This is a genomic window from Flavonifractor porci, assembly GCF_037572415.1.
Classification (GTDB): domain Bacteria; phylum Bacillota; class Clostridia; order Oscillospirales; family Oscillospiraceae; genus Flavonifractor; species Flavonifractor porci.
In genome coordinates, this window is record NZ_JBBHLB010000005.1 from 1 (window position 1) to 52,133 (window position 52,133).

At 54.4% G+C, this 52,133-nt stretch carries 75 protein-coding genes, 1 tRNA gene and 2 pseudogenes (1 of these 78 running past the window's edge); 14 read left to right on the plus strand and 64 right to left on the minus strand.

Features of this window, described 5'->3' with window-relative positions; all coding sequences use genetic code 11:
* The 3 genes and pseudogenes from WHJ28_RS05530 to WHJ28_RS05540 form a co-directional block, all read right to left on the minus strand.
* Nucleotides 1-307, minus strand: a pseudogene (locus WHJ28_RS05530) (ribosome small subunit-dependent GTPase A); the annotation flags it as partial.
* Nucleotides 308-1,146: 839 nt separating this feature from the next.
* The gene (locus tag WHJ28_RS05535) at nt 1,147-1,665 is read right to left on the minus strand and encodes a TIR domain-containing protein (protein WP_340040445.1); all 519 of its coding nucleotides are present in this window, start codon (nt 1,663-1,665) and stop codon (nt 1,147-1,149) included.
* A 14-nt stretch (nt 1,666-1,679) separates the two neighbouring features.
* A complete protein-coding gene (locus tag WHJ28_RS05540) occupies nt 1,680-2,552 on the minus strand; it encodes a macro domain-containing protein (RefSeq protein ID WP_340040446.1) in 873 nt (290 codons plus the stop codon).
* 238 nt (nt 2,553-2,790) lie between these two features.
* Between WHJ28_RS05540 and WHJ28_RS05545 the strand changes: the two genes are divergently transcribed.
* Complete coding sequence (locus WHJ28_RS05545) at nt 2,791-3,960, plus strand: IS3 family transposase (protein WP_340040447.1); 1,170 nt, start codon at nt 2,791-2,793, stop codon at nt 3,958-3,960.
* Nucleotides 3,961-4,048: 88 nt separating this feature from the next.
* Here the strand turns inward: WHJ28_RS05545 and WHJ28_RS05550 are convergent, their stop codons facing one another.
* Nucleotides 4,049-5,587 (minus strand): recombinase family protein, encoded by a 1,539-nt coding sequence (locus WHJ28_RS05550; protein WP_340040449.1) that lies wholly within the window; start codon nt 5,585-5,587, stop codon nt 4,049-4,051.
* Complete coding sequence (locus tag WHJ28_RS05555) at nt 5,584-6,213, minus strand: helix-turn-helix domain-containing protein (RefSeq protein WP_340040451.1); 630 nt, start codon at nt 6,211-6,213, stop codon at nt 5,584-5,586. The genes WHJ28_RS05550 and WHJ28_RS05555 overlap by 4 nt, the downstream gene beginning before the upstream one ends.
* Before the next feature lie 363 nt (nt 6,214-6,576).
* Here WHJ28_RS05555 and WHJ28_RS05560 point away from each other — a divergent pair, with 363 nt between their 5' ends.
* The 4 genes from WHJ28_RS05560 to WHJ28_RS05575 all read left to right on the plus strand — a co-directional run bounded on the left by WHJ28_RS05560 (nt 6,577) and on the right by WHJ28_RS05575 (nt 9,044).
* Nucleotides 6,577-6,810: a hypothetical protein gene (locus WHJ28_RS05560; protein WP_340040452.1), complete on the plus strand. Its 234-nt coding sequence runs from the start codon at nt 6,577-6,579 to the stop codon at nt 6,808-6,810.
* 83 nt (nt 6,811-6,893) lie between these two features.
* Nucleotides 6,894-7,982, plus strand: a complete 1,089-nt coding sequence (locus tag WHJ28_RS05565) for a hypothetical protein (protein WP_340040454.1) — start codon at nt 6,894-6,896, stop codon at nt 7,980-7,982.
* A complete protein-coding gene (locus WHJ28_RS05570; RefSeq protein WP_340040456.1) occupies nt 7,951-8,535 on the plus strand; it encodes a hypothetical protein in 585 nt (194 codons plus the stop codon). The genes WHJ28_RS05565 and WHJ28_RS05570 overlap by 32 nt, the downstream gene beginning before the upstream one ends.
* Before the next feature lie 308 nt (nt 8,536-8,843).
* Nucleotides 8,844-9,044 carry a hypothetical protein gene (locus WHJ28_RS05575; protein WP_340040458.1) on the plus strand — a complete coding sequence of 67 codons (201 nt, stop codon included), beginning with the start codon at nt 8,844-8,846 and terminating at the stop codon, nt 9,042-9,044.
* A 21-nt stretch (nt 9,045-9,065) separates the two neighbouring features.
* On the opposite strand, the gene WHJ28_RS05580 is transcribed toward WHJ28_RS05575, so the two are convergent.
* Together WHJ28_RS05580 and WHJ28_RS05585 are read right to left on the minus strand one after the other, a co-directional pair.
* A complete protein-coding gene (locus WHJ28_RS05580) occupies nt 9,066-9,428 on the minus strand; it encodes a winged helix-turn-helix domain-containing protein (protein WP_340040460.1) in 363 nt (120 codons plus the stop codon).
* Nucleotides 9,429-9,629: 201 nt separating this feature from the next.
* Nucleotides 9,630-9,776, minus strand: a complete 147-nt coding sequence (locus tag WHJ28_RS05585) for a hypothetical protein (RefSeq protein ID WP_340040462.1) — start codon at nt 9,774-9,776, stop codon at nt 9,630-9,632.
* A gap of 429 nt (nt 9,777-10,205) precedes the next feature.
* Between WHJ28_RS05585 and WHJ28_RS05590 the strand changes: the two are divergent.
* Nucleotides 10,206-10,774 (plus strand): annotated as a pseudogene (locus WHJ28_RS05590) (Rgg family transcriptional regulator).
* A 21-nt stretch (nt 10,775-10,795) separates the two neighbouring features.
* Here WHJ28_RS05590 and WHJ28_RS05595 read toward each other — a convergent pair.
* The 5 genes from WHJ28_RS05595 to WHJ28_RS05615 all read right to left on the minus strand — a co-directional run bounded on the left by WHJ28_RS05595 (nt 10,796) and on the right by WHJ28_RS05615 (nt 14,545).
* Nucleotides 10,796-12,031 (minus strand): MFS transporter, encoded by a 1,236-nt coding sequence (locus WHJ28_RS05595; protein ID WP_340040464.1) that lies wholly within the window; start codon nt 12,029-12,031, stop codon nt 10,796-10,798.
* Complete coding sequence (locus WHJ28_RS05600) at nt 12,028-12,327, minus strand: hypothetical protein (RefSeq protein WP_340040466.1); 300 nt, start codon at nt 12,325-12,327, stop codon at nt 12,028-12,030. The genes WHJ28_RS05595 and WHJ28_RS05600 overlap by 4 nt, the downstream gene beginning before the upstream one ends.
* 3 nt (nt 12,328-12,330) lie before the next feature.
* Nucleotides 12,331-13,038, minus strand: coding sequence for an ABC transporter permease (locus tag WHJ28_RS05605; RefSeq protein ID WP_340040468.1), 708 nt, complete (start codon nt 13,036-13,038; stop codon nt 12,331-12,333).
* Nucleotides 13,031-13,762, minus strand: coding sequence for an ABC transporter ATP-binding protein (locus tag WHJ28_RS05610; RefSeq protein WP_340040470.1), 732 nt, complete (start codon nt 13,760-13,762; stop codon nt 13,031-13,033). Before WHJ28_RS05610 ends, WHJ28_RS05605 begins: the two co-directional genes overlap by 8 nt.
* A gap of 135 nt (nt 13,763-13,897) precedes the next feature.
* The gene (locus WHJ28_RS05615; protein ID WP_340040471.1) at nt 13,898-14,545 is read right to left on the minus strand and encodes a TetR/AcrR family transcriptional regulator; all 648 of its coding nucleotides are present in this window, start codon (nt 14,543-14,545) and stop codon (nt 13,898-13,900) included.
* Between the two features lie 766 nt (nt 14,546-15,311).
* Between WHJ28_RS05615 and WHJ28_RS05620 the strand changes: the two genes are divergently transcribed.
* Nucleotides 15,312-15,686 (plus strand): hypothetical protein, encoded by a 375-nt coding sequence (locus WHJ28_RS05620; RefSeq protein ID WP_340040472.1) that lies wholly within the window; start codon nt 15,312-15,314, stop codon nt 15,684-15,686.
* A 37-nt stretch (nt 15,687-15,723) separates the two neighbouring features.
* Complete coding sequence (locus WHJ28_RS05625) at nt 15,724-16,725, plus strand: type II TA system antitoxin MqsA family protein (protein ID WP_340040474.1); 1,002 nt, start codon at nt 15,724-15,726, stop codon at nt 16,723-16,725.
* 116 nt (nt 16,726-16,841) lie between these two features.
* Here the strand turns inward: WHJ28_RS05625 and WHJ28_RS05630 are convergent.
* From WHJ28_RS05630 to WHJ28_RS05825, 40 genes are all read right to left on the minus strand, one after another.
* A tRNA-Lys gene (locus tag WHJ28_RS05630) sits at nt 16,842-16,933 on the minus strand.
* A 26-nt stretch (nt 16,934-16,959) separates the two neighbouring features.
* On the minus strand, nt 16,960-17,442 hold the full coding sequence (locus WHJ28_RS05635; RefSeq protein ID WP_340040475.1) for a phage holin family protein: 483 nt from the start codon (nt 17,440-17,442) through the stop codon (nt 16,960-16,962).
* A 1-nt stretch (nt 17,443) separates the two neighbouring features.
* Nucleotides 17,444-18,820: an N-acetylmuramoyl-L-alanine amidase family protein gene (locus WHJ28_RS05640; RefSeq protein ID WP_340040476.1), complete on the minus strand. Its 1,377-nt coding sequence runs from the start codon at nt 18,818-18,820 to the stop codon at nt 17,444-17,446.
* Nucleotides 18,817-19,167 (minus strand): hypothetical protein, encoded by a 351-nt coding sequence (locus tag WHJ28_RS05645; RefSeq protein ID WP_340040478.1) that lies wholly within the window; start codon nt 19,165-19,167, stop codon nt 18,817-18,819. Before WHJ28_RS05645 ends, WHJ28_RS05640 begins: the two co-directional genes overlap by 4 nt.
* Before the next feature lie 13 nt (nt 19,168-19,180).
* Entirely contained in the window at nt 19,181-19,522 is a 342-nt protein-coding gene (locus WHJ28_RS05650) for a hypothetical protein (protein ID WP_087270281.1), read from the minus strand.
* 5 nt (nt 19,523-19,527) lie between these two features.
* Entirely contained in the window at nt 19,528-19,902 is a 375-nt protein-coding gene (locus WHJ28_RS05655; RefSeq protein WP_340040482.1) for a hypothetical protein, read from the minus strand.
* Complete coding sequence (locus WHJ28_RS05660; protein WP_340040484.1) at nt 19,902-20,564, minus strand: hypothetical protein; 663 nt, start codon at nt 20,562-20,564, stop codon at nt 19,902-19,904. Before WHJ28_RS05660 ends, WHJ28_RS05655 begins: the two co-directional genes overlap by 1 nt.
* Complete coding sequence (locus WHJ28_RS05665) at nt 20,543-20,707, minus strand: hypothetical protein (RefSeq protein ID WP_162611091.1); 165 nt, start codon at nt 20,705-20,707, stop codon at nt 20,543-20,545. The genes WHJ28_RS05660 and WHJ28_RS05665 overlap by 22 nt, the downstream gene beginning before the upstream one ends.
* 4 nt (nt 20,708-20,711) lie before the next feature.
* A complete protein-coding gene (locus tag WHJ28_RS05670) occupies nt 20,712-21,299 on the minus strand; it encodes a phage upper tail fiber protein (protein ID WP_340040487.1) in 588 nt (195 codons plus the stop codon).
* A gap of 1 nt (nt 21,300) precedes the next feature.
* Nucleotides 21,301-21,441: a hypothetical protein gene (locus WHJ28_RS05675; protein ID WP_340040489.1), complete on the minus strand. Its 141-nt coding sequence runs from the start codon at nt 21,439-21,441 to the stop codon at nt 21,301-21,303.
* Entirely contained in the window at nt 21,438-21,713 is a 276-nt protein-coding gene (locus WHJ28_RS05680) for a hypothetical protein (RefSeq protein WP_340040491.1), read from the minus strand. Before WHJ28_RS05680 ends, WHJ28_RS05675 begins: the two co-directional genes overlap by 4 nt.
* A 14-nt stretch (nt 21,714-21,727) precedes the next feature.
* Nucleotides 21,728-22,525, minus strand: coding sequence for a hypothetical protein (locus WHJ28_RS05685; protein WP_340040493.1), 798 nt, complete (start codon nt 22,523-22,525; stop codon nt 21,728-21,730).
* Nucleotides 22,522-23,067 carry a putative phage tail protein gene (locus WHJ28_RS05690; RefSeq protein WP_340040495.1) on the minus strand — a complete coding sequence of 182 codons (546 nt, stop codon included), beginning with the start codon at nt 23,065-23,067 and terminating at the stop codon, nt 22,522-22,524. Before WHJ28_RS05690 ends, WHJ28_RS05685 begins: the two co-directional genes overlap by 4 nt.
* The gene (locus WHJ28_RS05695) at nt 23,067-24,164 is read right to left on the minus strand and encodes a baseplate J/gp47 family protein (RefSeq protein ID WP_340040497.1); all 1,098 of its coding nucleotides are present in this window, start codon (nt 24,162-24,164) and stop codon (nt 23,067-23,069) included. Before WHJ28_RS05695 ends, WHJ28_RS05690 begins: the two co-directional genes overlap by 1 nt.
* Nucleotides 24,157-24,570 carry a DUF2634 domain-containing protein gene (locus WHJ28_RS05700; protein WP_340040499.1) on the minus strand — a complete coding sequence of 138 codons (414 nt, stop codon included), beginning with the start codon at nt 24,568-24,570 and terminating at the stop codon, nt 24,157-24,159. Before WHJ28_RS05700 ends, WHJ28_RS05695 begins: the two co-directional genes overlap by 8 nt.
* Nucleotides 24,567-24,932, minus strand: a complete 366-nt coding sequence (locus tag WHJ28_RS05705; protein WP_340040501.1) for a DUF2577 family protein — start codon at nt 24,930-24,932, stop codon at nt 24,567-24,569. The genes WHJ28_RS05700 and WHJ28_RS05705 overlap by 4 nt, the downstream gene beginning before the upstream one ends.
* A complete protein-coding gene (locus tag WHJ28_RS05710; protein ID WP_340040503.1) occupies nt 24,929-25,906 on the minus strand; it encodes an XkdQ/YqbQ family protein in 978 nt (325 codons plus the stop codon). Before WHJ28_RS05710 ends, WHJ28_RS05705 begins: the two co-directional genes overlap by 4 nt.
* A 4-nt stretch (nt 25,907-25,910) precedes the next feature.
* On the minus strand, nt 25,911-26,681 hold the full coding sequence (locus WHJ28_RS05715; protein ID WP_340040506.1) for a LysM peptidoglycan-binding domain-containing protein: 771 nt from the start codon (nt 26,679-26,681) through the stop codon (nt 25,911-25,913).
* The gene (locus WHJ28_RS05720) at nt 26,678-28,723 is read right to left on the minus strand and encodes a tape measure protein (protein WP_340040508.1); all 2,046 of its coding nucleotides are present in this window, start codon (nt 28,721-28,723) and stop codon (nt 26,678-26,680) included. The genes WHJ28_RS05715 and WHJ28_RS05720 overlap by 4 nt, the downstream gene beginning before the upstream one ends.
* Before the next feature lie 148 nt (nt 28,724-28,871).
* Complete coding sequence (locus tag WHJ28_RS05725) at nt 28,872-29,288, minus strand: phage tail assembly chaperone (RefSeq protein ID WP_340040510.1); 417 nt, start codon at nt 29,286-29,288, stop codon at nt 28,872-28,874.
* 10 nt (nt 29,289-29,298) lie between these two features.
* Nucleotides 29,299-29,739: a phage tail tube protein gene (locus WHJ28_RS05730; RefSeq protein ID WP_191434575.1), complete on the minus strand. Its 441-nt coding sequence runs from the start codon at nt 29,737-29,739 to the stop codon at nt 29,299-29,301.
* 12 nt (nt 29,740-29,751) lie between these two features.
* Complete coding sequence (locus WHJ28_RS05735) at nt 29,752-30,849, minus strand: phage tail sheath C-terminal domain-containing protein (protein ID WP_340040519.1); 1,098 nt, start codon at nt 30,847-30,849, stop codon at nt 29,752-29,754.
* A gap of 18 nt (nt 30,850-30,867) precedes the next feature.
* Complete coding sequence (locus tag WHJ28_RS05740; RefSeq protein ID WP_340040521.1) at nt 30,868-31,374, minus strand: hypothetical protein; 507 nt, start codon at nt 31,372-31,374, stop codon at nt 30,868-30,870.
* Entirely contained in the window at nt 31,371-31,847 is a 477-nt protein-coding gene (locus tag WHJ28_RS05745) for a hypothetical protein (RefSeq protein WP_340040523.1), read from the minus strand. Before WHJ28_RS05745 ends, WHJ28_RS05740 begins: the two co-directional genes overlap by 4 nt.
* Before the next feature lie 14 nt (nt 31,848-31,861).
* Entirely contained in the window at nt 31,862-32,473 is a 612-nt protein-coding gene (locus tag WHJ28_RS05750) for a hypothetical protein (protein WP_340040525.1), read from the minus strand.
* Between the two features lie 3 nt (nt 32,474-32,476).
* The gene (locus WHJ28_RS05755) at nt 32,477-32,791 is read right to left on the minus strand and encodes a head-tail connector protein (protein WP_340040527.1); all 315 of its coding nucleotides are present in this window, start codon (nt 32,789-32,791) and stop codon (nt 32,477-32,479) included.
* Nucleotides 32,788-33,201 carry a hypothetical protein gene (locus WHJ28_RS05760; protein ID WP_340040529.1) on the minus strand — a complete coding sequence of 138 codons (414 nt, stop codon included), beginning with the start codon at nt 33,199-33,201 and terminating at the stop codon, nt 32,788-32,790. Before WHJ28_RS05760 ends, WHJ28_RS05755 begins: the two co-directional genes overlap by 4 nt.
* A 12-nt stretch (nt 33,202-33,213) precedes the next feature.
* Nucleotides 33,214-34,506: a phage major capsid protein gene (locus tag WHJ28_RS05765; RefSeq protein ID WP_340040531.1), complete on the minus strand. Its 1,293-nt coding sequence runs from the start codon at nt 34,504-34,506 to the stop codon at nt 33,214-33,216.
* An 18-nt stretch (nt 34,507-34,524) separates the two neighbouring features.
* Nucleotides 34,525-35,229: a Clp protease ClpP gene (locus WHJ28_RS05770; RefSeq protein WP_340040533.1), complete on the minus strand. Its 705-nt coding sequence runs from the start codon at nt 35,227-35,229 to the stop codon at nt 34,525-34,527.
* Nucleotides 35,222-36,448: a phage portal protein gene (locus tag WHJ28_RS05775; protein ID WP_340040535.1), complete on the minus strand. Its 1,227-nt coding sequence runs from the start codon at nt 36,446-36,448 to the stop codon at nt 35,222-35,224. Before WHJ28_RS05775 ends, WHJ28_RS05770 begins: the two co-directional genes overlap by 8 nt.
* On the minus strand, nt 36,445-36,642 hold the full coding sequence (locus WHJ28_RS05780) for a hypothetical protein (protein WP_340040537.1): 198 nt from the start codon (nt 36,640-36,642) through the stop codon (nt 36,445-36,447). Before WHJ28_RS05780 ends, WHJ28_RS05775 begins: the two co-directional genes overlap by 4 nt.
* Nucleotides 36,643-37,341: 699 nt before the next feature.
* The gene (locus tag WHJ28_RS05785) at nt 37,342-37,614 is read right to left on the minus strand and encodes a hypothetical protein (protein WP_340040539.1); all 273 of its coding nucleotides are present in this window, start codon (nt 37,612-37,614) and stop codon (nt 37,342-37,344) included.
* 111 nt (nt 37,615-37,725) lie between these two features.
* Nucleotides 37,726-38,034, minus strand: coding sequence for a ribbon-helix-helix domain-containing protein (locus tag WHJ28_RS05790; protein ID WP_340040541.1), 309 nt, complete (start codon nt 38,032-38,034; stop codon nt 37,726-37,728).
* Nucleotides 38,022-39,767: a terminase large subunit gene (locus WHJ28_RS05795; RefSeq protein ID WP_340040543.1), complete on the minus strand. Its 1,746-nt coding sequence runs from the start codon at nt 39,765-39,767 to the stop codon at nt 38,022-38,024. The genes WHJ28_RS05790 and WHJ28_RS05795 overlap by 13 nt, the downstream gene beginning before the upstream one ends.
* A complete protein-coding gene (locus tag WHJ28_RS05800; protein WP_340040545.1) occupies nt 39,760-40,245 on the minus strand; it encodes a phage terminase small subunit P27 family in 486 nt (161 codons plus the stop codon). Before WHJ28_RS05800 ends, WHJ28_RS05795 begins: the two co-directional genes overlap by 8 nt.
* A gap of 21 nt (nt 40,246-40,266) precedes the next feature.
* Nucleotides 40,267-40,953, minus strand: coding sequence for a DNA-methyltransferase (locus tag WHJ28_RS05805; RefSeq protein WP_340040547.1), 687 nt, complete (start codon nt 40,951-40,953; stop codon nt 40,267-40,269).
* A gap of 261 nt (nt 40,954-41,214) precedes the next feature.
* Nucleotides 41,215-41,580: a DUF8602 domain-containing protein gene (locus WHJ28_RS05810; RefSeq protein WP_340040931.1), complete on the minus strand. Its 366-nt coding sequence runs from the start codon at nt 41,578-41,580 to the stop codon at nt 41,215-41,217.
* A 64-nt stretch (nt 41,581-41,644) separates the two neighbouring features.
* Nucleotides 41,645-41,836 carry a cysteine-rich KTR domain-containing protein gene (locus tag WHJ28_RS05815; protein ID WP_340040933.1) on the minus strand — a complete coding sequence of 64 codons (192 nt, stop codon included), beginning with the start codon at nt 41,834-41,836 and terminating at the stop codon, nt 41,645-41,647.
* Between the two features lie 41 nt (nt 41,837-41,877).
* Nucleotides 41,878-42,672: a rolling circle replication-associated protein gene (locus tag WHJ28_RS05820; protein WP_340040549.1), complete on the minus strand. Its 795-nt coding sequence runs from the start codon at nt 42,670-42,672 to the stop codon at nt 41,878-41,880.
* Nucleotides 42,672-42,875: a hypothetical protein gene (locus WHJ28_RS05825; RefSeq protein WP_340040551.1), complete on the minus strand. Its 204-nt coding sequence runs from the start codon at nt 42,873-42,875 to the stop codon at nt 42,672-42,674. Before WHJ28_RS05825 ends, WHJ28_RS05820 begins: the two co-directional genes overlap by 1 nt.
* A gap of 86 nt (nt 42,876-42,961) precedes the next feature.
* Here WHJ28_RS05825 and WHJ28_RS05830 point away from each other — a divergent pair, with 86 nt between their 5' ends.
* Both WHJ28_RS05830 and WHJ28_RS05835 read left to right on the plus strand, forming a co-directional pair.
* Complete coding sequence (locus tag WHJ28_RS05830) at nt 42,962-43,135, plus strand: type II toxin-antitoxin system HicA family toxin (protein WP_340040553.1); 174 nt, start codon at nt 42,962-42,964, stop codon at nt 43,133-43,135.
* A 35-nt stretch (nt 43,136-43,170) separates the two neighbouring features.
* Nucleotides 43,171-43,560 carry a type II toxin-antitoxin system HicB family antitoxin gene (locus WHJ28_RS05835; protein ID WP_340040555.1) on the plus strand — a complete coding sequence of 130 codons (390 nt, stop codon included), beginning with the start codon at nt 43,171-43,173 and terminating at the stop codon, nt 43,558-43,560.
* 418 nt (nt 43,561-43,978) lie between these two features.
* Here WHJ28_RS05835 and WHJ28_RS05840 read toward each other — a convergent pair whose 3' ends face one another.
* From WHJ28_RS05840 to WHJ28_RS05890, 11 genes are all read right to left on the minus strand, one after another.
* Entirely contained in the window at nt 43,979-44,173 is a 195-nt protein-coding gene (locus WHJ28_RS05840) for a hypothetical protein (RefSeq protein ID WP_340040557.1), read from the minus strand.
* Nucleotides 44,157-44,573: a hypothetical protein gene (locus tag WHJ28_RS05845; protein WP_340040559.1), complete on the minus strand. Its 417-nt coding sequence runs from the start codon at nt 44,571-44,573 to the stop codon at nt 44,157-44,159. Before WHJ28_RS05845 ends, WHJ28_RS05840 begins: the two co-directional genes overlap by 17 nt.
* A complete protein-coding gene (locus WHJ28_RS05850) occupies nt 44,566-44,928 on the minus strand; it encodes a hypothetical protein (RefSeq protein ID WP_340040561.1) in 363 nt (120 codons plus the stop codon). The genes WHJ28_RS05845 and WHJ28_RS05850 overlap by 8 nt, the downstream gene beginning before the upstream one ends.
* Nucleotides 44,925-46,001, minus strand: coding sequence for an AAA family ATPase (locus WHJ28_RS05855; protein ID WP_340040563.1), 1,077 nt, complete (start codon nt 45,999-46,001; stop codon nt 44,925-44,927). Before WHJ28_RS05855 ends, WHJ28_RS05850 begins: the two co-directional genes overlap by 4 nt.
* Before the next feature lie 13 nt (nt 46,002-46,014).
* Nucleotides 46,015-46,215 carry a hypothetical protein gene (locus WHJ28_RS05860; protein WP_340040565.1) on the minus strand — a complete coding sequence of 67 codons (201 nt, stop codon included), beginning with the start codon at nt 46,213-46,215 and terminating at the stop codon, nt 46,015-46,017.
* The gene (locus WHJ28_RS05865; RefSeq protein ID WP_340040567.1) at nt 46,212-47,684 is read right to left on the minus strand and encodes an AAA family ATPase; all 1,473 of its coding nucleotides are present in this window, start codon (nt 47,682-47,684) and stop codon (nt 46,212-46,214) included. Before WHJ28_RS05865 ends, WHJ28_RS05860 begins: the two co-directional genes overlap by 4 nt.
* Entirely contained in the window at nt 47,674-48,486 is an 813-nt protein-coding gene (locus WHJ28_RS05870) for a phage replication initiator YdaU family protein (protein WP_340040569.1), read from the minus strand. Before WHJ28_RS05870 ends, WHJ28_RS05865 begins: the two co-directional genes overlap by 11 nt.
* Nucleotides 48,487-48,618: 132 nt before the next feature.
* Nucleotides 48,619-48,852 carry a helix-turn-helix transcriptional regulator gene (locus tag WHJ28_RS05875; RefSeq protein ID WP_087331195.1) on the minus strand — a complete coding sequence of 78 codons (234 nt, stop codon included), beginning with the start codon at nt 48,850-48,852 and terminating at the stop codon, nt 48,619-48,621.
* A 17-nt stretch (nt 48,853-48,869) separates the two neighbouring features.
* Entirely contained in the window at nt 48,870-49,316 is a 447-nt protein-coding gene (locus WHJ28_RS05880; RefSeq protein WP_340040574.1) for a helix-turn-helix domain-containing protein, read from the minus strand.
* A gap of 293 nt (nt 49,317-49,609) precedes the next feature.
* The gene (locus tag WHJ28_RS05885; protein WP_340040576.1) at nt 49,610-49,753 is read right to left on the minus strand and encodes a hypothetical protein; all 144 of its coding nucleotides are present in this window, start codon (nt 49,751-49,753) and stop codon (nt 49,610-49,612) included.
* A gap of 99 nt (nt 49,754-49,852) precedes the next feature.
* Nucleotides 49,853-50,068, minus strand: coding sequence for a helix-turn-helix transcriptional regulator (locus WHJ28_RS05890; RefSeq protein ID WP_242959436.1), 216 nt, complete (start codon nt 50,066-50,068; stop codon nt 49,853-49,855).
* Nucleotides 50,069-50,157: 89 nt separating this feature from the next.
* Between WHJ28_RS05890 and WHJ28_RS05895 the strand changes: the two genes are divergently transcribed.
* Complete coding sequence (locus WHJ28_RS05895) at nt 50,158-50,550, plus strand: DUF2513 domain-containing protein (protein ID WP_340040579.1); 393 nt, start codon at nt 50,158-50,160, stop codon at nt 50,548-50,550.
* Between the two features lie 262 nt (nt 50,551-50,812).
* A complete protein-coding gene (locus WHJ28_RS05900; RefSeq protein ID WP_340040581.1) occupies nt 50,813-50,992 on the plus strand; it encodes a hypothetical protein in 180 nt (59 codons plus the stop codon).
* Here the strand turns inward: WHJ28_RS05900 and WHJ28_RS05905 are convergent.
* On the minus strand, nt 50,980-51,153 hold the full coding sequence (locus WHJ28_RS05905) for a hypothetical protein (RefSeq protein ID WP_340040583.1): 174 nt from the start codon (nt 51,151-51,153) through the stop codon (nt 50,980-50,982). The two genes, WHJ28_RS05900 and WHJ28_RS05905, sit on opposite strands and share 13 nt — an antisense overlap.
* A gap of 168 nt (nt 51,154-51,321) precedes the next feature.
* On the opposite strand from WHJ28_RS05905, the gene WHJ28_RS05910 reads away from it, so the two are divergent.
* Nucleotides 51,322-51,927 (plus strand): LexA family protein, encoded by a 606-nt coding sequence (locus WHJ28_RS05910; RefSeq protein WP_340040935.1) that lies wholly within the window; start codon nt 51,322-51,324, stop codon nt 51,925-51,927.
* Nucleotides 51,928-51,929: 2 nt separating this feature from the next.
* Nucleotides 51,930-52,133: the 5' end (the start) of an HIRAN domain-containing protein gene (locus tag WHJ28_RS05915; RefSeq protein ID WP_340040585.1), read on the plus strand. 366 nt of this gene lie beyond the right edge of the window; the window shows 204 of its 570 coding nt (coding positions 1-204); it begins with the start codon at nt 51,930-51,932; the stop codon falls past the right edge of the window.

Here is a 52,133-nt window from a genome sequence, read left to right on the forward strand (position 1 = left end):
GAGCCTGACCGGACACGCCGACCGCTCTCCGGACAAAGAGACTCTTTCTCCGCAGCACTCGATGGATGACTGCCAGCTCCCCCTCCACCGTCACCATGACATAGTCGCCAACGGTGGGACATTGGGCCAGTTCCTCTGTCTCATACCGAAGTTTGCCGGATATCTCCGCCAGCAGTTCCTCCTGCTCGGTCGCAATCTTATACTTTCCCCTGTATTGGGCGGCTACTCTGGCCAGCGTCTCTTCCGGATATAAAGTGGCTTCTGCCAAAAAGCGTTCTGAAACGCCATAATTTTTCAGTTGATGCAATGTAATAACCTCCATTTTGATCGTCTTTCCTTGTCGAGACGGAAGGAGGTCTGTCCCAATTACTTCGTTACACCTCCTTCCATTCTTACAATCTCCATTTTCTTTGTGTTCATCATAAAAACACACTCCTTTCTTCTATAATTGCTTGATTATAGCATAGATTTGTTCCAACGGGAAGATACCATCTGCCAAACAGGCTTTCATGTACCTTTGTCAGGAACTCTGCTATACTGAGAGTGTCCGCGCTTACTTTGCCATGCTCGCTTTGGCCGTACCGCACAAGGCTCCGCTGGTATTGCCCATTCTGGATATGATGCGTTGGGCCAATGTGACGGAGGGTGAGTTTTCGGAGAATGAAGATGTCGCAACCTCCTTTGGACAGCCTCTGCCATGGGCTTATCTCTGCTATGTACGGGAACCCCAAACAACAACGCTGCTATAGAGCCATTCTAATCAAGGGTCTGAATTTCCGGTTTTAGCTGTTTCAAATCTTATTTTCTCCTGTTTGCAAATTGGATAACCAAATTATTTCCAATACCCCTACTCATCGAAATTCCCTGTCATATCAATGCTTTGGCAAAAAAACGAGGGCCGACTTTTGGGACAGTCCAAAAAATCTGTTCCAAAAGTCGACCCTCGTTCATTTGGAACGGGTGGACAGTTTCGAGGACACCCATGAAATTAGTTTCCACCAAATCAAACTGGGATTCAGCAAATTGGTTCTGGTTAAAAAGGGCGATCAGCAGGATGAGTGCACTCCAATATGGAACATCAAAATATTAGAGATGCCACTTGCTAAAAATCTGCTTTAATGGGGAAAATATTATCTACATCTATTGTCACATACCTAAAGCCTTTTTTACCGCAGAGTAGTCCCAATAAATGGTTCCATCACTCCCCCTATAGGCCATGGGCACATGCTTTCCCGTGTACCTGACCGAAAGTGGGCATTTGGACTTATCAACAGAAACATCATTGTATAATACAACAATATCAATCCCTGCGTTTATCGCCTGCTCACACTCATACTTTATAAAACTGCGCTTATCCGTGAAATATCCCCTAGTGCAGTAGCTTAGATAGTTGTTGTAACTTCTACAAAGGTGACAACTTCCCTTCGTAACCGTGTCAGTATGATCCCCAACAATTAAAACGAATAGTTTAGATGCATCCATCCGTTCCTTTAAGGACCGCTTAATTGAACACGGCAAACTTGTGTCGCGAGCTTGCTTCATAGCATGAGCATCGTGAAAGTCAAGGCTCCACTTATTACTATTCTTCCACTTATAAATTTGTTCGATTGCATCAAGGTCGTGGTCCCAGTCGCCGGCTATGTAAGTCTTATTTCGATAGGCCATGACATATCCTCCACTTATCTAAAATCTGGATTATGCTGTATATGGTAAAAATCGATTTCATTCGCACCCAAAGGATAAATTACAAAATTTATCTGCTTGTCGGCGTAAGTATTATGAAATCCACTAATCTTCAAGGTCCATAGCATTACTTCCAATAACTCTTGCTTTGACGGCTTACCATTTTTAAATCTTGTTATACCGGCCCCCATCAAAGGAATATTAATAGTTCTTCCTGCGTAAATTCTATCAATATTTGCCCAAAATCGCATCCAAAATCTGATATATTCCTCAGCCGACAGCCAAGCCTCGTTATCAGCACCAAACTTTGTAAATGCGGCTAAAATATAGGCCTCAAACTCGACAACACTTCCGATTTCATATTGTACTTGTTTACCGACTGGTCGAGAAGAAATTGTTCTAAAATTACCTGGCTTATTAAGAATTTTATCATTCTCGATTACTTTATTTAGTTCATCAAGTTTACCTGCCTGGATAATTTTTTTGACATACTGTCCATGTAAAGAGGATGCTGCAATAATACGATCATCCACGATTGTATCATAAAAATCGTTGACCGCTATTACGCTTATTTCTCCTATCCGTTCTGCTGGTGCTTTATTAATCTGATTCCAGATATCTCCGACTAGGACTTTCACTTTAGTATGATTGATTTTTAAATCGGCATAATCTCTGCGATTGGCACAATACCACATTTTAATAAAAATTAAAATAATGAGAATTATAAAGGGAATTGCAATACATAAAATATTATCTACAAAGTCAGTAGCTGTGGCAAAAAAAGACATCAGAGTTACTAGAGAGCTAATAACTCCTAAAACAGCTAAATATCTGCTCCACAGAGTTTTGTCATAGAATTTGACTTTCATTTCTTACTAACCCCATCCTACTTCAACGGCAACATTTATTAATTTGTCATATATTATAATGTTAATTTGTTAATTTTGCAATAAACATCCACGTTTAATTTTGTCGTCCATAACAAGATTGATAAAAATAATCCCCCACCTATCCTGAAGCAAAAATATCTCTTGCATCACATACAACTTTCTCTGTAAACTTTGAAAGCCATTAACGATCTAGTATGAGTTCAAGGAGAAATAATCTGTGAAGCTTAGTATTGAGAAAAAGAAAGAATTGGTATCCCTATATTATCATGGAATTCCTGTTTCTGAGATCTGTCAAGAATATCAAATTTCCAGAAGTACCTTTTACACATGGATTCGGACCTATCGGCCTATCGAATCTCAAAACAGTTCCCGTATAGTTACCCCGAAAGACTTTGACTCCCTTCGCCGCCACTGTGAAAAACAGGAGCAAATCATTGCGGTGCTGAAATCCATTCCCTGTATTGCCAACGCTACCACACAGGAAAAGCTCGCCGCTTTGGAACCACTCTATGGTAAATTCAATGTCCATGCTCTTTGTGAGGCACTGGACGTTCCAAGAGGAACTTTTTACAACCACATCAAGAGGAACAAACGGAATAACAGTTTCCAAGCAAAACATCGAGAAGAATTACGAAAAGAGATTCAAAATATCTTTGATGAGAACCGACAAGTATTTGGATGTGAAAAGATCTGCGCTATACTTCACGAGCGCGGCTATCAAGCAGGTACAACATTGGTGCGGGAACTCATGCATGAGATGAGTCTGAATAGTGTGTCCTCCACCGCTAAACAACAATGGAAAACATTGAACAACTACGAACAAAAAACAAACCTTCTCAGAAGAAGGTTCTATGCAGAGGCCCCAAATCGGATCTGGGTCAGTGATGTTACATACCTAAAAACAAAAGGCCGACGTTATTACCTCTGCGTTATTCTCGACTTATTTTCCAGGAAAGTAGTCGCTTATAAAATTACCACGCACAACAGTACCCAATTGATTACATCTACTTTTAAAATGGCCTATAAAACAAGAAATCCGGGAGAAAATCTGATATTCCACAGTGATCAAGGTAGCCAATATACTGCCCGCGCATTCCGGCAGCTACTTAAGAAATTGAAGATCACGCAGTCATTTTCCAATGCGGGGACGCCACACGACAACGCCGTTATGGAATCATTTTTCTCCATATTTAAGAAAGAGGATTTTTACCGCAGTAAATACCGCTCTGAAAAGGAACTAAGGAATAAAATCGAAGAATATATACTGTTTTATAATCAAAAACGCCCCCACACTACCCTGAACTACAAAACGCCAGAGCAATATGAGGACGAATACTTTCAGAAGCTCAAAAATTCCATTTATGGAATCGAGGGTTCGAATTTCTGATTTTTTGCTGTTTCAAATCTAATTTTGGCCTGTTTGTAAATTGGATGTCCAGATTTTCTCTGACACCCCTGCTCATTAGAAATCCCTGTTATATCAATGCTTTGGGCAGAAAAAATAAGGGCCGAATTTCGAAACAGTCCAAAAAAACTGTTCCAAAATTCGACCCTCGTTCACTTTCAGCCGCTCCGTCCACCTCTGCCAATGTGATTGTACGGTTATCCCCGGAGTAGTTGAATGTGATTGTCACGCGATCGTCGTAGACAAACACCACATTCACGAAGATATCAATGATCCGGCGCTGGCTCTCCGGCTCATCAAAATTGAGTGAGCGGAATTGCAGCAGAAAAAATTTGATATGGTCCTTGGTAAGGCGAAGACCGCTGATCAGTTCTGCATCCGCCAAAGCGGTTTCCAGCGCCTCTTTTTGCTGCTCCAGTTCGTCCATACGGGCCTTGGTTGCCGCATTGAAAATCCCCGCTTCCAGCGCACGCACCAGATTGGCGGTGGCTGCCTCCACCTGTTTCAGCTCCTCCCGGAGAGAATCCGTGTAGGAAGTTTCGGTGTCTTGTGCTATGTAGTATTGATAGGTCTTGTCCGCAATAAAGTCAATCATTCCATCGCTCATCACAATGGACTTGGCCTTTTCCAATACCAGTTGTTCAATCCACTGCTTATGAACCGCGCGCTTTCGGCAGGTGTGGTTCTTTTTCTTTTCCAGGCAGTTATAATAGAAATATTTTGTCCCGCTCTTTCCGGTCCCGCACTCTCCTACCATGGTGTGGCCGCATAGGCCGCAGAACAGTTTACCAGTCAGCAGATACTCCGCTTTTGTCCATCTCCGGGCTGGCGCCCGCTTATTTTGGACCAGAAGACGCTGTACCTTGGCAAAGGTCTCAGGATCAATCAAGGCAGGAATTTTGGCGTCCGGGTACTCCTTACCGTCATAGTGGTAAATGCCGATGTATTTCTTGTTTTTCAGCACAGCCCGGATGCTGTTAATCGTCAGCGGCTTGCCCTTTTTGGTTCGCAGACCCTCCGCGTTGAGGTGTTCAATAATCTCTTTTTGGGTATTGCCTGCGGCGTACATTTCAAAGATGCGCTTGACCAGCGGTGCGGTCTTGGGATCCGGCTCCAGGTGCTTATCCGGCCCTGTCCGATATCCCAAGGGGAGCGTGCCGCCCACGCTCTGGCCTTTGCGGGCTGCGTTGTCCATACCACGTTTTACATTGGTGGCCAACTGTACGGAATAGTATTCCGCCATTCCCTCCAGAACAGCCTCCAAAATAATGCCCTCTGGGGTATCCGGAATGCTTTCCGCCGTGTAGAGCACCTTGACGCCGTTCTTCTTACAGCGGTATTTGTTAAAGGCAATTTCTTCCCGGTTACGCCCAAAGCGGTCGATTTTCCAGATAATGATTGCCTCAAACTGGTGCTTTGCTGTGTCCTTCAGCATCTGTTGGAACTGTTCCCGGTCATCATTTCTGCCCGTCTGCGCCCGGTCAATATACTCGTGAATGATGGTGTAGCCGTGTTCTCCAGCGTACTTGTAGGCGGAGGCCAACTGCCCTTCAATGGACTGCTCCCCCTGCTTGTGGCTGGAGTATCTGGCGTAGACAACGGCGTTCATAGGTCTTTCCCCCCTGTCAGGGGCGGCAGATCCAGTGCCATGCGCACCATGGCTTTCTCTTTTTGGGGGGCCTGGTCATAAGCCCTGGCTACCTGCCTGGCCTCCGCCGTAATGTCCGTAAGCTGATAGTTCTGGTCACCAGTCCACACCTCCAGCGGAACCCCCAGTGCATCGGACAGCTGTAGGGCGATGGGAAGCGGCGCGTCCTTCATCTGCCGGATGATGATTGTTCGTATCTGCCGGTCAGTCAGTCCGCTGACCTGCGCCATACCCGGAATATCCACTCCCAGCTGGTTCATCACATCCATAAAGATTTTATAGAAGGGGGGATGTCCCTGCTGGCACAGAGAATTGAAGGCGGCCTCCTCCGCAGAATCTCCCATCAAATAGTCCGCAGAGACATTCAACTTTTTTGCATACTCCTGTACCTGGGTGATCTTGGGAATCCTCTGCCCAATCTCATAGCGGCTGAGAACCTGCTTGGAGGTCCCCAGCAGTTTCGCAAATTCGTCCTGTGACATCCCCTTTTCCTTCCGGATCGCCCGCAGCCGGTCACCGAAGGTAACATAGGCCACATCCACTTTAACAGCCTCCGTGTCCGGGTATTCCTTTTTGAAAAACTCCATAGGTTGTCCCTCCTTTTGGTATGACTACCCCTATTAAAGCATATCTCGTCAACAAAATCAAGTCATTTTATATGTAATGCTGATTTTATCACCAAATAGTTGATTTTGAAAAGTTTCTTTGCTATACTTGGTACATCAATCCACTGGATGTCTTTCTTTTACCTAGTAAGTCACCATTTGATTGACAAACAAGGGGGTGAGACCAAACCGACACCGCAATCCAGATCATCCCGGAACGGATTCCCAAAGTGGAACAAAAAATACTGTGCGCCACATTTCTGGAGGCGGTACTCCGATTTTACGACGATCCCAAGAACAGGGACGCCTTTGAGCGGTGGTGCACAGAGAAAGGAGAAAACACAGTTGGACAAGAAGACAGCGCAGCAATTGCGGAGGGATTATCCTAATCATGTTCCTTTGGATGTAGCCTCCGCCTACCTGGGTGTGTCGCCTCGGCAACTATCCTGGCTGATTGCCGAGGGGCGGGAACCCTATGCGTCCATTGGCGGCAATATTGGCAAGAAACAGCGGTATGCCCGCGTCTATACCGAGCCGCTCATCGCTCTGCTGTGCAGCAGCGATGACGCAGACCCATAAGAGATTTTGACCTGCGCCGGGCGGCGCGGCGACGGCCAAGCTGCCGTTTCCGTGTCCGCCCGGCAGTTTTAAGGAGGAATGCAATGAAAACAAAACTGCATGAAAACCAATTGAACCTGCTGCGCCATCTGGCGCGGTTTCAGCTGCTGTCCTATGCGGACTGCCTGACAATGCTGGACATGGAGGGAACAGCCAGCCTCAAGGCACTATCCTACGCCTTCCGGCCATTGACAAAGAATCGGTATGTTTCCAAGCAGAGAGATGGCTGTGTGTCCATTTTGGCGAAAGGCCGCGCTCTGTTCCCGGAACTTGTACCGTTGATTTCTACCGGCGGCGGTGCGGCGGAACGCCGCCGAGTCATGGAAGTGTCCCGCATGGCCGCGCTGATGGAGCGAAACGGTGTCCCTGCGGCGGGAGAGCTTCAGGAAACCGCAATGCCGTATTTTATTCCCTCTGCCTGCTGGCGCAGAATTGTACCGGGCATTCTGTCCACCACGCGTTTTACCGGGATACTTATTTGCGGTGAGGAACGGCTGGCAGTCTACGACATTGGGGATGGCCGCATGGAGTGGCAGGGTCGGGCGGAGGGTTCGCTGTTCCATCCACGGTACGGCACTTACGAGGTGGAGGCTACCGGGATGCTTCTGATTTGCCGGGACGGGCTACGAAACAGCATAGCGGAGCAGATCATCCGCTACACCATGTGGCAGAGGCGGCAGCTGCTCCGCGACCGCCATCCTACCCAACGGGAACGGCCGGTACGGTGGTCCCGGGCACCCATCCGTCTGCGGAAACTGTATGGGCGTGTCTACCTGACAACGCCGGCCCAGTTTCGACGGGATTTGAACCGCATTCTTTACCTTCCCCACGAAATTGAGGCACGGCGCGGCGAAGGCGTCCTGCTGCATGATCCGGCCCAAGGGGACTATGAGCGGGACTCCTACCGTGGCTTTGTCTGCTACGCCACAGATCTCTTGAAATATGTCTATTTTTTCTCCGCAGTACGGACGCTGATGCGGATCTTGCACGACCCGAACATTCCCTCGCCTTCTCTGAGATATGAGATCTACATTCAAGAGAGGGATGAGGAAGTTCTTGCGCTATACCCGGACTGCCTCGATTTGGAGGGACTGAACATCTATGTATATCAACCTGAAGAAAACCCTGAGTGACATTGAGCGGCGCCTGCCGGATGGGAGGGAGCCGACACAAAAAGAACTGCGTCAAGCTTACCTTGCGATCCTCCGGCTGCGAAGCCAAGTGTTGGCGGTACTGCGGGATCAGGAGGATTTTGAAAGGGTTGTTGGACAGTGTGATGACACCTTTGCCTCACAAATGAGTAAAGGAGAACTGTGTGGAAAGGCCGTCACGCTTACTATCCAGGAGCCCTTGCCAGCCCAGAAAGAACTGACATCGGCAGTGGAGGAACACTGGGTAGACATGATGCGCACTACCTTTCGGAAGGCGGCAGAGCAGGGGCCGCTCCCTCATTTTCAGAAGGCCATGGTAGAGATCCTCATTGCCACCCCCAGCGGTAGTGACAACACGAAGGTATGGGATACCTCCAACCGGGCCATCCAAGTCATTCTCAACAACTTGAAAGGCGTATTCTTTCCCGACGATGATCTGGAGCACATGGCCTTTTCGGTAACTGGGAGTTGGACGGAGGAGACTGGATATACCACCATCCGGGTTTCCAATTTCAACGAATGGCGGCAGGTTTGACAGGACGGATTGCCGTTCTCCATGAGCATCCGAGATTCTCATGGGGAAGGAGCGCAGAGATTTCATAAACTGCCGCGTTGGATGTGAAAAGTTCGTGAATCGTTCTATTCGTTCTGCAACGAGGTCTATTCCAACGGAGGGGTTCTGTGTGTATGTTCCCAGCCCCCAATATGCTCGTTTGAATAAACGCCCCGGTGGGAATGGCATCCGCCATTCCCACCGGGGCCATCTCTTTCAGTTTACGGTGTTTGCCAAGCAAATTCCCTTGCACTTTGGGCAAACATTTGACAGAATAAGGAGAGACAATTTTGGACAAGAGGGAGATGAGAACCATGCCGGACAAGGGCAATCTCACACCGCACGTTGACCAGTACCCAGAGAACAATACAGTATCTTCCCAGCCGCTCCAAGTTAATGGGCGGGAATTAACAGATGACGAAAAGATTGATGCGGTCGCCGCCCGGATTTTGGAAAGATACAAGGAGGCATTTCTGGAGTTGGCAAAATGAGTAGGTGCCTGTTGACAGATTCTATTCCCCCGAGGGATCTTCCACTTTGTATCCTGCCCTGAATACCGTTTTGATGTAGACCGGATGCTTTGGATCCGGCTCCAACTTCTGCCGCAGCCGGAAGATGGTGTTCTCTACTGTGTTGGAACCATAGGGGTACACCTCATTCTCCCAGGCTGCGGCATAGAGTTGTTCTCTGGTATAGACCCGACCTGGGGCCTTTGCCATGCAGTAGAGCATAGCATACTCACCGTGATTGAGAAGGACTTCTTTGCCAGATAAAAGAACTTGATGGTATGCGGGGCGAATTTCGATATTTCCTATCAGAAGTCCGGAGGGAGCGGGAGAAACAGCATCAATGAGCTCTACATTATTGCTCTGCAAAATATCAACAATGGATTTGAAAATGCTGCCGTCCGGATCTGCGGTTCGGATGATGATGATTTTCTCCGCGCATTCACCTCCTTAAAAGATAGGGAGCCATCAGGCAACTTGGGTGTTCTCATAGCAACCACTCATGGTATGCGCGTGCCAATCGCTATAGCGGCATTTTCTTTTCCTGCTGCCCGACACGATTAGGTTAGGTTATATCGAAAAAGTGCTTTTTAATGTCTTGCCCAAAAGCTCGATCTTCCCAATTTTCTCTAAATCTTTCCGCAACTGCTCATCACCATTATTTTTTCCAGCTACTACTTTAATAATTTTCGTTCCGGGTATAGTAGTTTTGTTCATCGATACCACCTCCTTTCGTTTTCATTATAAAGTTCACAACTATTAGTGCGAAAAAAGTCCGAGTATTCAAACCATTTTCCATGTGTGTGATATAATGACTGCCATAGGATGAGAGGTGGTAATATGCAAACATATGGTGCAACAATCCGTCAGATTAGATTGAGTAAAGGTTTTACACATAAAGAGATTTACACTGGAATCCTGAGCAAATCCTTTGCGATTGATTTTGAAAAAGGGTTGTATGACATCAAGTTTCATCTCATGCTGAAAATTCTTGATAGGCTAATGATTTCCGTGGATGAGCTGCTTCTGATTCATAGTCAGTATAAAATAACACCTTGCCACGAACCTCTGCTGAATGTAAATCTTGAACGCTTGAAAAACGACCCATCTTATTCTTCTGATATAGAAAAACAACTGTTTGAGGAAATGCAAACCGACAAAACTTCGTCCAGCAGATTACAATACGCGGAAATAGTAGTGTTAAGATGTGTATATGGAGATCCTGAGTATCAAAATCTGCCTGAGTATCAGACCGCAAAGAATTACATTCAGAAATACTTATTTGATGTGGAAACTTGGACCTTATCTGAATTCCGTGTTTTCTCAGACATGAGTTTTATTTTTGAAAACGGCGATGTAAAAACATCACTCTTTATTACGGCCTGGGATACATTAGAGAAATATAAAACCCACCCGGATTATCAGATATATCTATCCCATTATTGGTGAATAACCTATATCAACTGATTTGTAGCAAACAATATGCTCTTGCGAAAAAAGCTATTGATAAACTTCAAGAACTGACGGTTGATCCCAATATGCTATCCTGGAAAGTCCCCATGCTCTATTATGAAGGCCTATTCAATTATGTAACTGGAGATCCACAAACCGGGATGACCCAAATCCAAAAGGCAAAGCAAATTTACCGCTTATGCGGCAATGAGTTTATGGTGGAGCAAATGGAAACGGGCTTAAAATTCATACAAGGTATGTAAGATAGAAGCTGGGTTCCATATTCATTCCTTTTCTAATCTTGCAAAAAACCTTGTTGAAGCAAATCCAATGATACATACCAGCAATCCGCTGGGGATCAGCACCCAATAGGGACTATCTGAAAACCAATCAAACAGCGCTCCATAGATGATCTGTCCTGCAGGCTGGGCACACATGGCAAGAGTGAATACATAGGACATGATCTTTCCCATCAAATGTTCGGGAGTTCGAGACTGGATAACAGAGATTGCATAGGTGGAAAACAGACTGCATCCAAATTGCCCAAGGCTGAACATGACAAGGAGAATGATGTAAATACCGAGAGGCCCTACGGGTAAGAGAAAAGCAATTCCCGTTGGAACGAGGCTAAGGCCAAGTCCAATGAAGACAAAGGCCAGCCAGCGCAAACGGAATTTCTGCGCTGTAATTCCCACAAAGAGGCTGCCCAGCACGGCGGCTACACCCATGACACTCTCCGCTGCTCCGTAATACTCTGCCGAGAGCCCAAGAACAGTCCGCACCAAGTAAGGAAAGCCGACCACCACCGTACCGGCTACAAACAAGCTGGCCAGGGCTGCAAGCAGGAGCAATTTGAGGATACCCGGCTGCTCCCGGCGCAGGAAGTGAATGCTGACGGAGAAGTCCTCTCTAATGATCTCCCGGACACTCATAGTGACTTCTGCCTTCTGATAGTCCAGGCGAATGAAGCATTCCAGAATGGCGGTGAGGAAAAAGCAGGCCACCGTTCCCCAGAGGACCGGAGTAAGTCCAAAAGCAGCGTAGACCAGACTGCCCAGAAACGGAGTGATGAGTCCGGCAATGGCCTGTACTTGATTTACCGCCGCATTGCCTTTCATCAAATTGTCTCCAGAGAGCATCTGGGGGATGCAGGCCTGTACCGTGGGAGACTCAAAGGCGGCTAGGACAGACAGGATCACCAACAATGCACCGATGACCCAAATATCATGTCCAAAGGGCAACACCAATCCCGCGACCAGCACAGTGAGTCCGGAGAGGGTGTCCAGCCCTACCATGATGTTACGCCGATTGGCTCGATCCGCCAGAATACCGCCAAAGGGTGACAAGAGGATGGTAGGCAGCATAGCCACGGCCAACAAAGTCGCAAAAATGGACGCCGATCCAGTCTGCTCCAACACATACATGGAAAGGGCAAACTTTAGGGTGTAGTTGCCAATGAGGGAACTGACTTGCCCCAGAATTAGAAAAGTAAAATTGCGGGTAAACAGTTTGTCTTTCATTTTTTCTTCCTCCGAAAACAGATCGCAGTCAACACATCCCCTGCCAAACCGACGGCACTTAATCCTGCACACCACACCGCAGCAGTTCGGTTTCCACGCTCCGCCATACGCCCAGCAAGCAGTAGTAATCCGACTTCAGCAGCCAAGGATGTCCCTCTGGATACGCAGCGAAATAAGCGGCTGCGATTCCACGCACGATTTACGGTTTTGGCCAGATGATCTGCTGCGGTCTCCACCCGTCGTTCAAAGTTTGCGGCTGCCCTTTCAACTTTTTGGTCAAATTCTCGTTCTGTCATGTCTCATACCTCCATGTTATTTACTTGTCTCAGTAGATTTTGGATTGCCAAAATTGCAAAAATGCCTGCCATGCTGAAAACGATTCCCATAATCGGCAAGAATGCCAGTGCTGCGCTGATAACCTGGCACACCAGCGCAGCCAGGATGACCGATGCCACAATAGTCACTGGAACCGATTTCTTACGGAATCCGAACCACAGGGAAACCACACCCAGCAGCCCCGCCAGAATGGAGCAACAGAGCAGGAAACCCAGGGATTGCAGAATCACCTCTATCGTCAGTTGGTCAGAACAGAGCGGAAACAGTGATTCTGTTAAAAAGAACACTGCCTGGATCACCGCTCCGCACAGGAGCATAGTGCCAACGGTATAGGCAAACACCAGCACCAGCTTTGCACACAGCACCTTTTCCCGGCTGATTGGATAACTCAACAGCAGAATTGCCCGTTTCCCACGATATTCCTCCACCACAAAGCGGGAGGCCATGACTGCCGACAGAATCGAAAAAATCGCCATACAGACCAAACAGGTTATCCCCATCAGGAAGGGATACTGGGAGAACAATTCCGCATCCGGCTCGGTGGGGTCCATATAGGGGATGGCAGCCATCAGGTATTGGAGGCCAAGCATCGTCACTCCGCAAATCAGGTCTGCGATATGGTAGGAGCGCAGACGGTTCCGTTTTAATTCCAATGCGATTAGTTTATGCATGGTTAGCACCTCCCTGGATCAGCGAAATAAAATAGTCCTCCATATCGGAAGGATGTTGTTTGCAGATGTCCGTCATTTCCGCTTCTCGCACGATAGTTCCGTCCACAATGACACCCACACGATCCGCGATCTGCTCGATTTCCGACAGAAGGTGACTGGACATCAGAATGGTTATTTCTTCCTCCTGCACCAAGCGGCGAAACAAAATACGCATCTCCTTCATTCCCACAGGGTCCAGACCGTTGACCGGTTCATCCAGGATCAACACTTCGGGCCGATGGATGATGGCCCGCGCAATGGCCAAACGCTGCCGCATACCCAGGGAGAAGGTAGACACCGGCTGATTCCCTGTACCTGGCAGCCCCACACGGCAGAGCGTTGGTTCCACATCGGTATCCTCGATTCCCATGTAAGCCAAATGGAGGCGTAGATTATCCGCAGACGACAGATGCTCATAAAATATTGGCGTTTCAATCAGACTTCCGGTGCGTCGAAGGATCGCCTCGTTATCCCGCACACTGTCCAGTCCCAGCACACTGGCGGTTCCGGCAGATGGTTTTAACAACCCCAGCAACAGTTTGAGCACAGTTGTTTTTCCTGCTCCGTTGCGCCCCAGGAAACCGTAAATGCTGCCCCGCTCCACGGAAAAGGTACAGTTCCAGATTACTTCTTTTCCCAAAAAGGTTTTTGTCAGGTTGCTTGCAGAGATTACAATTTGGTCCATGTCATTCTCCTTTCATACCTTCAAGCGGTATGTATTTTGATAAAAAATTTGCCACAGTAATTGACTGCGGTATTTAAAATATAATACCTTCAGAATGAATGTATGTATCCAAAATAAAATTGCCGTGAGGCAATTTTATTTCAGGTCGGGGATTTGCTCAAAAAACTCGTCTACCAGCCGCTGAATGGTATCGTCAAACAGAGGCACGCCCATCTTCTCCATCATCTCCCCGATAAAGGAGAATTTCCGCCGCATCTCCTCTTTGGTGGCCGGAAACACAGATGGCAGCAGCCACAGGCTGGTGAGCAGCGGCAGCAGCTCAGCAATCTCCTTGGCATACTCTGTGTGGATGGAGCCGTCCCGGTTCCCCTCCTCGATGAGTTCCAGAAAATACGGGGTAAGAATCCGGCGGTTGGCATCGATCATTCCGACCAATACTCTGGGATTGTGATTCATCGGAATGGACTGTGCTGTCATATTGGTACGGGCTGTATCTGCCTGATTCAGCCGGACTACTTCACGCAACTTTTGGAGCCCGTTCAGATCGGTGCGACCTTTCACTGCCTCGAAGGGGTTATTTTCAAAAAACATACGGTCACTCACCGCGTCCATGATTTCCTCTTTGGACTTGAAGTGATGGTACACCGCACCTTTCGTAAGGCCGCCCAGCTCGTTCACGATGTCCTGGATTGTAGTGTTCTCGTAGCCCTTCTCCAAAAAGAGGCGTTGCGCTACATCCAAAATCCGCTCCTCGGTGACTTCTGGGTATTTGTTCCGTGCCATCCGCTGTGCTCCTCCCAAAACATTCTCTAAGTATGTATTTATTATATGGGTAGTGTAGTGCTTTGTCAAGATACATTCTAATAGTATCTAAAATGTCAATAATATTACTTTACTTATTGCTTATTAAGAACCTCGTTTAAACTTTTGTTTATTTGCAATGGTTATGTCTTGCCTCATCACAATTTCTGGATCTTCTATATAGTTCTAACTGCGCATTTGGAAAACCGACTTTTTAATGAATAATTTTATTAAAAATAGTCCCTTTTCAAGATAAGTGTTGCCAAAATTACATCGCCTAAATGTAGGACGTGACTACTGGGTACACCACAATTTGAGCGGTTACTCAATGCAAGACATTAAGGGTGCCACACCATACGGATATAAAGCAACGCTTAACCTAAAGGGGAGTAAAAATATTGTTAAATTTTAGTATCACAATTATTTATATGCTTTGATGTGAACAAAAAATTATATTTGTTTGTTGCATGGATGTATGCAACTGTTGCAATCTATACATTGTATAATGAGGGACAAAGTATTATCTAAAATATGGCACTATATCTTACCTGTAACGATCAATAGAGGATTAATACCCAGAAAACGACATCAGACTTTATGATCTTGTAAGAGTAGTTTGATTTCATATTTAATTTAAAATGTAAAATAAGTAATATCTTTAGACGCGCTGATAAGATATTGACAAAATCTTATCAGCGCGTTAATATGTAGATACACAAAGGGAACGAGGTGAAGAGTCACGAGTTGTTTGAGCGAACCGGATCAGGCCCGAGTGAAAATCTTTTTGGAGCGGGCAAAAGCACTTTTTCCAACAAGTCAATATACTTTCAAACCATCTGATAAGAACCGGGAACTCGATATTGAGTTTAACCTGCGTGACCAGGAAAAGGTTGAAATACTCAAATCATTGACAGTGGAAGATTGTATTGAGATCAGGCAGAACGACAATGTTCGATACCCCGATGCTGATATATTCATTTTTATGAAGCAAGTGAACTTAGAATCATATGGTGAAGAGATAACAGCGACATTATATATCAAGGACTACATCATTACTGTACCGCCAAACATGGAGATGGTAATAGTAATCTCGTTCCACAGGGAAGGAATGCACGATATGTAGGAGGCGCGACGTAACAAGCAAATAGGAGGAAAGGATTATGGAGCGCATTATGAATAAGAGTTTTTGTTTAAGGTGTGGGAGTGAGAGAAGTTACCGAGTACATAGCAGTCGTTCAGAGGCAACTGTGAGGGGGATTTCTTTTAGCTTTGTTGAAAATAGAGCTTATTGCTCTGAATGTGGAGAAGAGGTCTATGTCCCTGCAATCAACGATGCGAATGCGCAGGCTCGTGAGGATGCTTTTCGCAAGGCGTCCGGACTAATTACTATAGATGAAATCCAACGAATTTTGAAAAAATATAATATTGGCGCTGGCCCTTTAGCCAAAGTCCTCGGCTTTGGGGAAATTACCATCAATCGCTATTTAAATGGACATATTCCTTCCAAACAGAATTCTGATATATTGCTAAAGATTTTAAGTTCTCATAAAGAAATGGAAAAATATCTGGAAGCAAACCACGAGTCTGTCGGTACGCTTGCGTACTCAAAATGCAGAGAGCAATTAGATAAATTAAACGAATTGTATGGATCTCGCAAAATTGAAGTTGTAGTCAGATACTTCCTGCGTAAAGTATCTGATATCACACCGCTTGCTCTGCAGAAAATGCTATACTATGCACAGTCTTTTTATTTTGCTCTTTTTGGAACAGAATTATTTAAGGATTCCTGTCAAGCTTGGGTACATGGTCCTGTATATCCTGATGTTTACTATAAATACCGTGAATATGGCTACAACCCTATTGACGCACCGGGGTTAGATTCTGACGAAACAACACAAGAATTAACTACAAGAGAAATTGAATTTCTTGATGCAATAATATCAGCCTTTAGTTGTTACTCTGGTACAATCCTTGAAAAAATGACTCATAGCGAACGTCCTTGGCAAAATGCTCGTGCTGGACTTTTGCCAGAGGATCGCTGTGTAACAGAAATTAATCCTACAGATATACATACTTATTTTCGGCAGATTATTGAAATGTATCAGATTATCAACCCCTGCGATATTAAAAAATATAGTATGGCCATGTATAAAAGTATTTGATTAAAATTAAGACAATAATAAAAGAGATAGAGCCAAGGTCTTACGACCTTGGCTCTATCTCTTCATTTACCGCAAATACATTCTTCACCACAAAAAGGGTTCGTATCTGCGTGTTGTGGTGACCCGTCGGGGATTCGAACCCCGGACCCACTGCTTAAAAGGCAATCAAGAATATTGTAGTAGTAGGTATTTCAACCAATTTACCCCCAGAGTATACCCCCTAAAGCACTCTATTCAGTCATTCGGAGGAGCATTATTCCCTCCCAGTTTATCCCCCGCCTGATCTACTTTGGACTCCAATGCCGCAATCATTTTGGTGAGCCAAGCTGGAATAGGAGCCCCCAGGGCGCCGGCGTTTTCAATGATGCTGCCCGCTTCGGTGAGGATGTACCAGATCACCACCAGAGGGCAGAGCAGCACCGTGTAGGTGAATGGCAGCTCCACTCCGGGCACGTTGCCCAGTAGATGGCCAATAACTGTATCGAGAATGGCCGCCACGATGACGGCTACCACGCTGCCCAGCTTGTGCCAGATGCCGTCCCTAGCCGACTTGCTGGACCACTCCCCCGCCCGCAGGGCGGCAGCGGAGCCGGTGGCGTAGTCGATGAGCATACAGCCCACCCAGGCCACCACTACCCACCCAAACCAGCCCCACAGGGCGGTGAGGGCTGCACAAAGGGCGGCCACCGCCGCTTTGAAGGAATTGATGTGCTCCATGTCAGGCTCCTTTCTCCGGCAGCAGTCCAAGCCGGTCCAGCACCACGGCAGCCTCCTGACGGGTCAGCCCGTCCCGGGGCCGGGTGCCGTCGAAGATCCCGGCGGCCACGGCCTTGCTCCACGCCTCCTTGGCCCAGCCGTCCGGCTCATTGGGCTGCCCGCTCTCCTGGTCCGGCTCCTTGACCTCCAGCCCCAGATAGTCGCAGATCCCGGCGCAGGTGGCCTGGGCCAGCTTGTCCCGGTAGGCGGCGTCCTTCAGCAGGGCCAGGTCCTGAGCGTTGGTGTGGAAGCCGTACTCCAGCAGCACCGCCGGGGCGGTGGTGGAGGCCAGCACCGTGTACAGCTCATGGGCCAGACCGCTGCCCCACAGCACCACGCCGGCGGCGTGGACGCGGTTGATGATGGCGACCGCCAGCTTATTCCGCGCTGCCGTCTCCGGAGGCGCGGAGGTGAAGGCCACAAAGCCGCGGGCGGTACTTCCGGCGGCGTTGGAGTGGAGTGAGACGAACAGGTCGGCCCCCGTCCGGTTGCTTACCGACGCCCGGGCGCTGAGGCCGGGATAGTCGCTCTCCTGTTCCCTGGTCCCCACCACGGTTATGCCCTGGGCCTCCAGCAGAGGCCGCAGGCGGGTGTACATATCCCAGGTAAAGTCACATTCCCTGTAGCTCCCGTCCGGGGCTCCATTGGCACACCCCGGTCCGTGGCCGGGATCCAGGCATACAACAGGCTTGCTCACAGGATTGTCCTCCTTGTCCGGCGGGGTATCCGCCGATTCTTTCTTTACATATACGATGATGTAATTATGGCATTTCCGGCCATCCCCTTTGATGGTCTGGCCGTCAAACCAGCACTGGGCAGACCCGCCGCCGTCCCCCATGACGAAGGATGTGCAGCCGTCGGCAGCCATATCGTCCCGCAGGGCCTCAGGGGTACGAGCATCCGCCGTGCCGTCCTGGGAGGCGTACAGCCGCAGATAGGCGGGCTTTGTGCCAATGCCTGCCCTTCCCCGTTTGCCGCCCTGACCCGCTTTGTCGTAGCTGGGCTTTTCCACAGGGCCGTTGGGACCGATGAGGCAGGTGGTGGACCAGAAGTTGTCCTTGGCGTCTCGGTCCAGGGTCGGCATGATATCGGGGCCATTATCCCAGGCGTAGCCATAGGAACTCCACGGCTTGGGGGAGATCCATATGCCGTCTGCCTTCAGCAGCGGACAGGCGGAGCCGTCCGCGTTCCACATCCCGCCGGTGACAATGTAAATTTTGCAGTCCGGCCGCCTGGCCTGAGCCTGGGCGGCTACCTGCGAGATGGTGTAGCGGAATTTGTTGACGAAGATCTCGATTCCATCGACAGTTGTGATGGGAAGATCAGCAATCAATCTCACTGGCAATCACCTTCATAACTGTCCATGAGGCTCACCATGTCGGTGTAGTCGCCAGCCTGCCACAGCTGGGAGAGGCGAATCTCATTGTCACGCATGGCATCGCGCATGGAATCCCACTCATGGACAAAGGCGTCAGTTCCGACCTTGACCTCATAGGCATGGAAGAAAGCAAAGTCCGGAATGTACTTGGCAGGAACGCCCTCTACGGGGTCTACCGCCCGACCCTGCCGGATGTTATTACGGATCTTAGATGCCGCAACGCCAATGTCAGAGGTTCCGGTCTCTTCGCGGTCCATGTCCGCGCGGGCGTAGATAGCTACTACCAGTTCATTCAGGTTCGTTTTCATAGTCATTCTCCTTTCATTTTACCGCTTGCGTCGGGTCTTTCTGTTGTCCAAAGAAAGTTATGGAACCATCAAAGGCCGTAACGCTGGTAAGCACCACATCCCCTGATTCGCTCTCATAAGTCACGCTGGTACCTGCAACAGCCCAGGTACCGCTTTTCAGTACATCGGAAACCCGCTGTTGCAGGACATAGTGAAAGGCTCCGCTCTTCAGGCCGTGGCTGGAGGCGCCAATCCGAAGTGTCCCTCCGGACCACTGCCCACTGGTGAACGGCACCGTCTTTGCACCACTCCGCAGCACCGTTCCAATAGCCTCATCAATCTGCTGTCCAGTAAAGGCGCCGTTATAGCCATCCATATTCTTCACTCCCTCATACAGAGATAGGCCTCTCCATCCGCAGTCAGGTAGGCATCACTTCCTATCGGAAGATAGAGGTGATTGTCATTCCAGCTGCCATCCTCGCCCTTGGCGTAGAGGGAAATACGGTACTGGCCATCTCCCCGGACCAGGAAGTCATCGTAGACCTCAAAGGTCCTCTGGATGCCGGCCGGGGTGGCCGAGAAGGACGCCACCAGGACGCCCTTCCCTACCCCGTAGTCCTCCCCGGATTTGGTGGCCCGGCACTCAAAAGCCAGACACGTCTGGTCTGCCATAAAGGTCACCGTAATGGCATCAAACCCAGGCTGTGCGGACAGCTTGTCCCGGCTGATGGAAAAGGTCAGCCCCGGCGCACCCATCAGGCAACGCTCCAGGTGCCTGCGGCGTTGCGTACAAAGACCTTGACGATCTTCAGGCCATCGCCGGCAGAGGCAGTCGCCAGGTCGGTACCGGTGATGGTGACCTCAATGGGCGTGGTCTTGGGATAGCTGCCCTCAGCGCCGGAGGTGTTGACAGAGCCGCCGTCGGTGGGGATCTGGGTCCCCGCATCCTGGGTGCTGGAGGTCTGGGGCACCACACACACCTTGTACTCCTCAAAGTCCACATCAACAGTAAAGCTGATCTTGGACTTGTCGAAGCCGCTGATCTTGGAGATCTTGGCCTTGTCGGGTCCGGTAATGGTGACCACAGGCACCGCCGTATTGAGGGTGATGTCGTCGGACACCTCGGCGGACTCGTTGCCCACGTCGTCCCGCACCTTGATATGTACCGTTTTCAGCCCGTCTCCTGCCGTCAGTTCCACAGACTTTTCCGTAGCAAAGGTCTCCCAGCTGGCGGACCCCTCGTCGTCCACGCCGCTGATACCCCAGATTTTCATCTGGTATCCGGAGGTCTGCTCGTCCGATACGCCAATGGTCAGCTTGACCGTGGTTTTGGTGGCGTAAAGCGCCCCATCATTGATGCTGAGAGTCAGGCCGCTGGGCGCCAGGGTGTCCAGCGTTAGGTTGAAGTAGCTTGCCATTCTTCCATCTCCTTTTCATCTTTCAGTTCCAGATAAATGTATCCACCCGGCCTTTCATAGATGGACATTTTCCCAAGACAGGCCGTTTTGATACCCATGTGGCCCACAAAGAGCCCTTCCACTTCCTTTTCACCGATCTTCATTACCTCACCCCATGATCAGATAGAGGGTTTTGGACGATTTGTCCGGGAGGGCGTCATACTCTTCACGGCTCAGGACCCGGATGGTATTGATCTCCTGAGATGATACATTGCCGGCCCCGCCGGAGGGCAGGGGCAGTTCTGACGGGAGATACTGATCCGTCTCCAGATCCCACAGCTGCCAGAAGCCGTCCCCACCCGGAACAGGCGGGTGGGCGTTGAGCTCCCGGATATTTGCCTCCGCCTGTGCAAATTCCGTAGGCAGTTCCGGCCACTTGGCGTTTCCGGACAGGCTCTCCGGCACAAAGACACGGATGATATTGGTGTGCCGCACCTTATCCCCCTGGGTGCCCCGCAGCTGGAGCATATAGAACCCGGACAGGGCCAGCATTTCAGCCGTCAGCGTAACGGACAACACCCTATCCCCCGGTGTCAGGCGGATCACATCCAGCTGCTCCCCAGCCTGCACCAGCAGATCCCAGATCCAGCCCTCCGGAATCAGGCCCTCAACCCGCAGTTCGCGAGTCAGGTTATCGTATTGCCGGGCCAGCACCTGTCCCTCAGCCTGGATGGTCCAGTCCTGAAACAGTATCATCTCACTCCTCCTGACTGTCCACCGGATTCAGAAGGGCCGCGGTCTCCTCCTCCGTCAGCTTGCCGGCGGCCTCCAATGCCTGGATACGCGCCTTGTCCCACAGCCTGGGATAATACAGCTTGGCCAGTTCGTATACGTTCACAGTTCCACCCCCGTCATAATGGCCAAATAGTCCACGTCCGCCCGCAGCTGTTCTTCTGGGGTGGGCATCTGTGGGATCGGCGGCTTCTCGGCCTCTGCGGCCTTCCACGCCTCCCACGCCTCGGTGTCCGGCTCGATGGTCACGGGGTCGGTGCTGGTAATACGGATGAACCCATTGTATTGGAGGTACATGGCTTCCTGTTCAGCGGTCAGCGGCAGGAGGCCGGGTGCTGGGTTAGACTGATTAAAACGAGTTTTAGGGTCGATATACATGACTGGCCTCCATTTTAACCGATTGCAACGTAATAGTAAGAAAATTTATTGTTCATTTGAGTTTCAGCGCTACCAGCAGTCCAGGTAACCCCATTTGATTTAAAGAGTGGTGTAATCTTACCCACATAAAACCATTGTCCGTTTGGACCTGCTGGTTTATAAGAGTATCCGGCATGAGATGTCAAAAAAGCCATTCCGTAATATACCGAATTATTATCACCGCCTGAAAAAATAAGAACAAATTTTGGCTCAAACTCAAACTTTAAAGAATTTGGGTTGCTTTCTCCATAAGTACCAGTACCAACGTAGGAGCCGGTGGCGCTTTTAGGAGCAGTCTGTACATATTTCCCTAAATACGCCAGCACATCATCCACCGTGCTGTCAGCACCAAGGCCGTAAAGTCCAAGTGTAGCGGCGGAGGCTCCATCGTCTTTCCTCATCGGATCACTTCCAGCTGCCGGCTTGGGCAGGCCCGTGATTCTCTGCCCATTCATATTGATGGGGCCGGACATGGTGCCACCCTTCAGCGGCAAAAAACTGTTGGGCAGCTGATCACCGGGGATGTGCCCAGTCTCGTCAAGTGTCGCCACTCCATTTTTCTCCCCAGGTTTTCTGCCGCTGTCCTGCAGTTTTCCGTCCGCAGCCAAGGCCGCCAGATTCCCCGCCGCACTTGGCTTAACCGTATCAGACTTGCCTGCGTTCAGCTTATGAAGTTCTGCATCAATGACATCAGCATTTGCATTCAGGGATCCAATGTCCACATAATCCTCGTAGCCAGGTTTTTTCAGTTTATAATTGGTGGTCTCTGTCATGGTAAGCTGGCCTCCCTCACATCTTGCCAAGTTTTCCTGGACAATTCTCTCCAGGTGTAGGACTTCAGGTCCCTCCACAGCCGGTACAAATACTCAAACATAAAGCTGAGATGTGCCGGCTTGATCTCATTCACAGCAGCTGCCAGATCCTCAATATTGGGCGGGACGCCCATCACAGAGACGAACTTGATCACAAAATAATACTCGTCACTGTGCTCCACCACCTCCACCTGCCCATTTGCGAAGGACGCCGCCACCGCCTGGATCAGTTCCACCGTGGGAGTCCCCTGTCCCCGCAGCTTGGAGATCACCCTGGTACGTCGGAATTCCTCATCCTTGGACAGATCTATCGGGATACCATAGGCCGTTTCCCACAGCTCCAGGCCCCATCCGCTGGCGGTCTGAGGCCACAGCTGTGCAAGGGTGAAGTCCAGATCCTGCCCCGCTCGTCGGCACATCTCACCCAGTACACGCTGGAGTTCCGTAAAAGGAATGCTGCGATACAGGGCCGGCAGCTGGAGCATCAGATCATATCGGTCCATCAGGTGGTCACCTCCAGGCTGCCAATCACCGGTACCTGATCAGGCTGCACTGTGGTATCCGCCGTTCCCCCGTTGACGGTGAGGGAGGTGGCATTGATCACACCGTCAACGGTCAGCAGCAGCGCCAAGATCCGGTTATAGATCACGGTATAGGCCTTGTCGTCCTCCGGCGCATAGTAGATCACGTCGTATTTCTCCCGGATCAGGCCGGCCAGGTACTCCGCCAGCCGCTCCTGAAAGGCTGTTTCTACAGCTTCAGCCGATGTGGCGGAAGATATGATCACTACCGCCGCCACATTCACCTCCAGGGGCGTGGGGGCGCTTACCGCCACTGTGGCGCCCACCGGCCGCTGGCTGTCAATGAGTGTCTGGCACTCCTCCACGATCTCCGGGGAGGCCGGTGCCATTGTACTGTCAACCAGAGTCACACCCACGGTGCCAGCCCCCTCTGCCAGCTCTACCACCTTGGCGTCTCCAACACCCGGTACCGACATGGCCCAGGCCCGGTACTGCCAGCCATTGGTACCGTTAATCGGCTTCTGCCGGCGCTCCTGGATACGCCGGAGCAGAGCGGCGTCGCTTTCGGTGTCAGTGCCGCCGGAAGCCTGCTGATTGGAGAAGGAGGTCAGGCCGGGCAGATTGATAAACATACTGACAATCGCTCCAGGGCCTACATTGTAGTCAGCGCCCTCCTGGGCAGCCTCCAGGACACCGTTGGCCGTTTCGCCCTCCGGGATGGTCACGCTCTCCATCAGGGCAAATTGAAGGCCTGTGGCGGTCAGGAACAGCGTGCCAGCCGGGATCACAGCGCCAGCGCTGCCGGTCAGCGTAATGCCACACCGGGCTTTGGTGCCCGGCCTGCGGGTGATGTTGAAATAGGTCTGCCCTACCAGATCCAAATACCCTCCGCTGGTTTCGTCCACAAAGAGCATGGACACCACAGACGGCAGCGCCTGATAAAATTCGCTGATCTGCCGGGCCGCCGCCCCCACTGTGGCATCGGCATAACTGCCCGCCATGGAGGAGAGGCCAGTCTCCTGGTCGATATCAGCCAGCATCTCAGCCTTGATCTGCTCCTGGGTGCGGTCCTCAAACATAGAAACCCTCCTTCCCGTAGACCGTGGTAAGCTCCACCCTCATATGGAACGTGGAGCCATCAAAGGACGCCTCCGTCACGTCTACAGCGGTAATATAGGGAGATACCAGCAGGGCGTCCTGCAGGTATCGGGTGGCCTCGCTGATTTTGGTATCCGCCTGGTATGGCTGGCCCACCAGGGCCTCCAGCTCGCATCCGTAGGACCAGGAGAAGGCCGCCCATTGATAGCGGGCGGTGGCAACAGCCCGCCAGGCCCAGCTTTTGACCGCCTCCAGGCCGGTGACCACCACCGGCTGGCCGCTCTCCCACCGGGGCGTCCCGGCCTCATAGTCCATGGCCACATCGGTGTAGAGAGGTAGTTCCACATTCTCAGCAACCGGTGTGGAAAACATGGGGAAAAGCGTCATGGCGTCACCACCTTACAGAGGATGTAGTAGGTCTGCCGGTCCAGGGAGAGCACCGCCACACTGTCCCCCGCCTGTAAGGCAGCCGTTTTCCGGGTCAGATCTCCCGGCTCCACCTCCGTGGTCACAGAGCCCATGGAGCCCGTGCCGGTCAGTGTGCCGGACAGGCCGGGGTCATACCCGGCCAGCAGCGCCGCATTGATGCGCAGAGACTCCGCCCCTACGTCCAACCCATCTACCCGGACCTTCAGCGGGGAAACGCTGACCACAGTCCCGATCAAAACCGGGGAGGGGTCGGCCACCTGTCTGGCCGCCGCCCCCATGCTCCGGGCGATCCGCCCGGCGTTTTCTTCAAATGTGTTCATTTGAGCTCACTCCCCGAGATGGTGTCGTCCGCCAGATTGCGGAAATTCAGCTTGACCTTGCAGTAATACTGGCCGTTCTTCCAGGTGTGGGTGTCGCTCTCGATCCAAAACAGGCCGGTCACCCCGCTGCCGGTATCCCGCAGCTTGACGGCATTGCCGGAGATCAGCCGGATATCCCCCAGCGTCTCCACCGTCAGGTTCTGCTGGAGGCCATGGTCCTCCAGCCAGGCCTTGGCCTCCGCCCCGGCGTCCTCCCCAGCCTTTTGGATCAGGACGTGCTCCAACCGGCCGTTCAGGCCGATAGAGTCCTTGTCCTCCACCCGGCGTACCAGGGCGCCGGTATCGGTACGGATGACCACACTGTTCTGCAGATTGGAGATGTCCCAGGTGTTGGTGACCCCCATGGTGCTCTTGATGTCCAGGGTGGCGGCACTGGGCTTCTCCACCACCTCCAGCGCACCTGAGCCTGTAAAGCGGGCCAGGTAGCGCTTCCCGTTTTTCTGGGCAGCCAGGGCATACAGGGACTTGATGATCTTGTCCAGCGCTATGCCAGGGAACTTGCGTGACACGGTCAACCCCGTCTTGGCCAGGCTTGCCACCGGGATGTTGTAGTCCCGACAGATGGCGGCCACGGCGGTCTCGGGCGCTGCGTTTGCAAATTGGTACCAGCCCTCATTTTTTACCAGGTACCGCCCACGATCCAGGGCGGACAGGTCCACCACAGAGGACTGGGAGCTGGTGGTGGCGGAGAGCAGCGGCCCGGCAAAGAGCTGTATCCCCTCCCGCCGGAAGATCAGCTGAGCCCCCTCCACCAGCTCCGGAGGGGGCACGCTGCCGTCTTTGGGCACCGCCAATGAGGCTGACAGTTCCCGGGCGGTCTGGCTGTCCGAGCCGCTCCAGGTAATAGTCTGGACCAGCTGCGTCACGTCTCTGGAGGTCCCGCTGGGGGCTGTCAGGATCAGCTCATAGTCCATACCGTCACCTCATGGCCGCCTGCTCTTTGGCAAGCTGGACCTTCCAGACCTTATCTTCCTTGCTGTAGACCGTCTTTGTGGCCTTGGCGGTCTTGACGCTGGCGCTCACCTTCATGGCTGCCGGCAGCTGGTCCTTGGGCGGGATGGTGAGCACCTGCCCGGGATAGATCAGATTGGGATTCTTGATGATCTTGCTGTTGGCGGCGGCCAGCCGGTAGGCCAGGCTGCCGTCCCCGTAAAATTTACGGCAGATCCCCGAGAGGGTGTCTCCCGCCTGGACGGTGTAGGTCCGGGTGGAGGCCGCGCCTGTACCGGCGTCCCTGGATGTCTGGGCATCGCCGCCGGAGATGGCCAGGACCGGCGTCTCCGGCGCCGTATACTGCCGCAGAGAGATAGAGGCATAGACATCGTTGGTGCCGTCCCGCTCGCCATAGGTCACGCTCTCCAGCAGCACCAGGGCGTTGGTAGGCGTCCCCGACACCATCCAGCGTACCGGCTTGCGGCTGTCGCTCCATCGCTGAAGCTGCTCCAGGTACACATAGGGATTGGCCACGGCTCCGGGGTTGCAGAAGGGATATAGCTTGGCCGGAAACAGCACATCCGACAGGGTGCAGCTGCCCATCAGGCGGCCGCCGGGCAGATTGATCTCCCCCAGCTGATCCAACTGGATGGTCTCCACCCGGCTGCCGTGGGTCCAGTCATAAGAGGGCGGCGTCACCGGCAGGACTAGCTCCTTGCCGGCGGCCGGTTCCAAAAAGGATATGATCCGTCTCATGACAGCACCCCCGCCGCGAACTTCAGCTCGATCTGGTCTGCCAGCCGCTGGGCGACCTCCTCAGCAGATACCCCCGCGCCGAACTGGTTGCCGCTGATGTAGATGGCAATACGGGGTTTTGGCTTGCTGTCAGCCTCCCGGGCCTCCCGGGCGGTGAGGACCCGTTCTCCCTCATGGAGGAGGGCGGGAAAATCATTATAGGGGACACGATTCAGGCCGTAGGCGTTCTTCCTCCACCAGCCCCATGTTCCGCCGGGCAGGGCATCCTGTGTACTGGTCCCCTGTCCCTTGCTGAACTCCTGCTGGGTATCATAATTGTTCCGCCATCCATTCAGTGCTGCTGTATTCTCCCGGATCGCACCGATCAGATCCAGTTCACTGTCGTGGACAAGCTGATATGCACTGCTGCTCTCATAGGCTGCAGTAGCCAAAGCTTCCGCCTCCATGCGTAGGTTGTCCATCTTAAGACCTGCCTCCTGGCTTCCATTTTCATAGTCGGCGGATGCCTTGATGAAGTCTCCTCGCATTTCTCTCAGCTCGGCTGCCGTCTTATCATCGAAAAGGCCCGGTGTGGTCTCCTGCCCAAGCAGAACCGCGCTGAGGGCCTCCCTGGTATACTGATCGGACAGATTGTCCAAATAGGCCTGGTTTTGTCCGGCAATGGTGTTGAGGTTAGACACCGCCTCACCCAACAAGCCACCGTAGGCGTCGATCTCCTGCTGGAGACCGCTTGCCCGCGTCTCGTTGTATCCGTTACCCCTGGCTGCGTCAATTTCTGTCATCGCGTCCTCCAGGGTGGATGTAAGCCCGCTAAAGGTTTGCGACATGACCTCCATGGCACCGCCATACATGGACTCCATGCCGGACTGGATAATGTCCACGGCATCCTGCCCCTTGATCTTACCTTTGGAGATCATGTCGTAGATTTCACCCTGGCTCTTGCCGTAGGCCTCTGCCAGCATACCGATGACATTGACACCACGTTCCTGGAGAATATTCAGGTACTCCAGACTGGCCTTGCCGGAACCCTGCATCCGGCTCATGGCCTGGGCCATCATGGTCATATCCTCGGCAGTGACACCAACGGCACTACCGGCGTCGCCGATGGCGGCCATCAAGTCCAGCATCCGCTCCGGGCTATCCCCAAAGCCGGTGGCCAAAGCCCGGCTCATGTTGGTCAGATCGCTGTACTCCATAGGCGTAGCAGCCGCCATGACCCGCAGGTCGGATAAATACTTGCTGCCGGTTCCCTGGCCCAACAGGCGATTAAAGGCGATCTCATCCAGCTCCCGCTGAGATGCAGTGGCAGATCCGCTGGTCAGGCTCTCCTGCTCCTGCTGCTGCCCCTGCTCATAAAGCTGCTGGTAATACTCTTTAAACGCATCGTCCTGCTGCTCATAAATCTGAGCACCTCCGCCGACCAGCCCCACCAGACCGCCCAGAGCAGCACCAATCGCCGTTCCGACGCCAGGTGCTATCATAGATCCAATAGCCGCACCGCTGCCAGCGCCACCCAGGGCACTGGAAAACAGGCTTCCCACATCGCTGCCGAAGGCGGAGCCAACCAGGGTACCGGCCCACTGACTGACTACATCTCCCAACATGGACGAGGCTCCCGCCTGGCCCAGGGCAGACAACACACCTCCTGCACTGCCTGCCCGGTTATCCGCCCGGCTGAGGGCACCGGAGGCATTTTCCATATCACGAGTGGTCTGCCGCACCTGCCGGCTCACCAGATCATATTGCTGGCGAATATTTTCAAGGTTTTCCTCGGCCTTTTTCCAGTCTGCCTCAGCCGCCTGTCGTTCAGCCTCTGTGGCGCTGTCTCCCAGCGCTTCAAAGGCCTGCTGGGCGGCTTGGGCCTCTCGCTTGGCACTGGACAAGTCAACCCGCATATTGACCCTGGTAGCATTCAGCCGGTCCAGTTCGCTCTGGAGGGCGGTGACATCGGAACGGAAGTTGGTCATGGAGTTCTTCATCCCGACGATAGCGGACGAAAGATTGTCCTGCACGCTCATAGCGATGCTGGCGTCAGTTGGCATTACGGTCCCTCCTCCCTCCGCCTCTCATAGTCGATCATCATGGCACAGATCACAGCACGTTCCCCGGGCGGGAGGCGGAAGAACGCTCCGGGGAAGATACCGTGTCGGATCAGCAGCCGCTGAGCCGCTGCCAGCTCTGTGTCATGGGTTAGTTTTTTTCCAGGTCCTCCAGGGCTACGCCCACGGCCACATCCTGCAGCACGTCCGGCTCCTCCTCCAGGGCAATCACAGCGCCTGGGCCATAACCGTTGAGCGTGTCGCACTGGCGCAGAATGGCCCGCACCTCACCGGGTCTCAGCAGCTTTTTCAGTGCGTCCACCGGCGTGGGACATCCCATGTGGTCCTGATACCAGGCCTTGTCCTTAAAATTGGGGCTGACACAGCTGGCCAGCATATAGTGGAGATCCGCGTCCTCCGTGCCCCGCAGGGCAGTCAGCTTGTTGTAGGGGATCTCCTTCAGGGTAATGGACAGGCCCAGGCGGGTCACCTGGACCATAGCCGTCTCAGGCTCCGTCACAGGAATCTCCAGCAGAGACCGGGCGATAGATTTTTCCTTGTTCTCCATAGTTTCCTCCTTACTCCACCGGGATCACGTCCAGCAGCTCAAACCGAGTAAAGGTAAACGGCGCTGTGATCTTACCGGCTGTCGCTGCCTGCCAGTCTGCCAGGGTCAGGTCGGTGAACTGCACACCGTAGTAGGCGATGCGCTCCGCGCCGGCGCTGTCCGGGTCCGCCAGCTTGGAGATGACCGTCATCTCGGGGATCTGGCCGTCCTGGATGGACTGCATCCGGATCAGCATCCCACTGTCCACCTTATAGAGCATCAAGGAGCCTGTACCCTCGCCTCCAGTGGCCTTGGTCTGGGTCATAAACTCGCCGCACAGAGCCAGCTTCTCGCTGTTGATGGCTACCTTACCCTGGCACCCATAGCACTCGGCCAGTCGATCTCCATCCAGCCACACGGTCCCGTATGTACCATTGGGCACCCGCTTGGCCGTCATATTGGATCTTGCCATGATCGTTCCTCCTTACAGGTTATTGAACAGGACCTCGAAGTCCTCCATAGCGTCTACCAGGCGGCCGCCGCACCGGATGAACACCCAGGACCCGGTCTGATACTCCAGGACCTCCTTTCGGGTCATGCCAGAGGTATCCACCCCCTGACTGGTCAGCCACAGCAGCTGCCGCTCATAGTCCACCTCGGCATAGCTCTCCCCAGCAGAGAGGACGCCAGCCCGCTCCAGGTAACGGAAATAGTCCGAAATCGCGGTGACCAGGATCTGCTTGTTATCGTAGGTATTGGGATACCGGCCCAGATACTCATTTTCGATGGTGGTACGCAGGTAGTAGGAAATCAGGTCCATGCCCTCCACAATCTTGATCCGGCTCCAGTCCTGTTTCCCTTCCGGGGGAATGGTAGTAAGAGAATTGACTGCCCGGGCGATCTTGGCCTGGAGCCCGTCGTGGATCAGGATGAGCTTGCCGTTGTTAATAGCCGTCGTCTGCTCCTCCGTGGTCCGGTCCGTAACGGCTGTCAGCTCTGGCAGCGCCGCATAGGTGGCGCTCATACCCATAGGGATACCGGCCAGGATACCGGCCATTCTGGCGCAGTATTCCGCCGCCGTCACCCCACCGGCAGCATCCATCATTCCGGTCTCATCCAGTTCGATAATACCCATATCGTCGCTGCCGGCAGTCTTCCAGGGCTTCACCAGCTTAACAGGACGGTAAATGGCCCGCTGGGCCTTCACCCACTCCACCAGCTTGGTCATCTCGTCGTCCGTTACATCCTTGGGGCCTGCCAGGTAGTCGATGGGGTATTTCTCAATGGCCTTCAGGCCGCCCTCCAGGGCGGTGGTATCGCCGGAATCCGTGTCGATGACCACCAGGGTCACCAGGCTGGGCACGCCCCGGTCACTGCCTTCAAAGGCGGTAAGGATATGCTTCTTGTTATCCTCCCCCAGCCCGGTGGGGATCATGGCCGTGGAGGTCAGCTGATGGACTCCCTGGCTGGCAGCGTCCCGCACAAAAATAGCCACGTTGCCCTTTTTGCTCCGGTTGGCCACCTCTGCCGCCGCCTTTTCAAAGGCGATCTTCAACACGGGCAGGCCGTTTGTAGTTGCCATAATATCTCACCTCGTATATTAGATTGTCCGCTCGTCCGGGGACTGAGCGGAAAAAGTTCTGCTGCACTCGATATGCTCCATCTTTGGCACTGCACTGCTCACAGGATCTGTCATGTCATCCGGATCATGATAGCCCGGCCGCTCATCCATCCAGGCGGCGGAGAACGTAACAAAGGCGCTGCCCATGTCCATGCCGTCCCCGTTTGCCGTCAGTGTGATCCATCGGTCACCCACCTGGATGGAGGGAGACGCAAAGGCCAGCAGCACCGCCTCCTGATCCTTCCGCAGCGCCTCGGTGGAGCTGACGTCATACTCATCTGTGGAGCAGAACAGCTCCAGGCTGGCTTCCATCTCCCATTGGACCATCGAGATGTTGGCCGGCGTCGTCTCGCTGGAGGTAACATACAGATAGCTGCTGGGCCGGTGGTGATCCACAGGGCAAAAATCCCGGTAGATCATCCTGTCCGGCCACAGCTTGGCGATCACATCCGCAATCGCATTGCAAACGTCCATACTGGTTGTCATGTTTTTCCCTCCAATCTGGCCGCCACCTCGGCGGCCAGCGCCTTCAGCTGCTCCGCACCCATGCCGGAGAGCTGGCTGCGGACCGATGCGTAGAAGTGCAGGCCGGGCACCGCCGCGACATTGATCCGAGCCCGGTATTGATAGCCGTCCCGCTTCTGCTGGCTGGGTCTGCGGTGCTTGTGGCCGCCCTCAATGGCGTTGGTCACATAGCCCACGGCGTATTTCTTGCCGCCGGCTGTGGTCTTGTAGGTATCGGCCTTGGGCCGGACCGCCACATAGCCGTTTTTGGAGCCGATATACCGCTCTTGCCACCCCCGGACTGTGCCGGTACCGGGGATCTCCCTCTGGACACTGGACAGCATCTCCTTTCCAATTTCCGCTAACAGTTCCCGCTTCATGTTGGGGAATTCCCGCTGCAAAGCATCCCAGTCGGCTAGGATCTTGTCCAATCCATCCATCTGTACACTAGGCACTTCCAGGCCTCCTCTCACACGTCCCGGCTGAACTCCATCTCATACTCGTTTTTGTAATCGTCCAGCACATGACAGGTCTGGACATGATACACAGCGGCCGCCGGTCCGTCCTGGACCGTCACCAGGTCGCCCTCCCGCAGCTGGATGGGCTTGGAGGTCACCAGCACCAGGCCACGGCGGGCCTTGGCAAAGGTGTCCTCCTTTTCGTATTTCACATATTTTTCTGTAAGCACGCCGGGGAAGGTCACAGGCGGCTTTTCCGTCTTTACAGGCCGGTTCCCGGACCCTACGGTGGTGATGTACCCCTGCCCGATACAGCGCACTACGCTCACCAGAGCCGCCCCCGCATACAGATGATTTCTGTCGCGTTTGGTAATGTCTGCGAGAAACAGGTGCTGCCCCTTCCAGCGCAGGGCGTTGTGAAGGGTGAGGGGCTGGGTGCGCAGCACAATGGCGGCGTCCCTGGCCCCCACGCCGACCTTGGAAAACAGATTGGTCTTGGCGGTCTGCTCCACCTGGCCCCAGGCCCGGCGGACGGTCACCCACTCCCACACCCCGGCAGAGGTCTCCCGCAGCTCCAGCACCTCCAGGTGCTGGTCCAGCTTACCCGCTCCGATGTAGGACATGGATCAGGCCTCCTCTCTCGGCTCGCTCAGCTTGAGCTGGGTAATGAGCCGCCGGAAGGCGGGGTTGTCAGCCACGATAGTACCGGTGATAGTAGCATCCCGCAGGTCGAAGTCCCGCAGCACCATGAAGTTCACCGCCAGGTCGTACTGGGCCCGCCGGGGCGTACCCTCTGTGGGCAGGGAGATCCCCGCCCCCTCCAGGTATGCCACCGCTGCGTTGTACAAGGTCTCCAGGGTGAGCAGTTCCTCCTGGGTAGGCTCCTCTATGCGGCAATAGGCCAGCAGACTGGCCCGCCGCTCATCGGTCAGCACAGTCATTTTGCCACGGTCCAGCCATTGGCGGTGGGCAGGTGCAGGCTGCGTGCTGCTACCGACACACCGCACAGGACGGCGGCGTCACCGTTGTGCTGGAACTTTAGGCCAATGTACCGAGGATTGGTGGGGTCCACCTTGTAGCTCACCACTGCCATCTGAGGCGCAGTACCAACAGCATCGGTCAGCACCACGGCATCACCGATCTCTGTGGGGCTTCCGCCGTTTGCCTGATTGGAGCCCATCAGCGTGACAGTCAAGATCTTACCCTTGCCCAAGGCGGCGGTGGATACCAGGAAAGCGATCTCACCCGCGCCGGAGGCGTCCACAAAGGAGGTGGTCTTGTCGGTGGAGGCGTCCACGGACTGGGGGGCAAAGACGTTGGCGCAGATCAGCTCTTCAAAAATACGCTTCATAGTGGCTCCTCCTCACTTCCGGTCCGCCAGCGCCACAAAGGGGCTGCGGAGCTTGGTGCTGTTCTTGATCTTCAGGGGATTGTTTACCTTGGGGGCGCCGTTACAGCGGTACACCATGCGGAAGCAGTTCTGATCGGTCAGGAACTCCACATGGATGGACCAGTCCTGCTTGGCGGCGCCCTTGGTCAGCAGGATATACTGGAAGGGATCCACCAGCATGATGTCGCCCTTGGTGCCCAGAGCGGAGCAGCTGTCCTCAAACAGGACAGGCTTGTTCAGCACCCGCTGGGTATCAAAGCCGCCCAGGCCGCCCTCGGGGTTCCACAGGAACTTGGACTCGTCGCCGCTCTTGATGGCCAGCAGAGGCAGCTGCTCCTCCACGTCGGGGTGCATCAGCCACACCAGGCGGTTGCGGTTCTTGGGCATGGCGCTGGCCTGCATCTTTACGGCGTTGTTGCCCACAAAGGTGCCGTTGGGCTGAGACTGCTCCTTGGCCACGGTGATGAGGGCCTTGGAGTTGATGATGCCCAGAGGCTTGCCCACGCCGTCGCCGGCAATCACCGCATCGGTCAGCAGCCGGTCAGCCGCCAGGGAGAAGCCGGTAGAGGCAAAGCCGGTCATAAAGGCCGCGTCCTGCAGCATTTCATCGGTGCAGTAGAGGAAGCCCATCATCTTCTCCAGATCCATCTTCATCTCCCGGAACTGAGGCTTGCTGGCGGCCACGGTGGATCCCTCAGTGGCCCAGTACATCTGCACGCCGCCGAACACCGACTTGCTCACGTCGGTCTCATCGGCGCTGATCCACCGCATGGAGTTGGCCGCGCTGGAGCAGGTGTAACGGTCCAGGCGATTGAGCAGGGGGCTCATCTGCACCGCGCTCTCCAGGATCGCGCCGGCAAAATCGGTCTGGATGGCAAAGCCGCCGTCGGCGCCGATGCCCTCATTGGCGCCAAGCACCGCGTTGTTCACCTGATGCAACCGCTTGTCCTCCACGTGGTTCTTCCGGAAATTGTAGATGGCGGCCAGCTGCTCACCGATGGAAGCAAAGGGCTTGTCCTCGCCTCCCTTACCCTCCTTGGGGGCCTTGCCTTTGTCGTGCAGGATACCGTCATAGACGGGATCGGCATTCTCCTGGCTCTGCTTGGCCAGGCTCTCCAGGCTCTTGATCTGGTTGTTGATGCCCTCCATTTGCTCGGTGATCTTGTCCACCTCGTCATAGTTGCCCTCATCAGCGAAGGCCTGGGCCTTGGCCAGTAGCTGGCTCTTCTGGGCCCGCAGGTCAGTGATCTTCTCCATAAAGTCCATAGTCTTGGCTCCTTTCATTTAAAAATTTGCAAGCGCTCTCAGCCTTGCCAGAGCGCGTTTTGCCTTTTCCTTTGCCTCGGTATCACGCCGCACCTCGTCCATGTGGTCCTGATACCGCTGCCTCATGGCGGCCGTCAGCCGGATTCGCCCGCCCACCGCCGCCACGAAGGCCGCCGGGTCCTCCTCCACGCCGGGCAGGCCCACGATCTCATCAATCAGTCCGTAGTCCAGCGCCTGGCTGGGGCTGATCCAGATATTTTTCTCCATCAGCGCGATCAGCTCCTCCCGGCTTTTGGCGCTGCTGTGGGCGGTGTAGACCTCCAGCACACAGTCCCGGGCATTGCGCAGCGCCTCCGCAGACCGGCGCATATCGTGGTAATCACCCTCTGCAACGGCGCTGGGGTTGTGGTAGCAAAGCAGGGCCCCAGGCTCACTCTGGATGACCTGGCACCCGGTAGCCGCCAGGGTGGCTGCGCTGGCCCCATAGCCCTGGAACAGGGCTGTGGTCTTGCCCTGATACCGCCGCAGCATGGAGCGGATCTCAGTGCCCACCGTCATGTCCCCGCCGGGGGAGTTGATGAGCAGGGTCACCTCATCCCCGCCGGCCGCATCCAGGGCAGCCTGGATGTCCATAGGGGCCGTGATATCCCGAAAGCCCCACCAGCGCAGCACGTCGGCGGAATCGTTGTCCCACAGCTCTCCCCTGAGTGCGATGTCAACCATCTGTTACTACCTCTCCTTTCAGCACGGACTCCAAGGAGCCCAGATTTTTTGTCACCAGGAACTGCTGACCCAGACCGCCAGGGATGGGGTTCATCTCCTCCTTGGCCCTGGCCTCGTCCGGGTTCATCATGGAATTCTGGATCATCTCCCGGTAGAAGTTGGATCTGGTGGTTGGGTCCGCCCGCAGCAGCACCTCCACCACGCCGTGGATGTACACGCCCTCCAGCCTCTGAGCCGGGGTAGGCAGCTTCCAGGTATCCTCGTCCTCCCATTGCACCACATAGGGCAGCAGCACGTCCGTCACATAGTTCAGCCGCTGCTGGGAGTTACTGTTATAGCTCTCCTTGCCGGTCTGGAGCATATGCTTTGGAACACCGGTAAACCGGGCCACCTCCTCCACGGCAAACTCCCGACTCTCAATGAACTGGCTGTCCTTCTGGTTGAGACCCATGGGGGTAAACTTCATCCCATGATCCAGCACCGCCACCGCAAAGGCATCGTCTGTGGCATAAGATTTGAACTGATCCTTGACCTTGTTTCTGGTGTCCGGGTTTGCATCCGTATCGACCTCTACGATGCCGCTCAGCCGGGCCCCGTTCTGATAAAACTTTTTGCTGTACCGTTGCGCCATGGCGTCCACCGCGATGGCCTCCCGGGCCAGCTGTAGAAATCCACGACCGTGGATACCGTCGTAGGTCTCAAAGAACAGGAAGGACAGCTCATAGTTGGAGAATCGCTTCACCACGCCGTCCACGTTGTACTCGTACCAATACTGACCGCTGTCCGGGTCCTTGAGAATCGAGCAGCACTCGGTGGGCAGCGGCAGGCGCTGGATCACCCGGCCAGCGCTGTCCCTCCGGTTCCACACTGCGCCGAAGCCGTGCCAGAATGCGTTGGACATGACGACCTTCCGCATCATGAACGGCGACATATGGTCATTGGGCCGGGCCTTGAGCATCCTGCGCAGATATTCATCTTCATACGGGATCCTGGCGTCTCCATCTTTGCGGTACGCCCCGAAGGGAATCAGGCCGAAGGAGTTGGTCAGGATCCGGTGGGCTGCCGCCACCGGGGACAGGCGTTCCGCATTTCCCTGACTCCCCTCCATCAGCTCCCCGCTCAAAAAGATCCGCTTAAACCACGCCTGGACCTCATCCCAGCTGAGGGCCTGTTCCTCCATACCGGCCTTGGTACCCTGCATGGCCTGGCCTAAAATCACGATTTACCGCCTCCTCTCGACCTGGCGATGATAAAGGCATAGGCCGCCAGACATACCCCGGCCGCTGCAAATCCGGCCGGCTTACCATACTGCTCATAGGCCGCCGCCGTCAGGCACACGCCTGCGGCGATCAGAAGCAGGTCGTCCAGATAGAGACCCAGTGCCTTGCCCAGCTGTTTCAGTCGCTTTTTCAAATCTACTCCTCCTGCAAAAAACAAACTTCCGCCGTCCATATCGCAGACGGCGGAAGTTTTCTACGTATCTACTTTGGTTTTTTACCATGTTTTGCGTGAACTGGTTCTGTAAGGGCACGTTCTACGGGCCAGCCATAATTATAGATTCTGCGGCCTATGGTCGCACGGTGGATTCCTGTTATTTCAGCCCATTGTGATAGAGTATGGGCTTCCCCCTTAAACAAGAGCACTGTGTTATTGCGTCTATTATTCTCCTGCACCTTCAATGTGACCCATCGACAATTTTCTGGTGAATACTCTTTTCTATTATCAATTCGGTCTATCGTCAAAAGTTCAGAATAGCCATGTCCATAAGCCCATGCTCGAAACACAGCAAAATCGTGCCATTCCAGACAGACTGCTATCCCGCGTCCTCCATAACGAGAAAAACTTGGATTCTTAGGGTTTTCACACCTTCGGCGCATATCCACCCAAATACTGTATAGCCTTGTATTTTTCCCGCCGTGCCTAGTCGCAGCCTTTATAGCGCGTACTGGCCTTCCACATCCACAGTCCGACTCACCACTTCCTCTTAGGTTATGTCCATGCCTAATTACAATATTTCCACAATCACATCTACACAACCATCTGACATTTCCGTATGGGTCGTTCTCAGCTCTTTCAATTACCGTTAACCGCCCAAACCTCTGCCCGGTCAGGTCAATCAGTTTTCCCATCACATTCACCCCTGGACAGCATATGTACCAGCTCGTCCTGCTCTTTCTCCATGTCACAGATTTCGTGATTGAGCACACCAAGCATCGTCTGGATGTCCAGCGCATACGACTTGATAAATTCATGGTAGGGGCCGAATACGCTTTTCTCCCGGATAAAAAAGGTGACTTTGGTGTCCACAGCATCTACCAGCACGCGCAGGGTGTTGAAGTTGGCCTGCACGTCCTCCGCTTTCCCTTTGGCAGAATTCCTTATCATAAAAACCTCCTGTTGATTTCCCCCGGAGGCTGTGGCATAATAGATTTGCCAAACCTTCGGGTGTGGTGCAATAGGAACAGTCCGATACTTGTCGAGGGTGCCGGGCTGTTTCTATTTTTTTAGTTTTCCGTGCTGTTCTTGGATTCCTTCACGGACTATCTCCGAACGGCTTTTCCCTTTCACTTCGCAGCACTCGTCAAGTTGTGTCAAAGTTTCTTGGTCTAACCGTACACGGAGCATATAGTCTTTTGGATTCTCAGAAGTAGGACGGCCTTTCTTTGCAACCACCTGTTCACCGCCTTTCTTGTTGCTACAATAAACATATATTGTTGCTACAAGAAAATCAAGAGGTTTTGAAAAAATTTCCGTTGTCTGCAATATGAACTTTTCAAGGTGCAATTTTATCCTCACAGAGACCATGAAGGGTCTGAGACGTGTTGGTTGATATCCGGCCCCACCGGCATTCGGATCAATGCCGTGGCCATGGCGATGATCCAGGCCACCGTCATATCAATGCGGTTTGTGCTTCGGTTCTTCAGCGGCCGGATGTTTTCGTTGGCGTCCACGTAGCACCGCACGCCCCCAAAGCAGAACCTGGCGCAGGTATTGTGCTCATGGAGCAGCTCATGGGCACGCATCAGCCGCTCCAGCTCCTTCATGGCCGGGGACAGTTCCTTGATGGTCTGTGGGATCTCCACCACGTTGATGCCCCTGTCCATAAGCCGCTGAGTCAGGGTGCGGCTCAGATAGGGGTCCACCCCCAGCGTGTCCAGGTTGAATGCGCCGGCGCACCAGGCCACCGTCTGCTCAATCATGGAGAAGTCCACCATATCCCCGGGGCACAGGGTGATAAACTCCGCTCTGGCCCAGTCCCGGTAGGGCACATGGTCCCGCTGCTCGGCCTCCAGCACACCCTCCTCCGGCCGCCAAGCCCAGAACAAGGTCACCCAGGTATCCAGCCCCTCCTGGGGCGGGAACAGCAGGGTCAGTGCCGTCAGGTCGGTGGTGGTGGACAGATCCAGCCCGCCGAAGCACTTTTTCCCCATCAGGTAATCCCGAACAGCCTGCCGCCGGTCTGTGACCTTCAGGCTCTGCCACTCCTCCCGGTTCCACTGGGTCTTGTCGTACAGCCCCAGAGGCAGCCAGCCCACCGATTTGGTGGCGATCCACTGGTTGAGCCGCAGCCACCGGAAGAGCCGTTCCGCCGCCTCGCTCTGTTTGGCGGCCCTGGCCTCCCGTCGGAAGTCTCGCAGCTTCAGGTTGTGACCCAGGCCCGGGTTACAGGCATACCACACAGCCTCGTCGTAGATATCCAGCTCCGCTATCCTGTCCGGATCGTCACCGGTGAGGACAGAGACGCCATACATGATGGGGCACCAGGCCGGGTCGTCGGCATCCAGCTCCCGCTCAGGCTCCCCCCGCCGCCAGGCCAGGATGCGCCGGCACTTCTCATGGATCTCCCAGCCGATGCTCTTCCGGTCCGGGTCGTCGCCGGCGGTGGTGAGGACGATGACCGCCTGCTGCCGCCGGGCGGCATCGGAGCCTGCGGTGAGCACGTCCCACAGCCGCCGGTTGGGCTGGGCGTGCAGCTCGTCGAAGATAATGGCGCTGAAGGAGTAGCCGTGCTTGGTCTCGGCGTCGGCGGAGTACACCTTCAGCACGCCGCCGTACCTGGTGTGGATCTCCCCCTTGGAATCCACCGCCCAGGCGATGGGGTCGTGCTCAGGCTGGCCCAGGCAGGTATGCTCCACCATGTATTTGGCAGCCTCGTACACCTGGGCGGCGTTTTCCTTGTCGGAGGAGAAAATGCCAACTTTGGGCCGCTTCTCCCCGTCCCACAGCAGATGGTACATCCCAAGACCGGCGGAAAACTCTGTCTTGCCGTTCTTCTTGGGCAGCTCGTCATAGAGGAAACGCCGGTACCGGCTCCAGCTGCCGTCCTCGTCCTGCTCCTGGACTCCGTAGAAGCTGCGGATGGCGTCCAGCTCCCAGTCCAACAGCTGGAAAGGCTCTCCCGCCCATTCGTTGGAGCCAAAGCACAGCAGGGAGAAGAAGTCCAGCACGTCCTGCACCGCCTGCTCGCTGTACCGCAGCATGGCGCCGTCGTCCGGGGCGCACACCGTCACCGGTCCCAGTTGGAGCAACTCAGGCACGGCGCATCCGCTCCTCCATCATCTGCTCAAAGGGGTTTTTCTCCTTCTTCTTTGCCCCCTCAGGCAGCACCAGACGGCACCGGCTTGTGATGGTCATGCCCATATCGTTGGCGCAGGCCCTGGCCTGCTTGAAGCAGGTGTTCTGGATCTTGGTCCACTTCTCCGCCAGGGCGGAGTTTTTTGCCGCCAGGGCCTCCCCTGCCATCTTGCAGACCTGGGCATACTGGGCCTGGGCCACCACATAGCGCCCCAGGGTATCCCGGTCCAGTTGAGCCGCCCCTATATCGGTAGCCAGCAGCTCTTTGGCCAGGGCCCGGAACTCCTTTCGGTGCTCTTCCGGCAGCCATTTGGGCAAGCGCATGGTTTGGGGCTTGGGCAGGTTCACCTCCTGGGCGGCCCGCTGGGCCTTCTCGCTTTTGCTCAGGTGCTTCCGGCCGTTCCCCTCCAGCACAGCCAGGCGTTGTCTCGGTCCAGGCATACAGTCCCCCCTTTCTTCCATTCATGTGGCGGGGCCAGCCCACTCCGCCACCCGGGTTCTGGCCGTCTCAAAATAACCCCGATCCAGTTCAAAGCCCACAAAGCGCCGGCCGGCATTCAGGCAGGCCATGGCTGTGGAACCACTTCCCATACAGTTGTCCAGCACTAAATCTCCTGGGTCGGTGTAGGTCCGTACCAGATACTCCAGCAACGCGACCGGTTTTTGGGTAGGGTGAAAGCGATGTTCCTTCCGGTTGGGAAAGCGGAGTACAGAGCGCGGATAGTTGGTAAAACGCTGCACACTTTCCTTGCCCATGTGGCGATAGACACCGCCCTTGCGTTCGCCACGCCGCACCACCGGGCGTTCCAACGGGATCAGCCCCTGGGGGTGATATTTGGGCAAACGCTGATAAAAGACCAACATTAACTCGTGGGAGCGCATAGGCATCCGGTTTGCATTTGCATAGCCCACGGGGGAGTTCTTTTCCCATACCAGGTCATACCGGAAGAGCTTCCGGGCGCTGTTGATGAGATCGGTGGCAAAAGGCTGGGCCGCAAAGAGCACCAGCGCCCCCCGTGGTTTCAGCACCCGTCGGTAATGTTCCCATAGGGGCTGAAACGGGATCACTGTATCCCACGCACAGTTGGTGGTACCGTAGGGCAGGTCACACAGGACCAGATCCACACTTCCGGTTTCCACACGGCTCATACCTACCAAGCAGTCACAGTTATGCAGTCGAATCTGACGGTTGCGATTGATGTTACTTCCTCCTCTCCAGACCCAGCTAGGTGGCCCTATTTCTCCGTGGGGAGAAAATCCCACACGAAGGGGGCCGCACGGTCTTACACACTTGGTCCTGAAACTTTTCCAGGCCGGGGGGAGGGGCTGGCAAGCCACAGGCTTGCCGTGGGCGCACAGGCACACAACGCGCCCACACACACGCGCCCAAGCCTTCCTCCGGTATGGTCCTTAACGCCTTGTCTTTTCCCGCCGTTTTTCCGCCTGTTCCAGCGCCGTTTTACGATCATGGCAGCGCTTACACAGGCTCTGGAGATTGGACCTGTCGATGAACCTGGCCCAGTCCCCACAGTGGGGCTCCACATGATCCACCACCGTGGCCCGGGTGCGGATGCCACGCTTGGCACACTCCCGGCACCAGGGCTCGGCCAGGATCTGGGTAGGCCGCAGGTCGTCGGTCCAGACGGGCAGGCTGTACCAGGCGTGCCACTCCGCCGACGCCTTTCTGGCCGCCGACTTGGGTTTATGCCTGTCACAGTACCCCTCCCGGGTGAGGGCGGAGCACCCTGGGTGCCTGCATGGTCGGAGGGGCTTCATGGCCACGGGCTATCACCTCCGGGCAAAACAAAAAGCCAGAGCCCGACCACATCCCACGCTGGGATCATGTCGGGCTCTGGCTTTCAAAGCACTGGCCTCTGTCGATGTCTACCGTCACGGTGCGCTTGCAGTTGCGGCAGTAGACGATTAAGTTTTGCGCTGCCGTGTCCATCTCCACCCGGAGCAGACGCTTGCGGCAGCCAGGACAGATTAGCCATCCATCCTTCACGATTAGTTTACCACATTCACGTTCCACTTTCAACTTTTTCACTCACTTTCTATGGGCTTTTTTACTTGTTACACCTGGTTTCCAGACCGAATAAAGACGCGAGGGCTATCTGGTTGTCGCTTGCGCGGTGGCCTGGTTCCTTTTCTCTCCTTTCTCACTGGCAAATAGTATTTGATATAGGTAAATACCCCGAACTCGTTCTCCACCGGCGGCGGCGAGCTGAGGATGATAGCGCCCGGCGGCGCCGCTACCGTGATGTTATCCTTGACGATTTCACTCTCCACTTTGGGCTTCTTCAGCCCGATGGAGGACGCCCAGGTCCGTGTGCCGCTTTCCGGCTTGCCGCACTCCCGTGGCTCCTTGGTCAGGTACTTGGCCAGGGCCTCGTAGCCCTCCCACAGATCCAACGTCTCCAGCTCCACCTCTCCGTAAGGCCACAGGGAGCGAAGCACCTCCAGGTCCGCCCCGGTGCCATTGAGGATCATGTGGTGGTGGAGCCGCCCACCTTCTGCGCTGAGTTGCTCGGTCACATAGATGTACTTGGTCTCCTGTTCCCTGGCTTTCCGGTGGGCCCGCAGCAGGCGGATCATCTTCTTGAGACGTTTCACTGCCTCCGGTCTGGACACCGGCAGGTGGTCGTCGTCGTAGGTAAAGACCAGATGGAGATCCCGGCGGGTAAAGTTGGCGGCCAGCTCCACCTCCAGCTTCTGCCACGATCGCTTCAGGTTCATCCGTTCCTGGGCGGCGGAGGAGATCTCCCGCAGGGCCTGCCGCTCTCGGTCAGAGCTGCGGGGCGTCGGGATAGTGTAGCAGCCCACGATCACCAGCCGCCCGGCGGTGATGGTCTTAATCCGTTTGGCCATCACCGCACCTCTTTAAAGCGGTTAATGTAGTGAGTCATCCAGACTTCCTTCGGCTGGCGCAGGGAGAGCATTCGATCCCGCACCAGCTTGTCCATCACCCGCCCGATGCTGGGCTGCCCGTCCATCTGGGCCAGCTTCTCCAAGTTGGCGGCTGTTTGGGCCGTGACCACCGCAGAGATTCGTCGCAAATTTTTTCGATTCATACTAATCCTTCTTTCCTGTTTTTCTATTTTCCCTCTTGACAAATGCGCATTAAATGCGTATAATATACTTGTAAGGAGGAGATACAATGAAGCGCAGGGACTTAATAAAGCGCCTAAAAGCAAATGGATGGTGGCTCCTCCGCTCAGGCAATAACCACGACATCTACACCAACGGCAAAGCGTCTGAACCTATCCCCCGGCACAACGAAGTCAAAGAACAGTTAGCAGCAGCCATCATCCGGCGGCAGGGGCTGAAATAAGCCCCTCGCCGCCACCAAAAAGGAGGTTTATATAGATGAAGCAAGTTTATCCCGTGATCCTTCATCCGGAGGCAGAGGGTGGATTTTCTGTGTCCGTACCAGACCTGAACATCGGCACTCAGGGAGAAACCGTAGCAGAATGTATTGACATGGCCCGGGACGCTATTGGATTGTGGGGCATCTGTGAGCAGGATGCAGGACGGGCTATCCCTGAGCCGTCCGGGCTGTCCCCTGCCCATGCGGAGGGTGAACTGGTCACCCTGGTAGACATTGATTTTGACGCATACCGTCGGGCTCACGATATGCGAACGATCCGAAAAAACGTTACCATTCCCAGCTATCTGAACGATCTGGCCGAACGCGCCGGTGTCAACTTCTCCCAAGTCCTCCAGGATGGGCTGAAGCAGCGCCTTGGCGTACAGTAACCAAAGATTAGGCCCAGGCCGCCCTTATACAGGGCGGCCTTATTTTTTGATATTTCCCAATAGCTTCGGCTCTCTGCCGGACGCCCCACTTCTCCTACCACTACCCCGCGTAGGAACGCAGACCTTCGGATCAGCAGGGCCCCCGGCCAAAAAGAAAGAGCGAGGTCCGGGTGAGTGAGCGCTCTCACCCGGCAGAGAGCCGGAACACCGTCACCGCCTGGAGAGCGCCAAAAAATAGGACCACTTTCTGTCCTTGAGTGTCTTGCACCGGCGGTTGCCACAGTTATACAAAACGCCCACCCTTCCAGGCCCCTCCACGTCAAAACTCTTCCCTACGCATCTTTTAGTCGGCTCCCGGCATGTATGGCAGTCCGGAGACATCAGGAAGTCTTCCTCTGTCAAATCCACGATGTTTTTCTCATCCATCCGCTTCATCACAGATACTGTCCAACAGTTTCAGAGCTTCCTGTAATCCACACAAGAACTGAAACAAATCCCGGGCATCATCATTGGAAAAGTCATCGTCCTGGGCTGCTTCCGCATCCTGATATTCGTCAGCCGCCTCATCGATGCGCTCTTGCAGCTTCACCCGATAGTCACTTAATCTGTCCAAGCGTAGCCCCCGCTTCCCGTTTCATTTCTGCCAACATGGCCAACTGGTCCTCCAAATAGTGGACCTCCATTCCGGTGACCTTGGACGCCTTCTGACGGAGTTTCTCAAAAGCATACTCCTCATCCACCTCGGTCCGCATTCGCTCCAGCTCATCGGTGTTCTCCTGGAGGGCTGCAAAAAACTTCTGCATTCCCTTCGGTCCATATCCGTAAGCGTCCGAGATGGAGCACACCATCAGCCACATGGCCCGCTGGGTGTGGGCATCGGCCTCTGCCTGCACGGTGGCATCCCTGGCGGCCTTTTCAAGCCCAGCCCGGATGGCCGCCTGCCGGGTCAGCACCTGAGCGTAGTTCACGCCATGGGGCTTGCCTCCCCTGCCCAGTTTTCTGTTTTTACCCATGGGTAGTTTCCTCCATCATTTGATCATATTTGCCAAGGCACTTATCGGCAGCCTTCCAATACCGCCTTTGCTCCTTTGACGCCTGTAGCATGATACTCTCCAGATTTGCCCCCTTTTTGCAAACCTCTCTCGGGATCGAGGAGATAGGAAGTCCCTTATATGGAGACAAAATCGAAGAATACTCCGCCAATGCCTTGGAATATCGCTCCCCTGCTGAATGTGCCTTGTCATTAAATTGCTGATAGCGGCGGAACATAACATCAGGTCCAAAGTGCCTTAGTTCATATTTCAGCTCAAAGGCGTGCTTTTTGATCCACCAGATAAGCTCCTCCTTGGTGGCATCTTCCAATTTCATGCGGCTCCAACCCCCTGCTTTTTTCTCACCGCCCTCTGGGGCAGCTTTGGCGTGCCGTCCTCGTTCCGTTTGCTCCCCGCCCGCAGCCACCGCAGCCAGGTGTCCAGGAACTCCTTGTGGACCTCCCGGGGCTTGGGGCTCCCAGGCAGGGTGTCATTGTGGTAGCCGTGAATCTGCTGGATCTGATTCCCGTTCATCTCAATGGTAACGTAGGGAACCCCAGCTGCTTCGGAGCGCCGCAGGAACAGAATGGTGAGCACCCCTCTGATATGCCGCTCGGCATATCCGCCCACGCAGTGATCCAGCGCCTTACCCTCCCGCTTGATGGCCTGGGCCGTCAACGGGAAGATAATCCGCAGGCCGTCCAGTTCGAACTCATACTTCTCTTTCCGGCTCTTTCCGTCTGCTGCCACCCTCTTACCTTGTGGCTCCGTGTATCGGGCCGCCAGCTCCGCAGTAAGTTTATCGTGAGCAGTGTACAATTGCTCTGGCCACAGCACCTTGCTGTGCTCCATGCAGTAGCCCAACTGATAGGCCGCGTCGATATAGTCCCGGTACACCTCAAATAGGGTGGCATAATATTCCTCCAGGTCAGCCACACCTGTGGAGGAACAGGCATCGGACAGCACCGGGATGATGACGGCGTCGCTGGCCAGGATGGCTGACACGCAGGCAGCCGACAGGTTGGGCGGGCAGTCAATGACCATCACGTCATAGGCCCCATCCTCCTCCAAGGCATCCCGCATATTCATCACCGCGCTGTATGTGTGTGCCCCCTTATCCGCTTCCAGGTCCAACGCCCACAGGTCAGCCGATGCCGGCAGCACATCCAGGCCGGGCACATCGGTCTGCTCCACCAGTTCGTCATAGCAGATACTCAGCCCCCGCAGCAGGGCGCCCAAGCCAGCATACTCACCGGGGGGCAGCAGGATCTGAGTGGCGTTTGCCTGCCCATCGGCATCCACCAACAGCACCCGCAGCCGGCAGCTGGTGGCTAGCACATAAGCCAGATTGACGGCGGTGGTGGTCTTGCCCACCCCGCCCTTTCGATTGACAATGGCGAAGGTTTTCATGCACGAAACACTCCTATCTTTCGTTGATCGGGAAACACTCCCGGATAATTTCACTTCCTACGGAAGCCTCGGCCATATAGGACCGCCGGGCCGGATGGATATAGACAATCCGGCCGGTTACCGAGCGCAGCTTGCGCATTTTGTTGGCCCGCTCGCCGCTGAGTTCATGCTCAAAGGCCGACGGGGTCCAGGTGATCTTCTCGCCTATCCTCATGCGTTTCTTCCTCCAGAGCCTGGACCGCCAGAGTCAGCGCCTGGGCCACCTGCAGGTGATCCGCCGGGAAGCTGCTGGCCCGTGCCAGGGCCTCCCGGCGCAGGATCTCCAGCCGCAGCAGCTGGGCCGCTCTGGCGTTGTCCATGCTGGTCTCCTTTCTCACGGAACGGATCCTCCTCTGTCTCCGGCAGTTCCAGGAACTGCTGGGGCATACTCAAAGCCCACCCATACGCCTTGTTTGGGTTTCCCGTTCCAGACTTATAGAAGCGCTTACTGCTAGCCTCAAAATTCAATCCGATGCTGCGGCCCCGCTCCCCAAAAAATCGATTCTTCAGGATGGTCAGCACACAATCCTGCTGCCGGTCCGGCCTGGATTCCTTCTCCAGCGCATACACGTTGTCGGCCAGGTTGGTCACATCTCCGATGCCGGACACATCGTCCGAGTCGTCGATCCTGTCAGTCTTGCGGGGATGCGCCACCAGATGGACGTGGACTCCGTTGTCATGGGCAAAGGCGGCCAGCTCCGCCACAAACTCCGACTGCGCCCGGTAGAAGTCCCGGTCATTGCCCCGGAACCGTGCGGTCATCAGGTTGTCCACCAGATAGACTTTGGCGCCGTAGCGCCGGTGGGCGTACCGGAACACCCGCAGAATATTGGCTGCATCATGGTAGGTGCTAGTTCCGATATCGTACAGAAGGAAGCGCCCCCTCCACCAGTCGTCGATCAGCCCCTGGACGAAGGGCGTTGGGGATGCGATTTCCCGCCCGCTCATCCGGTCCGTGGTCTTGGATATGTACTGGGGCCCCGCCGCCTGGAGGGAGGCCCAATACTTGAACTTCCAGGCCGGCAACTCTCCAGAGTAGGCGCATACCGGCTGACCCTGGTCGATGGCCTCCAGTAGAAATTGGTCCAGCAGCGTGCTCTTTCCCTCGCCGCGCTTGCCGGTCCACACGGACAGCTCGCCCATGATGGCCCCGCCGGTTGCCCTGTCCAGGTTTGGGATGCCGTAGAGCACCTTGTCCAGCCGTGTCACGTCCGGCTGCCTGACGTCGGCCAGGTCCAGAAGACCGTAGGCTGGGACCTCCACCGTGTCCAGCAGCATCTGGTCCACGGCCTTCAGACCGTAGGTGTCCCGCAGCGCCCGCACCGACGAACACCGCCGAAAGCCCTTGTCCTCCACTGCCAGCAGGATCACGTTGGGCAGTCGGTGGCGCAGTTCCCGCACCATGTTCTCCCGCTTCTGGGGGTCGGCACACACCACCAGCACGTAGCAGAACTTCAGGAAGAATCCCTCGTACCGGCCGATCTGTTCCCAGCCGCCCAGGGTGCGCAGGCACCCGGCGTTGATCTGGACGGCCAGCACGTCCTCGGCGTCGGCGCAGAACCAGAACCCGGTGGGAAGGCTGGGGTCGAGAAAGGCGGGATCGTAAAGCAGCACCTCCCCGATACCGCTCTCCTCACTCCACATGGCGTTCCACCTCCCTCCTGGCCGCTGGGGCTTGTCCTCCCCGCAAGGGGAACACACCCTTCCAGCTGTTGGTCACGGACTCCCGGACGATCTGGAGCTTCAGCTCCCGGGAGCCGTCCGCCAGCTTGTCCAGTTTGTTGAGCAGGGTGGAGATAGCTCTGGGGGAGTCCACCGCCTTCTTGGCGGAGCGCACCTCCATCAGGTCATCCAGGGCCTGGGCCAGTTCCTGATCCTCTCCGGTATATGCGTGGAGCATGGCCTGGACCGTCTGCTTGTCGCCTTTCAGGGGCCTCCGCTCCCCCTTGGGGGGTAAGGGGGGATAATATAACTGGTCAGTAACTGTTTCCTTATTACATTTCCCCGTTTGGTGAAATGGCTGTCCTGGTTTGGTGAAATCCATTTCACCATCAGGTGAAATGGGAAGCGGGGGCCCCTTATCGTCAGAATCGCCCATATCACCATCCGGTGAAGTGGGACAAACAAGGAGCCCATAGGCCTCCAGCACCGGGTCTGTCAGGGCGTACCACACAGTCCGGTCCGTCTTGTCTTGGCTGAAATTCCCGGTGAGCAGCGCCCCGTCCTCCTTCAGCTTGGCCACGATCCGCTCCACCTGCCGCCGGGTCCAGAAGGGGAACAGCTTGGTCAGGGCGTCCAGGGTGTTGTAGGTCCAGGTACGGCCCTCATGGAAGTGCCGCCCATTGGCCTGATTCTTGGCCACCCAGAAGGCCATGGCATGGAGGAAGATTGCCCCGTTGACACCGTGGCGCTGGGCCAGTTCGGCATTGAAATGGTACTCAGTCAAACTTCCCCACCCCCTTGTAAAATCCGGCCATTTGTGGTATTATAATAGTGGTTTTCATGCACGAAACCATTGTTTGGCCTCTCTGTCTGCGCCCACAGACAGGGGGGCCTCTCTTTTTGCCTGTTCTGCATCTCAAACCACCTTCTGCCCTGGCACATAGGTAAAACGGCGGTATGTAGGCTCGGCCTTCGGCTGCACATGGACCCGACATTTCGCCAGATGAGCCTCAACATCCCGCTCATCAAACCGGACAATATGGGGACTGGGCCGGAAATAGGGCAGGTCTCCCGTCTGCATCAGCCGGTCCACCGTGCGGATGCTGCACCCCAGGCGCTGGGCCACCTCCTGCTTGGTCAGTAACGTCATGTCAATCACTCCTTTTGTCAGTCCATTCTGGCGCACCGCAGCTCCAGCGCGGCCTCCACGATCTCCTGTAGATCCTCCATGATGGAGTCAAACTCGGCCCGCTCGCCGGTGTCGATAACATTGTCCTCGGTGATCCTCAGCAGCCGTCGGTCTGCATGAGACTCTGCAAAGGCGAAGATGCGGTTGGTCAACTTGGCGCTGGCCTCCAGCACGGACCTTGGCCGTATCTCCGGCACCACGCTGCTGTACAGGCCATTCGTTTCCCGCAGGTGCTGGAAAGCCAGGTGCTGGGCGTTGTACAGGATCACCATCAGCTCCACTACCTCATTGGGAGGTACCCTCTGGCCGGTTTCATAAGCACGTACACTTTCCACAGATATTCCCAGCCGTTCTGCTGCCGCTTCCTGCGTCAGTCCGGCTGCCTTGCGGCAGGTCTTATAGATGTTCCGGTATTCCTCCGGCATGGTTATCTCCTCCTCTTTAGGGTAAAATGGTTATAAGATCAGCTGGCCTCCCGCTCTTCCGGCCTGGCCCGGCCATAGAGGGCGTCAAATGGCGATATCTTGCTCCCCACCACTGTCCGTGGTAAAATGTGGGCGGTAGAAGGGAGGTGAAACCATGAACATAACAGATGTCAAAGAAGTTGATACCCTAAGGGACCATAAAACAGTAAACGAGCTTCTTCATTCTGGGAAATGGATTCTTCTCAACGTTGCTAATGGGACATACCCCGAAGACGGAATGGCTTATATCCTGTTCACTGTTGGGCGAGTACTTGAGTGACTGCCACCATAGCATTCGTTAAGGCAATTAGCTCTCTGTTATCCTCTGTTTCCGTAGAACGCTCGGAAAGTAGCTGCAACTGCTTTTCGAGCGTTTCTTTTATCTTGTTATCATCCACCCCGCTCACCTCCTTTCTCAACTTGCGGCATCATTTCCACACTCGGACATCTCCCGGCATGGTTATCTCCTCCTCTTCGGGGTAAAATGGATTTGGGGATCAGCTGGCGTCCCGTACTGTCTGGCTGGGGAGCTTACGCCCCACAAGGGTATCCAGCGAAACCCTGAAAAAGTCTGCCAGAATCAGCGCCGTTGACAGAGACGGTGTCCGCTTTCCCTTCTCCAACTGACATACCAGAGCGGGAGAGAGCCGTGTTGCCCTGGCCAGCTCCAGCTGGGACAAGCCCATTTGCTCCCGCAACTCTCTGATCTTCACGTTTTCCCTCCCCTCCTGTTGTTCTTTAACCGCTTATGTGGTATGATTTACAAATAGCAAATCACCATATCTGCAAAGGATGGATTGCAATGCGACTAAACCCTGACTGTGTCCGTGAAGTACTTCTCGCAATAGAAGACGCTGCACTTGGTGATCATATTTCTCCTGCGACGCTTCATCGTTCCTTGTCCCAATATACGGAAGAAGAAATCGAATACACCTGCCTTATCCTGAGTGACGGCAACTTTTTGCAAGTTATGACCATTCAACTGCCGGGACAGGAAATGCCAGGCGTTAAGTCAATCATTCGATTGACGTTCCAGGGCCATGAATTTATTGCAAAAATCCGTGACCCAGAACGCTGGCCAAAACTTAAAAAAGCTGTTTCCACAGTGCGGGATTACTCCCTGTCTGCCCTGAATGCCATCGCTGACGGTGCATCTGCTGCCGCCATCAGTACTTTGGTTTTCGGCCAGGCCTAAAAATCTCATCAATCACTTTTCGGGTATTCGCATGAATCTCTTTGTCTGTTGGAAGAGGATATCCTCGATCTCTCCAACAGTACAGGATCGTTTTGATTGTCACCCTGGAAAAGAACAAACAAACAGCGCAGACAACCGTGGTAATGCCCAAAATCGCAGTCAGCATCGCATCTCCCCCCTTCCTGCTTGCCGGTAAACCTGTGGTTTGCTATGGGTTAATGGTGATTCTTTAAATTCCTCCCAACGAAAGGAGGTGAGGAAAATGTTTTGCCCGTTTATCAACGGCGAGTGCCGTGAAGATTGTACCTTCCGGCACCTTGCAAGAGCCAGTACAGGAGGCATGATAAGCAATACCTCTCTGTGTGCCTTGGCTATTGCAGCAGATCAGCTGGATCAGTACATCCTGATGCGGATTATGGAAGCCGAGGATCAGAACTCGTAATCCAGGCCGGGGACAAACTGCACTGCTGCGGTCCCTTCAATGGTCCTTCCACATCGGAGCAAAATGGCCTTGGCCTGCCGCACAGTGCAGTTTTCCTGCTCCAGCAGGTGGATGATCTTATCATGAATCTCCGTCTGCTTTTCAAAAGTCAGTTCTTCCACCGCCGCTCACCCCCTTCCTGCTTTCTAGTAAACCTGTGGTTTGCTACGGGTTAATCATAATTCTTCAATTTCAGATTGTCAATAAATTATCGTCATTTTCAGACTATTTGTCTGATATTACAGATTCTTTTTATAAAGGAGCAATGCCCCTTGGATGTCAAAGGATTTGTGCAAAACATCAAACTCTATTGTGACAAAAAAGGTATCAAGCCTACTGTAGCCTGCAAAGAGAGCGGAGCCGGAAAAGATCTGATAAATCAGATTGAGCGACGTGGCAGTATGCCATCAATCGAGAAAGTACAGATGTTGGCTGACTACCTGGGGGTGACAACCAGCGAATTGCTGGGTGAGGCACTTGGCAGTTCACCCTCCGGCGTCCGCATCCCCGTCCTCGGCACCATTCCCGCCGGCATCCCCCTGGACGCCATAGAGGATATCCTGGACTGGGAGGAGATCCCGGCAGCCTGGGCCACCGGCGACCGCCAGTATTTTGGCCTGCGTGTCAGGGGAGACAGTATGTACCCCCGCTATCTGGACGGGGATACCGTGATCCTGCAAAAAGAAACGACCTGCGAGAGCGGTGATGACTGCGCCGTTTTGGTCAACGGCTCAGAAGCCACTCTTAAGCAGGTCATGATCAAAGGGGACGGCAGCCTGGAGCTGCGCCCCACCAATCCAGCTTATCCTCCGCGCACCTACTCCCCCGCTGAGATCGAGTCCATCCCGGTCCAGATCATCGGCGTGGTGGTAGAACTCCGGCGAAAGATAAAATAAAGGTGTCCAAGTTGGACACTTTTGGGAGCGTGAATTTAATGGGTTTTTTCTCATTTATCTTCGGTGGCGGTTCATCTAGCTCTGGAATGGAATATGTTAATAAGTACCGCCCATTGATGCTCAACATTGTTGCTGGCGATATGCCGAAAACAGATACAAAAGGAAATAAAATCTCAAATATAACCAGAATTAACATATCTGGTACA

What these genes read in the sequence shown, in the direction of transcription:
- WHJ28_RS05700 (WP_340040499.1), bottom strand. Translation starts at nt 24,570, where the DNA reads ATGACGCTTTTCCCCATGTTTTCCACACCGGTTGCTGAGAATGTGGAA.
- WHJ28_RS05585 (WP_340040462.1), bottom strand. Translation starts at nt 9,776, where the DNA reads ATGAACAAAACTACTATACCCGGAACGAAAATTATTAAAGTAGTAGCT.
- WHJ28_RS05835 (WP_340040555.1), top strand. Translation starts at nt 43,171, where the DNA reads ATGAAGCAAGTTTATCCCGTGATCCTTCATCCGGAGGCAGAGGGTGGA.
- WHJ28_RS05690 (WP_340040495.1), bottom strand. Translation starts at nt 23,067, where the DNA reads ATGGACCGATATGATCTGATGCTCCAGCTGCCGGCCCTGTATCGCAGC.
- WHJ28_RS05550 (WP_340040449.1), bottom strand. Translation starts at nt 5,587, where the DNA reads ATGAACGCCGTTGTCTACGCCAGATACTCCAGCCACAAGCAGGGGGAG.
- WHJ28_RS05865 (WP_340040567.1), bottom strand. Translation starts at nt 47,684, where the DNA reads ATGTGGAGTGAGGAGAGCGGTATCGGGGAGGTGCTGCTTTACGATCCC.
- WHJ28_RS05805 (WP_340040547.1), bottom strand. Translation starts at nt 40,953, where the DNA reads ATGAGCCGTGTGGAAACCGGAAGTGTGGATCTGGTCCTGTGTGACCTG.
- WHJ28_RS05855 (WP_340040563.1), bottom strand. Translation starts at nt 46,001, where the DNA reads ATGAAAACCTTCGCCATTGTCAATCGAAAGGGCGGGGTGGGCAAGACC.
- WHJ28_RS05860 (WP_340040565.1), bottom strand. Translation starts at nt 46,215, where the DNA reads ATGAGGATAGGCGAGAAGATCACCTGGACCCCGTCGGCCTTTGAGCAT.
- WHJ28_RS05655 (WP_340040482.1), bottom strand. Translation starts at nt 19,902, where the DNA reads ATGGGTGCGCCGGGGCTGACCTTTTCCATCAGCCGGGACAAGCTGTCC.
- WHJ28_RS05875 (WP_087331195.1), bottom strand. Translation starts at nt 48,852, where the DNA reads ATGACGTTACTGACCAAGCAGGAGGTGGCCCAGCGCCTGGGGTGCAGC.
- WHJ28_RS05570 (WP_340040456.1), top strand. Translation starts at nt 7,951, where the DNA reads ATGTATATCAACCTGAAGAAAACCCTGAGTGACATTGAGCGGCGCCTG.
- WHJ28_RS05820 (WP_340040549.1), bottom strand. Translation starts at nt 42,672, where the DNA reads ATGGCCAAACGGATTAAGACCATCACCGCCGGGCGGCTGGTGATCGTG.
- WHJ28_RS05740 (WP_340040521.1), bottom strand. Translation starts at nt 31,374, where the DNA reads ATGACAACCAGTATGGACGTTTGCAATGCGATTGCGGATGTGATCGCC.
- WHJ28_RS05785 (WP_340040539.1), bottom strand. Translation starts at nt 37,614, where the DNA reads ATGATAAGGAATTCTGCCAAAGGGAAAGCGGAGGACGTGCAGGCCAAC.
- WHJ28_RS05595 (WP_340040464.1), bottom strand. Translation starts at nt 12,031, where the DNA reads ATGAAAGACAAACTGTTTACCCGCAATTTTACTTTTCTAATTCTGGGG.
- WHJ28_RS05800 (WP_340040545.1), bottom strand. Translation starts at nt 40,245, where the DNA reads ATGCCTGGACCGAGACAACGCCTGGCTGTGCTGGAGGGGAACGGCCGG.
- WHJ28_RS05555 (WP_340040451.1), bottom strand. Translation starts at nt 6,213, where the DNA reads ATGGAGTTTTTCAAAAAGGAATACCCGGACACGGAGGCTGTTAAAGTG.
- WHJ28_RS05710 (WP_340040503.1), bottom strand. Translation starts at nt 25,906, where the DNA reads ATGGACTATGAGCTGATCCTGACAGCCCCCAGCGGGACCTCCAGAGAC.
- WHJ28_RS05770 (WP_340040533.1), bottom strand. Translation starts at nt 35,229, where the DNA reads ATGGTTGACATCGCACTCAGGGGAGAGCTGTGGGACAACGATTCCGCC.
- WHJ28_RS05850 (WP_340040561.1), bottom strand. Translation starts at nt 44,928, where the DNA reads ATGAAATTGGAAGATGCCACCAAGGAGGAGCTTATCTGGTGGATCAAA.
- WHJ28_RS05660 (WP_340040484.1), bottom strand. Translation starts at nt 20,564, where the DNA reads ATGGCAAGCTACTTCAACCTAACGCTGGACACCCTGGCGCCCAGCGGC.
- WHJ28_RS05725 (WP_340040510.1), bottom strand. Translation starts at nt 29,288, where the DNA reads ATGGAGAACAAGGAAAAATCTATCGCCCGGTCTCTGCTGGAGATTCCT.
- WHJ28_RS05750 (WP_340040525.1), bottom strand. Translation starts at nt 32,473, where the DNA reads ATGTCCTACATCGGAGCGGGTAAGCTGGACCAGCACCTGGAGGTGCTG.
- WHJ28_RS05680 (WP_340040491.1), bottom strand. Translation starts at nt 21,713, where the DNA reads ATGTATATCGACCCTAAAACTCGTTTTAATCAGTCTAACCCAGCACCC.
- WHJ28_RS05760 (WP_340040529.1), bottom strand. Translation starts at nt 33,201, where the DNA reads ATGAAGCGTATTTTTGAAGAGCTGATCTGCGCCAACGTCTTTGCCCCC.
- WHJ28_RS05695 (WP_340040497.1), bottom strand. Translation starts at nt 24,164, where the DNA reads ATGTTTGAGGACCGCACCCAGGAGCAGATCAAGGCTGAGATGCTGGCT.
- WHJ28_RS05665 (WP_162611091.1), bottom strand. Translation starts at nt 20,707, where the DNA reads ATGAAGATCGGTGAAAAGGAAGTGGAAGGGCTCTTTGTGGGCCACATG.
- WHJ28_RS05610 (WP_340040470.1), bottom strand. Translation starts at nt 13,762, where the DNA reads ATGGACCAAATTGTAATCTCTGCAAGCAACCTGACAAAAACCTTTTTG.
- WHJ28_RS05685 (WP_340040493.1), bottom strand. Translation starts at nt 22,525, where the DNA reads ATGACAGAGACCACCAATTATAAACTGAAAAAACCTGGCTACGAGGAT.
- WHJ28_RS05645 (WP_340040478.1), bottom strand. Translation starts at nt 19,167, where the DNA reads ATGAAAACGAACCTGAATGAACTGGTAGTAGCTATCTACGCCCGCGCG.
- WHJ28_RS05765 (WP_340040531.1), bottom strand. Translation starts at nt 34,506, where the DNA reads ATGGACTTTATGGAGAAGATCACTGACCTGCGGGCCCAGAAGAGCCAG.
- WHJ28_RS05600 (WP_340040466.1), bottom strand. Translation starts at nt 12,327, where the DNA reads ATGACAGAACGAGAATTTGACCAAAAAGTTGAAAGGGCAGCCGCAAAC.
- WHJ28_RS05615 (WP_340040471.1), bottom strand. Translation starts at nt 14,545, where the DNA reads ATGGCACGGAACAAATACCCAGAAGTCACCGAGGAGCGGATTTTGGAT.
- WHJ28_RS05635 (WP_340040475.1), bottom strand. Translation starts at nt 17,442, where the DNA reads ATGGAGCACATCAATTCCTTCAAAGCGGCGGTGGCCGCCCTTTGTGCA.
- WHJ28_RS05790 (WP_340040541.1), bottom strand. Translation starts at nt 38,034, where the DNA reads ATGGTCTCTGTGAGGATAAAATTGCACCTTGAAAAGTTCATATTGCAG.
- WHJ28_RS05880 (WP_340040574.1), bottom strand. Translation starts at nt 49,316, where the DNA reads ATGCCGGAGGAATACCGGAACATCTATAAGACCTGCCGCAAGGCAGCC.
- WHJ28_RS05845 (WP_340040559.1), bottom strand. Translation starts at nt 44,573, where the DNA reads ATGGGTAAAAACAGAAAACTGGGCAGGGGAGGCAAGCCCCATGGCGTG.
- WHJ28_RS05720 (WP_340040508.1), bottom strand. Translation starts at nt 28,723, where the DNA reads ATGCCAACTGACGCCAGCATCGCTATGAGCGTGCAGGACAATCTTTCG.
- WHJ28_RS05730 (WP_191434575.1), bottom strand. Translation starts at nt 29,739, where the DNA reads ATGGCAAGATCCAATATGACGGCCAAGCGGGTGCCCAATGGTACATAC.
- WHJ28_RS05625 (WP_340040474.1), top strand. Translation starts at nt 15,724, where the DNA reads ATGGAGCGCATTATGAATAAGAGTTTTTGTTTAAGGTGTGGGAGTGAG.
- WHJ28_RS05565 (WP_340040454.1), top strand. Translation starts at nt 6,894, where the DNA reads ATGAAAACAAAACTGCATGAAAACCAATTGAACCTGCTGCGCCATCTG.
- WHJ28_RS05605 (WP_340040468.1), bottom strand. Translation starts at nt 13,038, where the DNA reads ATGCATAAACTAATCGCATTGGAATTAAAACGGAACCGTCTGCGCTCC.
- WHJ28_RS05670 (WP_340040487.1), bottom strand. Translation starts at nt 21,299, where the DNA reads ATGATACTGTTTCAGGACTGGACCATCCAGGCTGAGGGACAGGTGCTG.
- WHJ28_RS05895 (WP_340040579.1), top strand. Translation starts at nt 50,158, where the DNA reads ATGCGACTAAACCCTGACTGTGTCCGTGAAGTACTTCTCGCAATAGAA.
- WHJ28_RS05650 (WP_087270281.1), bottom strand. Translation starts at nt 19,522, where the DNA reads ATGGATGGCTATAACGGCGCCTTTACTGGACAGCAGATTGATGAGGCT.
- WHJ28_RS05735 (WP_340040519.1), bottom strand. Translation starts at nt 30,849, where the DNA reads ATGGCAACTACAAACGGCCTGCCCGTGTTGAAGATCGCCTTTGAAAAG.
- WHJ28_RS05715 (WP_340040506.1), bottom strand. Translation starts at nt 26,681, where the DNA reads ATGAGACGGATCATATCCTTTTTGGAACCGGCCGCCGGCAAGGAGCTA.
- WHJ28_RS05810 (WP_340040931.1), bottom strand. Translation starts at nt 41,580, where the DNA reads ATGAAGCCCCTCCGACCATGCAGGCACCCAGGGTGCTCCGCCCTCACC.
- WHJ28_RS05755 (WP_340040527.1), bottom strand. Translation starts at nt 32,791, where the DNA reads ATGACTGTGCTGACCGATGAGCGGCGGGCCAGTCTGCTGGCCTATTGC.
- WHJ28_RS05535 (WP_340040445.1), bottom strand. Translation starts at nt 1,665, where the DNA reads ATGGCCTATCGAAATAAGACTTACATAGCCGGCGACTGGGACCACGAC.
- WHJ28_RS05825 (WP_340040551.1), bottom strand. Translation starts at nt 42,875, where the DNA reads ATGAATCGAAAAAATTTGCGACGAATCTCTGCGGTGGTCACGGCCCAA.
- WHJ28_RS05705 (WP_340040501.1), bottom strand. Translation starts at nt 24,932, where the DNA reads ATGAACACATTTGAAGAAAACGCCGGGCGGATCGCCCGGAGCATGGGG.
- WHJ28_RS05830 (WP_340040553.1), top strand. Translation starts at nt 42,962, where the DNA reads ATGAAGCGCAGGGACTTAATAAAGCGCCTAAAAGCAAATGGATGGTGG.
- WHJ28_RS05540 (WP_340040446.1), bottom strand. Translation starts at nt 2,552, where the DNA reads ATGAAAGTCAAATTCTATGACAAAACTCTGTGGAGCAGATATTTAGCT.
- WHJ28_RS05900 (WP_340040581.1), top strand. Translation starts at nt 50,813, where the DNA reads ATGTTTTGCCCGTTTATCAACGGCGAGTGCCGTGAAGATTGTACCTTC.